The following is a 55,506-nucleotide window of genomic DNA, read 5'->3' as shown; positions in this document are numbered from 1 at the left end:
GCCATGTCGGCCGGAGACCAGTGGGCAATGGGCGATGGTGACGCCGTTTGCGGCATAGCGGGCAAGATCCGCGTCGGTCGCGACCGTGGCATGCGGCGCAATCAGCCGTGATGACAGGAGCCCGAGACCATCCAGCCATTCCGGCGCCGTCACACCATGCAATCGGCGGACGGTCTGCAATTCCATATCGCCCTGGGCCATGTGCAGGCGCACCGGCAGGTCCATGTCCTGAGCATGCGCGAACGTTTTCCGCAATAGCGCCTCCGTGCAGGTCTCCACACGATCAGGCGCGAACATACCGCAAATCAGGCCGCCGGCCGTTCCGTGAACGCGGCGGGCGAAGGATGCTGCCTCGGCGAGCTCCGCCAAACCGCGCTCTTCATTGAAGACGGGCTGCATCGCGCCCGTCTCGTCGAGGATGACGCCGCCACTGCGAAAGGCCGGCCCGAGCCAGACGCGCAGGCCAAGATCTTCTGCCGCCTCGGCTGCCGCTTCAAACTCCGCGACCGTTTCGCCCCAGGCCCGATAGAAGAGCGAGGCTATCGGCAGCGCCGAAGTAATGCCATTCAAAAGCAATTGCGCGAAGGCGTATCGCTTCTGGAAAGCCAGTTCTTCCGGTGTGTACATTTCGCAGGCCCGCGCAGCATAGTCTGCCGGCCACACACGGCCTTTCTTCCACCCCGGCTGGTTATCCATGCCGAGCACGGTCGTATCGAGATCGGACAAAGCGTCGAGATCGACAAAGCCGGGCCCGATCAGCGCCTCGCCCATGTCGTAACGGGCGGAGACTTCGCCTTCGAAGTTCTGCCCGACCCAGACGACGTGATCGCGCTCCATGACGACCTCGCCGTTCTCGATTAGCCGCCGCCCCTGCGGCATGTCGGCGATGACGAAGCGCGCACCAAGTGCCCAGCGGCCGTCAGGCCGCTTGCCAAGAGGAAGATCCGACCAACGGGTTGCAGATGTCATGGCCGTTCCCGCAGGCTCTTGCCGTCTCGGGCGACGATATTTCCGGCAGTAACCACAAGCTTGCGGGGCGCATGGGTAACGATCGCTTCGCCGAGGGTTTCGCCCTCGACGAGAACGACGTCACCCCGCCCGCCGACCTCCAGGGCATGCCGGGCGCGATCCATCACAACCGCACCGCCGGTCGTGCAGACATCAAGAGCAAGTGCCAGTTCATCATCGCGTCGCAAGTTGTTCTTCATGCCGAGCAGCATTGCCCGCTCCAGCATGTCGCCATTGCCATATGGTCCCCAGGTGTCGCGGAAACCATCGACGCCGGCGCCGAAGCGAACGCCTGCGGTTCGCAGGCGCTTGAGCGACGGAACCTCGCGTGAGGGTGGCGCGGTCGTCAGGATCGGCACATCGAGCTCGGCGCAAGTGTCGATCAGGCCTTGCGTGATGTTCCAGTCCTGTGCGCCGAGGCAAAACGCATGGCTGACGGCGACCTTGCCCTGCATGCCATGGGCGCGAATGCGCTCGAATGTCATTTCCATCGAAAAGGCGCCGAGCTCGCCGCCTTCGTGAAGGTGGATATCGATACCTTTGCCGTATTTTTCCGCGATGGCGAAAATCGTGTCGAGATGCGCCTTCGGATCGCGATCCATGCCGCAGGGATCAAGCCCGCCGACGAGATCGGCGCCCATGGCCATGCCCCTGTCGAGAAGTTCGGCGGTTCCCGGCCGGCGTATCAGGCCGGATTGCGGGAAGGCGACGATCTCGATCTCCACCACGCCGGTGAGCTGCCTGCGGGTTTCCATCACGCCCTCGAGCGCGATCAGGCCCTGATCGGTATCGATATCCACATGGGTGCGGATCAGTGTCGTGCCATAACCGACCGATTGCAGCGACTGGCGCATCGATTGGACATGAGCATCGAGTCCGTAGTCGCGCTTGACCTTGCGTTCGTTATCGATCTTGTCGATCAGCCGCGGGCCGACCTCGTTCTTGTACCAGGGGTAGCCGAGCAGCGACTTGTCGAGGTGGGTATGGGCATCGACCAGACCGGGGATGGCAATGCGACCGCCGGCATCTTTCACCGGCACGCCTTCCGCTGCCAATGACGATCCGATGGCCGCGATCCGGCCGTTCTCGATGCGGATGTCGGCAAGCTCGCCGCCCATCGGTCTGGCGTTTTTGATCAGAAGATCGCTCATGGAAATACCTCAGCGCAGTTTGGGATTGAGGGCATCGCGAAGCCAGTCGCCGAGCACGTTGATCGACACGACGAGAAGGCAAAGCTGCAGACCCGGAAAGAGCACGATCCACCACTGACCGGAGAATAGAAATTGGTTTCCGATACGGATCAGCGTGCCGAGCGACGGTTGCTCCGGCGGCATGCCAACGCCGAGGAACGACAATGTCGCCTCGATCAGGATGCCGAGGCCGAAATTGAGCGTCGCGGTAACGAGCAGCGGCGTGGTGGTGTTGGGAAGGATATGTTTGACGAGGATGCGCCAGGTTGGGACACGGATCAGCCGCGCAGCCTGCACATATTCCTTGTTGCGCTCGACCATCGTGAGCGCCCGCACGGTCCGGGCATATTGCACCCAGGCGGAAAGCGAGATGGCAAAGACGATGACGCCGGAGGCACCGATCTCGCGCAGCGAGGGTGGCAGGGCCTGGCGTGCCAGCGCGGAAACGAGAATGGCGATCAGCATGGTCGGCATCGATAGGAGCACGTCGCCAGCCCGCATCAAAAGGCTATCCGCCCACTTGCCGTAATAGCCGGCAACCAGACCGAGGATTGCGCCGACCACGAGCGAAACAGCCACCGAGGCCGCGCCGATGATGATCGAGGCGCGCGAACCGTAAAGCACCGCCGAGAGCAGGTCACGCCCTTGCGTATCCGTTCCGAGCAGGAAAGGCCACTGGCCGCCGTCCATCCAGATCGGCGGGATTTCTGCGTTCAGAAGATCGAGCGAGGCAAGATCATAGGGGTTCTGGACCGTGATCCATGGTGCAAAGAAGGCCGAGGCGACAAGCAGGAGAAGCAGTGCCGCGGCGATGACCGCCGATGGATGGTGCCAGAAGCTCCACCACAGATCGGTATCGCGAAATCGCGCGATCCATGACGGCGTCGGGCGGGCAGGCTTTTTGGTGGTCTGTTCGACAATGGTCATGATGAGCTCCCGTCAGGCGGCGCGCAGCCGCGGGTCGATCACCGCATAGGCAATGTCGACGAGGGTGTTCAGAGTCACGAAAATGAAGGATACAATGCAGAGATAGGCCGCCATGACGGGGATATCGACAAAGGTGACGGCCTGCATGAAGAGCATGCCCATGCCGGGCCACTGGAAGACGGTTTCCGTCACCAGCGCGAAGGCGATCAGGTTGCCGACCTGCATGGCCGTCAGCGTGACGACCGGCATCAGACAATTCTTCAGCGCATGACGGAACCACAGGGCACGGTGCCTGACGCCGCGGGCGCGGGCGAACTTGATGAAATCCGCACGTAGGGTCTCCAGCATCTCGGCGCGGACGAGGCGCATGACGAGCGTGATCTGAAAGAGTGACAGAGACAGAGCGGGCAGGACGAGCGCTGCCCTTCCGGATGCGGTCAAAAGTCCCGTCGACCACCAGCCGAGCTGGATCACCTCACCGCGACCATAGCCCGGCAGCCACCCGAGGCTGACGGAGAAGACGAGGATAAGAATGATGCCGACGAAAAAGCTCGGCAGCGACACGCCGACGATGGAGGAGAACTGCAGGCTTTCGGCCCACCACCGCCCTCGTCCGATCGCCGTAAACACACCGAGCGGAATGCCGATCAGGAGCGACAGGAGCGTGGCGATGATCACCAGTTCGAATGTCGCCGGAAAGCGTTCGGCGATCAGCGTGGTGACGGATTGCTGATTGCGCCAGGACAGGCCGAACTCACCACGTGCCGCATTATCCACGAAGCGCACATATTGCGCAAGGAAGCCATCATTGAGGCCCAGCCGGGCGCGAAGCTCGTCGCGTTCCACCTGCGTGGCACTTTCGTTAACCATCATCTCCACCGGATCACCAAGGAACCGAAAGATCAGGAAGGCGAAGAATGCGACTGTCAGCATGACGAGAATGGCATTGCCGACGCGCTTGACGAGGAAGGCGAGCATGGGGCGTTCCTGAATGTGGCCTTGGCCGGGTGGCTTTCAGGCTTTTCAGCCTGCCTGCTGAATTTGCCGGGGCCGGCCGGGCAGCCGGCATAGCCTTGAAATATCCCCTCGCCGCGCTTCAACCGCAGCGAGGGGGCGGGATTACATCTTGACCAGCCACAGGCGGGGCAGGTTATCGGAAAAGAGCGGAAAATCCCTGATCTTGGAACTTGTGGCCCAGGCCAGTGGCTGCTGGTGAAGCGGGATCATGAGGACATGTTCCTTGGCAATTTTCAGCGACTGCGCTTCCATGGCCAGACGCTTCGTCTGGTCGAGTTCGACGGCGGAGGCTTCCGTCACCTTGTCGAATTCCTTGTCCGACCAGCCGCCCCAGTTGAAGATGCCGAACGAGCCTTCCTTGGTGTGCAGCACCTGCGAGGTGAGGCTATAAGTGTCGAGCATGGGCAACGTCGCCCAGCCGAGTGTATAGACATCGACCCTGCCCGAGGAGCGTTTCGGCGTCTGGACGGCGCGGGTGCCCTGATCGAGCTGCGGCTTCAGGCCAACCCGCGACCACATGGAGGCGACGGCCTGGCAGACCTGCTCCTCGTTGACGAGACTGTCGGCACAGTTGAAGTTGAAGGCGAAGCCTTCGGCGCCAGCGGCCTTCAGCAGTTCCTTGGCCTTTTCCGGATCGGCCTTCATCGGCGTGTCGAGCGCTGCATCGTAACCGGGGATCTGCGGCGCAACGAGGGCGCCGGCGTTGCGCGACTTGCCGCGCATGATCTTCTTGTTGATGAGGTCGAGGTCGATCGCGAGCTGCATGGCCTGACGGACGCGGATATCCTTCATCAGGTTCGGCTTGCCGTCGATCAGCTGGTCGCGCTGACTGAAGCCGATCATCACCGTGCGAAGATCGGTGCCTTCCAGCACCTTTACCTGCTGCGACGCTTGAAGGCGCGGAATATCCTGTACCGGCGCCTGATCGGTAAAGTCGATATCGCCGGCCAGAAGTGCCGCCACACGCGTCGCATTGGATGCGATCGGGGTGAATTCGATCCGGTCGATATTGTGCTGCGGCTTGTCCCACCAGTCGTTGAACTTGGTGAACACCGTCTTTGCGTCAGGCTGGCGGCTTTCGACCCTGAACGGACCGGTGCCGTTCTCGTGGTAGGTCGCATAGCCCTCGGTGCCTGAGCCTACGTCTGTCGGTGCTTCAGCACTATTGTCCTTCAGCCAGCCGGCATCGAAGATGTAGATGGTGGTCAGGTCGTTGAGGAGAAGCGGATAGTTTGCGGATACATCGATCTCGATCGTGCGGGCATCGATGACGCGCGAGCCCTTGTAGGCGGGAATATTGCCGCGCAGCGGCGATTTCGGATCGCTCGCACGCTTCAGCGATGCCTGCACATCCTCCGCGGTGAAATCGGCACCGTTATGGAATTTCACGCCGTCGCGCAGATGAAACCGCCAGGTGGTCGGCGAAACGATCTCCCAGGACGTGGCCAGAGCCGGCTCAATCTTCAGGTTGCGATCGTAGCGGACCAAGCCTTCATAGACATGGTTGAGCACGCCAAGCGCAAAGCTGTCGCCGTAGGAATAAGGATCGAGCGAACTGATATCGCGCGAGGCGCCCCATTTCAGGGTCTCGGCCATCGCTGGCATCGAGAGCGCCAGAAGCGCAACGCCAGTTGCTATAATTCGTGTAAATCGCATTGCAAATTCCCCTCGGATTGCATGCAATGTCCGCTCATTCTTGAGCAATGAACCAATGCATTTCATTGAAAACCCATTCCGACAGGCTGCCTTTCGCATTATTCTCTGTGGATTGAGCTGAAGGCTAGATCACTTCGAATACAAATTCAAGGTAAAATTGCATGCAATTTAGGTGTCTGGATTTAATGCAATATCTGTGCGATACGAAGCTGCACTGCATTCAGGCGAAAGAACCGCGCGTTATGTCTACGAATCTCAGCAGAAGTGATGCGATTTATGCCTCGCTGCGCCGGGCAATTCTCGAGCAGGCGCTGAAGCCGGGCACCAAATTACCGGAGGATTCGATAGGCGACACATTCGGCGTCAGCCGTACGAGTGCACGCAATGCGCTGCTGCGCTTGGCCTCCGACGGTTTGGTGGAAATCAAGCCGAACCGCGGCGCCGCCGTTGCGATGCCGACGCTGGAAGAGGCAGTAGAAGTGTTCGCGCTGCGCCGCTGCCTCGAGCGCGAGGTGATAGAACGGCTTTGCAAGCGCATTCCGCGAGATGGCGTCGACGCCCTGATCAGTCATGTGCGAGAGGAGGAACGGGCGCTCAAAGCATCCTCGCCGCGCTCTATCCGCCTTGCCGGGGAGTTTCATATCCTCCTGGCCGAATTGACGGGATCCAAGCTGCTCATCGACTTCATCAGCCAGATCGTGTCCCGCTCGTCATTGATCCTTGCCCGTTTCGGCCGGCCGCATTCGGCAGAATGTGGCATCGACGAGCATATCCAGTTGATCGAAGCATTGAAACGGCAGGACCTCGGCCAGGCGACCGAAATCATGGACCACCATCTGCACGCGGTGGAGGATCGCGCCAAGGCGGACGATAGCCACGAGGGACCGGATATCAGCGAAATTCTCAGTCGGTATATGGCGACATCCGACTAGGCCTGCTCTGGCAAAGTGGATTTCGTTCACGATCAACTCACCACCGACTAGAACTGCGTGTCCTGACGCTGGTGGACGCCTTCTCGCGATACGTGCCGGTGCTCGATCCGGGTCGCAGCTATCGAGGTGATAGATGTCGTGCAAACCTTGGAACGAGTATGCCGGAAAGTTGGCTATCCGAAGACGAGGTTTGCCTGTGGCAGCCTGGCTCGTCATGGACTGCGAAAGGATGATCCTATGTGACGATCTGGCAGTCTGTCACCTTCACCAAAGAGCTTTCTGCGAAGCGACCCCTGTTCATAACTAGTCTTGTAGAGACCGCGCTCCTGAAGCGCCGACACCACAATGTCGATAAAGTCCTCAAAGCTCTCCGGCACGACGGTACGGGTAAGATTGAAACCATCGATCTCACCTTCACCCATCCATGACGAAAGCCCATCGGCAACCTCCGTGGCATCGCCGACGATAACGGGGTAGCGACCACCTGCGGCTAACTCCTGCAGCAACTGCCGCTTTGTCCAGCCGCGCTGTTTGGCGATCTGCGTTGCCGATTGGCCGGCATTGGATTTGCCGTAGATGATGGTCTCATCGAGATCATACCTGGAAAAATCGATGCCCGTGCTAGCCGAGAAATGAGCAAGCCCCGCCTCCAGTGCACCGGGTCATGCAGCGTATGTGTGCGGGCGTTGCGTAGCCCGTCGTCGGGCGCTCTATCCGCTCTCAGCCGCATCTGATTCCCACCGGGGAATGGAAGCCGGCGGCGTGCTTGGCAAAATCGTTCTCGGCGATTTCCATCCGGAATGGCGGAAACCTGATCAGAGCTTTTGAAGAGATATGGACCATCGGCCCGGCTTCGGTTTGCCAAGCCGAAGGTTCGCTGCCTTACCGATATCAATCATAGCTTCGGGGTCAACATATCGAAACGATCACGGATCGTCGAACATGTATCGCCGCCAAGGCGGGCGATGGCGTCGATACCGGCAGGATCGACATGCAGGTTCTCATCGACGACGCCATCCCGATAGTGAGCAAAGACTATTTCGCCCATGATGATCCGACGGATTTGCCTAGTTCGAGTGTCACGTGACGCCTGCATAACAGGATGCGTTGGCGATGCGGGACGAACGTGCGGGACCGCCGGCCGCCATGATCTGACGGAATTCGGCTGACAGCTCATTGATGAGGTGAACGAAGCGTGGCTGAAGCAAGACATGGTGATGAAGCCGCCATCACTTGACGGCTTCATCGACCTTTGTTGCACTGTTGGTACAATCACGTCCCTGGCTGCTTTTCCTCGCAAACACACGACCATACGGAGAAGCGATGTGCTTAGGCGGACGACCTCAAACTGAAGTCTCCACGGCCATTCCTGCATGAGGCTCATCATGTTCTCTTAGCGGAGAGCCACCTCAGCTTTCTCACCCTTGAGGGCGGCTTCAAATTGCAGTTTCCCAGGCCCATCGAGCCATTCCTCAAGCGAAGTCATATGGCCAAACTCCCGCTCGATAGCGGGGATATCCGCAGCGCCGGCGAGCAAACCATTGTCCAGAAGTTCCGCGAGACGGTTGAGGAAAGGATTCGTCGCAAGCAATTCTTCAGGAAAGCGCTTGTAAACAATCGCTTTCCCGGCAGCTTTTGTGAATGCCTGTTCGATCTCCTTGCCTGTCACAGACGCACTGGCAAGCTCGATCGTCTTCTCCGCGAAATGATCCGGAGTCGCCAGGATTTCGGCGTTGATCCGGCCCAGGTCATCTACGGCGATCATCTGCATGGATTGGTCTGGCCGCATGAAGAAGGTAAATTCGCCCTGAGACAGTCCCATACCGGGCAAAAGCATCATCTCCATGAAGCTTGCCGGACGCGTGATCGTACTTTTTATCGGAAGGCTTCGCACATAAGCTTCAATTTCCGACTTGCTGTCGAAATGACCCATTCCCGTCGGGCCTTTCCCCGCTGCCCCGCCGGAAGAATAGACGAGATGTCGAGCGCCCTGCCGAAGTGCGCTATCCGCAATTGCCTTGCCTTGCGAAACTTCCTGCGCATCAGTGACCTCACCTGCCGGTGAACTCGTCTGGACACTGAAAACTCCGGAAATTCCGACCATCGCCCGGTCGATGGAGGCAGGGTCGAACAGATCGCCCCTTGCCAAGGAAATACCTTCGGCGGCCAAAGCCTCGGACTTAGGGCTCTTTGGATCGCGCACGAATGCTCTGACCCTTTTACCCTTTGCGTTCAGTGCGCGTGCAACCGCCCCGCCTTGTTGTCCGGTCGCGCCAAACACGAGAAATTCTGCAGTGTGATCCATATGGGTTACCATTGGTAATTAATGACGGTTATCAAATGATACTGATTGAAAATCGGCGCAAGACGGCACATTTTTGGTCGTCGGTTACATGACGATAACTATTGAAGGAGTTAATCCGTGCAGCGTGAAATCAATGGCCGTCCTGTTATCGAAACTGCGCGGGGCCCTGTGCTGACTCCCTGCGCACCCGGTAGCGTTCTGGCCCGTCTCGGCGACAAATGGACTATTCTCGTCGTATCGATGCTCGCCCTGTCGCCTGATGCACCCATGCGGTTCGGTGCGATCCGACGCGGCATTCCGGACATTTCGCAAAGGATGCTGACGCTCACGCTTCGTAGCCTCGAGCGCGACGGTCTCGTTGCCCGTCATTATTATCCTGAAGTGCCGCCAAGGGTTGAGTATGAATTAACGGCCCGCGGCAGATCCATGCTGGAGCCGTTGGCTGCCTTCACGGGCTGGATCAGGGATACCTGGCAAGACATTGAAGCCTCGCGGAAGGAATTCGATGATGTTGAACGAAGCGGAACAAGCCTTAATTTGTCTTCGGGCGGATGAACGGCGACTGCTTCGAATCCTGTTTGACGCGGGTGCTGGGATCTCGTCGCCAGCCGCGCCAACAGCTTCCACCCCACGACGGCGTCACCAGCTTCGGGTATGACCTGGAACGACCGAAAACTGCCCTATCGTTGTGAACTCCACGTTAGGAAGGTCTCTGGTTTGACGCCTTCCGTTCTCGCCTTCTCGATCAGCGGCCTGAGGGTGTTTTTGACGAATTCTTCCATTGTCGTGGGCAGCGCCGGACGATCAGCGTGGAACTTTACACGCCCATCGTTAAGAGCAGCTGCGGTGTTCTTGTCATAGACCCACCGATCGAGCGTCCCGAACCTCTCCCGGAATATCGTTTCGACCTCACGATCGCTCGGATCGACGAAGCGATAGTCCACCTCCCTCCTGAGTGCCCGGCCAATCATCGCGGCGATCTCGGGCATCGTGTAATCGATGCCCAGTTGCTTCACCGATCGGTGCTGGTCTCTCGGTGTGTCGAACTCCTTCGCCACGAGATCCGCGATGTCTTCAACGGCAACCCAGGGAGTTTTGACGTTGGGCTCAAGCGTCCAACCGATCCTGTCGTACTGTGCGATCGCGTCCACCCACCTGGTCAGGTCCTGCATGAACCAGCCACCCTGCAGATGCACCAGATTGATGTCGCGTAATCGGTTGAGGATCTGATCGAGGATATGGAAGCCTTGGAAATGGCCAGTGTTTCCACTGACCTCGGATCCCATCCCGGTCAGGTTCACGGCCAGTTTCACAGGGGAATCCTGAAGTGCGTCGAAAAACCGCAGCGCTACCGCAGGGTAGTGCCCATGGAAGTCCTCCGCACCCCAAAGAGTTTTGACCATCAGGAACGCAGCATCAGCATCTTCGAAGAACGTGTTAAGCTCACCAGCGCCCGTATCGAAGCTGCCAATGAAGGGCTCTGCTCCTTTCGCGACGAGCGCATCGAGGGCGGCCCCTCCTCTCGAAAGAGCTTTGACTGAATGGCCTTTGGCCAAGAGGTTTTCGGTCAGTTTGGCACCGATCCTGCCGGTCGCGCCAACCACGGCAATACGCATGGCTAATCTCCTGAAGTTGCTGAACCATGAACGTAAAGGATTGCGTCGCGAGCAGAAGTGGAGATAATGCCATATGATCTCGAAAATGGGCCAACCTTCGAATAAGCCACCCTGCAGTACCGCCATCGATCTGAGCCACCCGCATGGGCCGGCGATGGCGTTCAGAGTGGACTTCGCCGACTATCAAGCCGAGGGGCACCAGCACCAACACCGGCAGGGCCAACTGGTCCTGGCGCTGCATGGTGCGGTTACCTGCAGAGCGGAAAGCGGGGTCTGGATCGTTCCGCCAAACTCGGGAGTTTGGATACCCGGTGGCGTTCTTCATAGCAATCAGGTCACGTCCAATGCTCGTTTGACGTATCTGTTTGTCGAGCCCGGCGCGGCCATGCTTCCAGCTGAATGCTGCACGCTTGCGGTATCGCCGATGCTTCGGGAGATGATACTCCAGATAGCGGAACGATCGGAAACTGTTGCGGGCGACGCTCATCTCGACCGTCTCGTGCGAGTCATGCTCGATGAGCTCGCCCTGATGCCGCGGGAGAGGCTGGAGCTACCCATATCTGACCATCCAAAGATCGCCTTGATCACTGCGGCTCTTTTAGCGGACCCCAGCGACCGCCGACCCCTCGACCAATGGGCTGAGCATGTTGCGGTCAGTGAGCGATCATTGAAGAGGCTTATGGTCCAGGAGACGGGATTGAGTTTCGGCCGGTGGCGGCGCCAGCTCCATCTCGTCATCGCGCTGCGGGAACTTGCCGGCGGTGCGACAGTCCAGCGGGTAGCAGGCAACCTGGGATACGAATCCACGACGGCCTTCATCGTCATGTTCAAGAAGGCGCTTGGGACCACACCAACACGCTACTTTGCCGATCGGCTTTTGAGCGCCGAGCGCGCGTGAGACGATGGGACTCCCTCCCTTAAGCTGGGCAATGAAATTCAATCGGCAATCCGGTCAATCTCGGCTGCAATCTGAGAACGAAGCCATTCCGCAGCTGGCTCGCGGTCTGAATGGGCCGACCAGACCATCGCGATAGGATTGACTGTGAGGTCGAGTGGCACCGGGCTTTCTGTCAATCCAAACGTGGAAGCGAAGCATCTGATGATACGTGTCGGCAACGTAGCCAGAAGGGGCGCCGTCCGCGCAGCAGCCAACACGGTCAGAAACTCGGGTGCCGCCATGGCAACATTGAGCTTGACGCCGAGCTTATCGAGCGCTTCATCGAGACATCCTTCGATGGCGTCTTTTTGAGACACCAGTACGTGCTCGGCATTCAGATACGTCTCCCTGTCAACAGGCTCATCCAGTGGCAGAAGGTCTTTGTTGTAACAACACATCAACGACTGCTCAAACAGCTGCTGGTGGCGGTGTCGGTTGTTTCCCTCGTCATAGCAGCCAACCCCGAGGTCGATGACGCCCTCGTCCAGCATTCGATAGACCTGCTCGGGACTTGCCGGCCGCGCAAGCAGTCTTATTCCTGGTGCTGTCGTCCTCAGACTCGCGATCAACGCTGGCATCAGGATAACTTCCAACTCGCTTGAGAAGCCGATGCGAAACGTGCGTGTCTCCTTCGAAGGATCAAAGCTTTCTGCCGAAGTCAGTGCTTTATGGGCTTGCGTAAGCAGCTGCTGTATCGTGGGAGCAAGTGCGTGTGCCCTCGCAGTTGGTTGCATGATCTGTCCAACTCTGACGAACAGTTCATCCTGCAACAACACACGTAATGTTGCCAGATTATGGCTCATCGCCGGCTGCTGGATTTTTAGGCGCGCCGCCGCCTTGGTCACGCTTCTGTCCCTCATCAGGGCGTCGAAGGCGACAAGCAGGTTGAGGTCGAAGGACCACAAATTGAAATGATCGATAGACGCTATGTCATTCATCGATTTGATCGTTAGAGCATTCCCGGCTTAATGTCCAGCCTCTGCGGCGGTGTCGCCGCTACAGGAGGTAATATGACGGGCGTGCAGAAGGTCCACCGCATCGGCGACGTTACTATTCAGAAGGTCTTGGAGCAGTCGCTGCGGAATGTTCCCAAGAGCTTCGTTTACCCATCCGCGAAGCCCGAGGATTTCGAAGGCATCGCGGCCCATCTTGCCACGGTAGACGTGGAGGAGAACAAGGATGATCTGGTCCAAAGTATCCATACGTGGGTGGTTCGCACGCCCCGGCACCTCGTGCTAATCGATACGGGATCGGGGAACCACAAGCAGCGGCCGCTCAATCCTCTGTTTCACGAGCAGAATATTCCTTTTCTCGAGCGACTCCGGGATGAGGCCGGCGTGGACCCGGCTGACGTCGACTATGTGTTCAACACTCATCTCCACGTCGACCATTCCGGTTGGAACACTGTCCTGGACAATGGACGATGGGCGCCAACGTTTCCAAACGCACGTTATGTCTTTCCACGAATGGAAGCCGAGTACTATGGCAGCCGCGCCAGCCATAACGAGGTCAATGTCCCAAGCCGCGGCGTGTTCGAAGACAGCGTTCTTCCTGTAATCGAGGCCGGCCTCGTGGATCTTATCGAACCTGATGGTGGAGATTACCTCGATCATTTCACGTTCATTCCGACACGCGGTCACAGCATCGGACATATGTCGATCCGCCTGTCGTCGGGCGGTGAAACAGCGATCTTTGGCGGCGATGTGCTCCATCACCCTATCCAGGTCCTCAGACCACATCTCAACACGGTCTTCTGCGAGTTCCCCGATGATGCGACCGCTTCACGAGAGAGGATCCTCCGCACACTCGCAGACGATCAGGCGCTCTACTGCGCAACTCATTTTGCGGGTTCGTCCGCTGGTTACGTGACGCGTGCGGATCAGGGCTACACCTGGTCCTACGCTTGAAAGGAAGCGATCATGTCACACAACACAATCGACCTCGAAGAAATCCTGTTCGAGGACTATCACATCGCCTGCGATACACCCGGCATCACGTTATACTTACGCAACAAGCGGCGCCGCGGGGTTGAACGGTTTGGTCCGGAAAGGACCGTCGTCATGGTGCATGGTGCAACCTATTCCTCGGGGAGTCTGTATGACGTTCGACTTGGCGGCATGTCCTACATGGACTTTCTCGCGGCTCGGGGTTTTGACGTCTTTGCCGTTGACGTGCGAGGCTATGGACACTCCACGCGACCACCTGAGATGGAGCAGGATGGAGCCCTCTCGCCACCTGTGGTTAACACCAAAACCGGGGTCATCGATCTAGGTCATGCGGTTGATTTCGTCTTGCGGCATCGCGGGCTGGATCGTGTAAACATTTTTGGTATGTCCTGGGGCGGTACCGTCGCTGGCGCGTTTAGTGCGGACAACCCCGAGAAAGTTGTCAAGCTCGCGCTGCTCGCGCCGCAATGGCTCAGCGACAAGCCCATTCCTATCGACACGGGCGGAAAACTGGATGCCTACCGGCTCGTTCCGGTACTTGAGACGAAGGCGCGCTGGCTTTCGACCGCACCTGAACATGCGCGGGATAGCTTGGTGCCTGAGGGATGGTTTGAGACCTGGGCTGAGGCGACACTCGCCGAAGATCCGTGGAGCGGCAAAAAAGCTCCGGATCGTCTCCGCGCCTCGAATGGCCCTATCCAGGACATCCGCGACTATTGGCGGGCAGGCCGTGCATTTTACGACCCGGTTCGAATTATCGCACCGACCCTTCTCGTGCACGGCGAATGGGATGTCGATGTGACGATCGACCTTGCAGTTTCCTTCTTTCAAAAGCTGACAGGCGCATCATACCGGCGCTGGGTCGAGATCGGCGAAGCCACACATCTCGTGCTGATGGAGAAGAACCGAATGCAGGCTTTCGAGGCCATCGCATCATTCTTTTCGGAACACTACGCGCCGGAATGAGAACTAGCGCGGCGGTGGGAATGAAGTGGGACGGGACGTGCAATGTCGTCCGGGCGACCGCGCCCGAGCGCTTCGGTAACAGGCATTGGGGCCGACCTGAATGGCGGGCGCTGTTCCTCGCTGCCTCGTCTGCGCTCTTTACGTTGGAGACAAAGATCGGCGCGCTTCGTTTCCCTCGCTGTAGGGCGGAAGGCGCCCCTGGATGCCCTCCTCGGCCATGTCTGGGTGGCCGCAATCGACGAAACAACCGCCAATGTCAGCCTCCCACCGCAGTGAGCAACTGGGGTCGGCGCAGCCATTGCACCGCTACGCTCAGCGCCAGCAGTATGAACGCCGGCGCTGGGTTGCCGCCAATCATCACTAGATGGATGAATACCGCCCCCGCCATCACACAAGCGAGCAACAGAGCCCCCCAGACGCTCGTGAGGGGTACAAGCACGAGAAAGCCGCCGACAATTTCGAGAATACCCGCGACGAAGCGAAACCACTGGCTCGCCCCGATCTGGTCAAAGATCGCCACCATCGGAGGCGCCTCGGCGAGCTTCGCTGCTCCAGCCGCGATGTAGGCGAGCGCCAGCAAGATGCGGATGATCCAGTCGGCAACCCGTTTGATAGTCCACCAGGCACCTGTCGGTGCAAGGGGCGGTGCTCATCGCGTTACCCTCAGAGCCGGAGCCAGCCCCCGTCGACCACCAGCGTCTGGCCGGTGACGAAGCGGGCGTCGTCGCTGGTGAGGAAGGCAACCGGGCCGGCGATGTCGGCCGGCGTGCCGAGGCGCTTGATCGCCTGCTGCATATAGACCTGCGCCTTCTGCTCGTTGGGCATGCCGCTCGCGCCCTCGGTATCGGTGATACCGGGATGAACCGCGTTGACGATGATGTTGTCGGCGGCGAGTTCGCTGGCGAGCGCGCGGACCAGGCCGACGACGCCCATCTTGGAGGTGATGTAGTGCGAGAAGCCCATGCCGGGTGGGGTCACCATGCCGACCGCGTCGGAGCCGATCGCGACCATCGAACCGCCGCCCGCCTTCTTCATGAGCGGCACGATGGCGCGCGCGCCCATCAGGTGCGCGTCGAGATTGAGCGCCATCACCGAACGCCAAGCCTCCGGCGTCATCTGCTCCAGCGTCGCCATCGGATAGGCCCCGGCGGCGTGAACGAGGATGTGCGCACGGCCAAAGGTGCTTTCCACCGTGCTCGCGACTTTGGCCCAGTCGGCTTCGCTCGTGACGTCCGCCGCGACCGCAATCGCGCCGTGACCGATCGCGTCAGCCACGTCGGCGGCGTCCATGCGATTGACGATGACAACCTTAGCTCCGCGCTTGGCGAGCAGGTCCGCCACGCCCCGGCCAATGCCCTGCCGGCCGCCAGTGACGATCGCCACCTTTCCTTCATGAGTGCTCATTCCTATGCTCCTTTTTGAGTTTGAGAGATGGCGAGCGCGCGCAGTCGCGGCTCGCCGATTTCCGACAGCATGTCGGTATGGCGTGGAGACCAACCGAGTGCCGCACGGCTTGCGGCGTCGCGCACGCGGCTCGACACGCTCATGATCAGTGCGCCAAACTCGCCCCAGATCTCGGCCGCTTCAGCCATGCTGACACTGCGGGTCGGAACGCCGAGATCGCGCGCGACGGCCTCGGCGATCCAGCGGTTGGCGATTTCTCCGGCAACGGCATGGTAGAGTGCGCCGGCTTCACCCGATTGCAGCGCTCGAGCGAAGAGGTCCGCGATATCGTCGACGTGGACATTGCCGTAGGTCGCCAGACCATCGCCGACATAGCAAGCAGCCCCGGCAACGGAGACCGACCGATAGACCATCGGCACATGGCCGTGGTCGCCCGGCCCCCAGATAAGCGGCGGACGCACGACCATCGCCCGCAGGCCCCTCCGGGCGGCGGCGCGCACGCGCTGTTCCGTCTCTACGCGCGCGATAGCGAGTGGCTCGGGCGTGAATGCGTCGTCTTCGGAAAAGTTGTCCGCGCTCCAGGCGCCACCAGTTCGTTGGCAGAGCAGGCCCGATCCCGACAGGAACAGGAAGCTCTTTCCGCTGTCAGCCAGCGCTTCCAGCAGGCCAGTGACGGCCTGCTGTTCGGCTGGCGGCGCTATCTGCGCCGCATAGATGACAGTATCCGCTGCGCGGGCCGCCGCCTGAACCGCTGACAGATCCGTTTCGATGTCACCGTCGACCGGATCGATGCCCGCCTCACTGAGCTGCGCCGTCTTGATGTCGCTTCGCGCCAGCCCACTTACGCGATGGCCACTTCGAACAAGATGGCGGGCAATGGCACCGCCGACGAAGCCTGTTGCTCCTATTATAAGAACATGGGTCAAGCTCGGGATCTCCTTCGAAGGAGAAATACGAGCTTCTGTTCTCCCTAAGAAGCCTATATGATTAGATACCATCCATCGTTTGGACAGATACATTGCTTGACGGCGTTTCTCTCGATCACTTGCGCACCTTCGTCGCCGCCGCCGATCAAGGCAGCTTCTCGGCTGCGGGACGCGTTCTGGGGCGAGCGCAGTCGGTGGTCAGCCAGTCGATCGCCAATCTGGAGGCGCAGCTTGGTGTTTCGCTGTTCGAACGGGTGGGACGTTACCCTCAATTGACGCCGCATGGCACCAATCTATTGGGTGATGCGCGGCGCATAGTGAACGATGCCGAAGGATTGAAAGCGAAGGCGAAAAGCTTTTCCGCCGGACTTGAGCCGGAGCTTTCGATCGTCGTCGACGTCATGTTCCCACAAGGGTGCCTCACCGACGCCCTAGCCGGTTTCAAGAAGCACTTCGCCTCGACACCGCTCCGGCTCCATGTCGAGGCGCTGGGTGCGGTCGCTCAAATGGTGCTCGACGGCCGATGTGGTCTCGGCATCACGGGAACGCTTCCGTTCGCGCCGCCGGGCGTGGCGACCGAACGTCTGTTCAGCGAAAAAATGGTGACGGTTGTCGCACCAGGTTCACCGCTTGCATCATCGGCGGGTCCGGTAACGCTTCGGGAGGTGCTGGACGAAACCCAACTGGTCCTGACCGACCGCTCCTCCATGACCGATGGGATCGATTATGGTGTGCAGGGCAAGAACATCTGGCGCATGTCCGACCTCGGCGCCAAGCACGCCTTTCTTTGCGCCGGATTGGGCTGGGGGCACATGCCTCATTGGATGGTCTTCGACGATCTCGCGAGCGGCCGGCTCGTGAGCATCGAACTGGAAGGTCCCTCGGCAGGGCTGATGCCGTTCCAGGCGATCTATCCGGCGGATCAGCTCCCAGGCCCCGCGGGCCGATGGCTCCTTGGAAGGTTCTCCAATACACGCCCGAACTGAGCCTCTCCGACCATCTGGAAGCAAAAGTGGCTCAAGGTGGAGCGCGGGGTGACCGTTGCACGCCATCACCAGCTATCCGGAACATTGCTTACCAGATTGCCTGAGACTTTTACCGACACCGGCTGCCCGGCTGGCCCGACGAAATGACATTCGTCACCATGAGGATAGAAAGAGTACCGGCTACAATGGTCGTGTTAGATCGTCCAGCGTCTCGAGCGGCGAGCAACCGTCCAAAATGCGCTGGAGATGCACAGAGGGTACGGCGAAAGGCAAACAAATTGCGAACGATTGACCTCGATTCCGGCGGCCGCCTGGTGCGGCGCTAACGATTGTTGGTTGCGCGCCCCGGGCTGGCGAAGAGATTATCCGTCAGAGCGGATGGATCCCGCAGGTCCGAGACATCCGCTCAACCGGCCTCTACCTCGTTGAACAGCCAGTCACGAAACAGCCTGACTTTCCGGTGTCGTAATGCGCCTTCAGGATAGACGACGTAGTAGCTCCACCGCGAAATCAGCGCCAGGTCGAAGGGGCGAACGAGCCGTCCCGCAGCGAGATCCGCGGAAACGAGCGCGCTGCGGCCGAGGAGCACACCTTCCCCCTGGACGGCGGCTTCCACGGCATAGGCGGCAGATTCAAATCGCACTCCACTGTCGTGGTCGATGCCAAAGAGCCCTGCTGCTTGCAGCCACGTTGCCCAGTCGATGCGGAAGTTGTCGTGGATAAGCCTGTGATGTTTCAGGTCTTCTGGCCGTGTGAGGGGATGATCTCCTTTGAGGAGTTCCGGGCTGCAGACAGGAGAGACGTCTTCGCTCATTAAAAGCTCCGAGACGACCTTGTCATAGTTGCCCGCGCCGTAACGCACCGCAATATCGATTCCGTCCCGGATAAAATCGGTCAAGCCGCCTGACGTCGAAAGGCGCACGTCGATATCGCGATGGGAACGATGGAACCGGTGGAGGCGCGGCACGAGCCACCGCCCGGCAAACCCATCCGACGTGCTGACGTTGAGAACACCGGTCGATCGCGACGCTGTCGTTGCGATGGTGGCCACACCAATCCGATCGAGCGCAGCAGCAATCTCGGCCGCATAGGCAACTCCTTCCGCTGTCAAAAGCACGGAACGCGTTCCCCGGTCAAACAGCCGGACGCCCAGCACCTCTTCAAGATGACGCACGGCCCGGCTGATCGCCCCATGCGTGACGTTCAGTTCGGCCGCAGCTTTGGTGAAGCTCAGATGACGGGCAGCGGCATCGAACGCAGGCAGAGTTGTCAGTGGAGGGAGTTTTCGTGCCACCGCTCACCTGTGAGTTTTGATCACAAATCTGAAACTATTGCTCGTTTGTCATGCCGTCAAGATCGTCGCAATCTAAACTCGACGCTGGCCTTCACAGTCAACGATCAAGGAAAACTCAAAAAGATGAGGACTTCACTGTGAGCACTATTCATGCATGTGCGACTGCTTCCACCCCGACGAGACAGGCACTCGAACAGACACTGACAAAGACAACTGCGTCATTGCCGACTCTTGCTTGGCATGTCTTCGTCCGCATCCCTTCCATGGTCCGCAACTGCATCGCATTACAGCGCTTCAGCCGTTTCCCGGATCACCGCCTGCGCGACGTCGGCTTCGAACGGGACTGGGACGGCTCGGTCATCCCGGCGAGGCAATAGCCAGCATCGCCGTGCCTTTAACGATTATCGAGGGAGAAACGACATGAAAGTCTATCCGCATCTCTGGTTCAATGGCCAGGCCGAAACGGCCATGGAATTCTACACTTCCGTCTTCAAGGACTCCAAAATACTGGAGCGCACGGTTCTTCCCGACCCGGAACTCTCCGTGGTCCGTTTCGAATTGGCCGGGCTGCCGGTCGCCGCGTTGAATGCCAATTCCCGTGTGCCCTATAACGAAGCGTTCTCCTTCCTCGTGGAGACCGGCGACCAGGCGGAGACCGACTACTACTGGAATGCATTGACGGCCGACGGCGGCAAGGAAAAGCCGTGTGGATGGCTGACCGACAAGTTCGGCGTCTATTGGCAGGTCACGCCCACTCTTCTGCTCCAGAGGATTGCCGACCCGGACAAGGAAAAGGCCTGCCGTGTGATGCAGGCGATGTACAAGATGAAGAAGATCGTCATCGCGGACATCGAGCGCGCCTATCAAGGCTAGACACGTTCCTGCCCCGGCAGAGCAAAATCCATCAACACCAATTCAATGTGGAGGGTCCCATGGCAAAGCTTATGGGCAAGAAAGTTATCGTCATTGGCGGCAGCTCCGGTATCGGTCTCGGTGTCGCGGCCGCGGCACTCGAAAGCGGCGCAAAGGTCGTACTCGTTGGGCGCTCTCGAGATAAACTGCTGACTGCTGAAGGTAAGCTATGTGCTTACTGACCAATTTCTATATCTAAATATTGGTCAGCAGAATAAAACATGATGCGCGCTGGAGCGAAAGTCGTGGAACGTACCACACCGGGCTTTCTCCAGATCATTCATCAGGCTATGGGCTGATAACATTAGACAGAAATCAGACTACAGACTGCTGTAACGAAGATCTGATACAGCCTACAGGCTGATGAAATGTGCTTGAGGATCAGCCTTTAAGCTGATAAAACAAGTCCAGTATCAATTTATGGGCTGCAAATGAAAAGTGAAACTCGCAAAAGAGCACGGGGACGGCTTGACGAAAGACTTCAGCCGCTCCACCCAGTTGATCGGTTTAGGGCGCCGCCGAAGGGATGGATTCGAGCGTTGCGCGATGCCCTCGGCATGACGGGTGCGCAGCTGGCCACGCGCATCGGAGTCCGGCCACAAACAGTTGAATCAATCGAAAAGTCGGAGGCAGCCGGGACAATCCAACTCAATACCCTGCGTCGCGCCGCCGAGGCACTGGATTGCACGCTCGTCTATGCCCTCGTTCCGAACAGCTCGCTTGAAGCCGTTATCGAGGCACGGGCACGCAAGATCGCCAAGCGCGAACTCCAGCGCGTCGCGCACACGATGCGTTTGGAAGCACAGGGCACGGACAATGCGGATTCCGAATCTCGCATCCAGGCATACATCCGCGACAGGCTCTCTGAGCGCGATCTCTGGAACGAGGTATGACAGATCTTTTCCAAGAACCCGAAGACGCGACGCCGCTTGAGCCGCAGGAACGGGAGGGTTTGCTTCAGACTTGGATCACTCACCGCCGCGACCTCAACGAAGCGGAAGAGGAAAACATTGTCGAGGGTGCGGCTTGGGCGCGTGGCCGGCGGCGCTTGCCACTCGAACGGATCCTCAGCGAAGACTTCATGCGGACACTACATAAGCGGATGTTCGGTGACGTCTGGCAATGGGCCGGCACGTTCCGGGCGACGGAGCGCAACATCGGCGTTCAGGCTTATCGTATTGGAATGGAGCTCGCGAGCTTATTGAGCGACATCCGTTACTGGATTGAACACAAGACCTTTCCACCGGATGAGATAGCAATCAGATTCCATCATCGTCTCGTCGCCATCCACCCGTTCCCGAATGGAAATGGACGGCAGGCACGTCTCGCAGCCGACCTACTGATCGAGCGGCTTGGCGGTGATCCTTTTACCTGGGGCGGCGGCAGTCTGGCCAATGTTGGCGAATTGCGTGAACGCTACGTCGCAGCACTACGCGCGGCGGACGATCATGACATCGCTCCGCTTCTGGAATTCGCACGCAGCTGACAGGGCTCATCGCATTTGTGACAAAGACGGTCGGTTGCCACATGGCGCCCAATTGGCGGCACTCCAGGTTTCTTGGCCCATTCTGGGTTCGCGACCTAGCAAGGATCGACAGGCGGATCCCAATGCTCTTGAAGGGATAGGAACTTCTGACCCGTCACTTGAAGGATTCATCGATGTCATCGGCGCAGGCTTTGACGCAGGCGTACGCCTTGGCGAAGGATATGATCGCAGTCCCCCTCGGCGGTCCGCAGAGGTTCTGCGTCGTGGGCTCTCCAGCCTATTTCGAGAAGCATGGCCGCCCCTCCCATCCAAAGGACCTTGTCGACCGGCCTTGTTTCGGGCAGATCTTCCCTCGCGGAAATCGTCTGGCTTGGCCATTCGAACGAAATGGCGATGAAATCGAGATCGCGCCGAACGGTCCAATCTTCACGACCGAACCCCATACCCAGCTCGAGGCGGCACGCAACGGGCTGGGACTTGCGCTCTTGTTCGTCGAGCACTGTGAGGACGATATAAGGTCCGGCAGGTTGCAGACGGTTCTGGAGGACTGGTGCCAGCCTTTCACGGGCCCCTATCTCTACTATCCCGAGCGGAGGCTGATGCCGTTCCCTCTTCGCGCCTTCGTAGATTTTGTCAAACGCGCCAGACGTAGCGCGCACAGTGCCTCTTCAGCGTAGACCCAGCGCTGAGCGGTGAAGGTCATGCCGCCCTGCGAAGGCTTGTGAATATCGTAGGAAGTGCAGAATCTTACACGCTTCACATCAGCTTCGGCAATCAGTTACCGCACGCATTGTGCACTGCTGACCGACGCAGCAGAGCGCCGGTCAAACGCGGCTGGAACATAGTCCGATCTCGGTAAGCCATTGAACAATACACAGATCCTTCTACTCGGCAGAGGGCCAGGTGATCAAACTTTGGCGACATTTATTTGTGAGGCATTCCCACGGGTTGAAGACTTTGGAATTGGCGTGAACTGCGCCTGCCCAGGTATGACGAACACTGTCAGGCTGAGGGTCGGTGGGGCCGAATTCGTAAAGGCAAATTTGGCGACCTCACCGATGGAGCAGGCCCGCCAACTGGAGGATTCGCTTCGGCGTATATATGCTTGGCGTCGGATTTCGCAGGCTCCTTCGTCGGCCAGAGCACTTCGCGTAATGGCGGAGATGTCATGTCGTAGATGATATGAGTTGAGAGCCTCGAGACGCGATCGCCATGCGCGCAGCAAGCAACAACGCCTCTTCACTGGCGCGCGGATTGGCAATGCCTTTTCCAACAATGTCATAGGCTGTGCCATGGGCAGGGGTGCAGACAGGAAAGGGCAAGCCGCCGAGCATGGTGACGCCGCGATCGAAACCCAACAGCTTCATCGCAATCTGTCCCTGATCGTGATACATGGTAAGCACCGCGTGGTAGCCGCCCTTGAGTGCGGTCAGGAAGACCGTGTCGGCCGGAAAGGGTCCGGCAACGTCGAAGCCGGCAGCCGCGGCCGCTTGAACGGCGGGACCGATGATCTCGATTTCCTCCATGCCGAAACTACCCCCGTCACCGGCATGCGGATTGAGACCCGCAACGAGCAGACGTGGGCTTTCGACGCCCGATCTCTTCAGGCATTCCGACGTCAAGGCGATTTCAGCCAGGATCGCCTTTGGCGACAGGCTTGCCGAGACATGTTTCAGTGGGATGTGCGACGTGACGCGAGCGTTCCAGACCTGATCGAGGACGTTGAATTCCTTGACCCGGGTTGTCAAATTGAGAATTTCGGCAATGAAGCTGCTCTCGTCGTCATAGCCGGGATGAGCAAGCCGCATCGCCTTCTTGTTAAAGGGTGTGTAGCAGACCGCATCCACCTTGCCGGCTTCTGCAAGCTTGAGAGCATGAACGAAGTTGTCGAGTGCAAAACGCCCACCCGATCGCGTCGCCACACCGACCAGCACATCGGCCGGGTCGAGATTTTGCAGATCAATTATGACGGGTTCCTCTGCGGGGCCAATGTCATCGGTCTCGACCGTATCGATGTCGAGGTCAAGTCCCGCTTGGCGCGCGCCGAGCGCAAGCACACGTTGGTCGCCGACAACCACCAGCCGCGTCGCCACGGCGACCGCCGGAGAGCGGATGAGCTTGGCGGTCAGTTCCGGACTTATGCCGGCGGGGTCGCCGATCGCAAGTGCAATCAGTGGCCGCTTTCCTGACGAGGGGAGAGCCGCGGCCGTCATTGTGTTGCAACCATTTCCCGCGTTGCGATACGCAGCCGGCTGCCGTCGGATGAGAACAACCTCACTCGCGCGGCGTCGAAGTTCAGCCAGACCTCCTCACCTGATGAAAGATCCGCGCCGCTGCGCTCCTCAATCGTCAGGCTCTCGCCAGTCGGCAGCATGGAGTATACGTAGCGGGTGCTGCCAAGATACTCCACGAAATCGACTTTTACCTTCAGGGAATTTTCCGATGTTCCGCCAAGTGTCAAATGCTCGGGACGGACGCCAAATTTGACGGTCTCACCCTCGGCAACACCAGCCAGAGGATGGCCGAGGGAAATCGCCGTGCCGGCCACAGTAACATGACCGTCACCGACGTAGACCGCATCGATGATGTTCATCCGGGGTGAACCGATAAAGCCCGCCACGAAGAGGTTGTTCGGATCCTCGTAGATCTCGTGCGGCGTTCCGACCTGTTCTATACGGCCCTCACGCAGAACCACGATTCGATCAGCAAGCGTCATGGCCTCCGTCTGGTCATGGGTCACATAGATCATCGTGTTTCCAAGCTCTCGGTGCAATCTTGCGATTTCGATACGCATGCTGACCCGCAGTTCGGCATCGAGGTTGCTGAGAGGCTCATCAAACAGGAAGGCGAGAGGCTTGCGCACGATGGCGCGACCGATTGCGACGCGCTGACGCTGGCCCCCGGAAAGCTGTCCCGGACGCCGCTCCAGGAGCGCGCCGATCTTCAGGATCTCGGCGGCCGACTGGACTTGTCGTTCGATTTCGTCGGCGGGCGTTTTCGCCATTTCGAGTCCGAAGGCGAGATTCTGGCGAACGCTCATGTGGGGATAGAGCGCATAGGATTGAAATACCATCGCAATACCGCGTTTGGATGGATCAAGCTCCGTCACGTCTCGTCCGGCGATTAATATATCGCCGGCGCTGACGTCCTCGAGCCCGGCGATCATCCGCAGCAAGGTGGATTTTCCACATCCGGACGGACCAACGAAGACGACGAATTCGCCGCCTTCGATGATCAGATCGAGACCATGGATCACATTCAGGGAACCGAATGTCTTGCGAACGCCGCGAAGCTCGATTGTCGCCTTTTCCGGTGCGCGCGTCATCTTTGAGTCCTCACCCAAACAAGCATTTCGCCGGGATCACGATTGTCCCAGAGGTGATAGGGAACGAAGCGCGCCGTCGTGTCCTCTAGCGATGGCGTTTCAGTGCTGTAAAGCTTGCCACCCCAGTCATTCCATCGCTCGCGTTTCGCTCCGATGTCGATTGCAAGGACCGCCGGACCCAGCGAATGAATGGGTGCCGTCCTTGCCTGCGCGACTTCCTCGACAAGCACCAGGTTGTTGAGATCCGCCTCATTATCGACTTCCTCGACGCAGTAGATCATCGGACCTCTGGCAAGCGCCGCCCGGCCCAGGTCTGCCTTGACTGCGGGATTGGCGCGCACAGCGCGCGTCTCCATCGGCAGATCGAGGTGAAGCGTCTCTCCGCCCTTCCACAACCGGTCGATCCGCAGATAGCCCCTGTCTTCGATCGAGCCGATATCAATCGCTTCCCCGTCAATCGACAATGACGCATTCCGGCACCACCCAGGTATCCGTAATGCCAGCTTGAAGGACGCCGGAGCATCGACATCAACCATAATGGCGATACGCCCGTCCCAGGGATATTCCGTGCGCTGCGTCAGTGTCACTGGAACCGCGCCGAGCTGCAGGCGGGCTGTGCTTTCCCCATAGAGATGAATGGCCACCTCATCGACAGAGACGCCGTACATATAGCTACCGATGGAAGCTACGGTTCTTGCAATATTCGGCGGGCAGCACGGGCAACGGTGCCAGATCCAGCGGTGATGGGTTCCGCGGCTTTCCAGAGGATTGTCGTAGAAGAACTTAGCTCCGTCGGTCGCAAGACCCGATAGCGCACCGTTGTAGAGGGCCTGTTCCATGATATCGGCGTACTGCCTATCCGGCCCGCGTCCGAGCATGCGGCTAGCCCACATGATCAGGCCGACAGACGCGCAGGTCTCCGCATAGGCGCTTTCATTCGGCAGATCGTAATAGTCAGTAAAGCCCTCATTGCTTTCGGCCGGTCCGATGCCGCCGGTAACGTACATCTGCTTGGTGGTCAGATCATCCCAGAGGATCTTCAGCGCATCGGTCAGGCTGTCATCCCCGAATTCGGTCGCAACGTCAGCCATGCCGGAATAGAGATACATGGCGCGGACAGCGTGTCCGGTAACCTTCGTCTGCTCTCGAACGGGCAGATGCGATTGATTGTACTCGTAGGTGCGGTGGCGGAATTGTTTCGGATCGGCGCCACGTTCGGCGGCTTCGATATCGAAATAATGTGGCTGCTGCCCGCGCTGTTCGACGAAGTAGCGGGCTAGTTCGAGGTATTTCTTCTCGCCAGTGGCACGGGCGAGCCGCACCAGCGCAAGCTCGATTTCCTCATGCCCGCAGTAGCCAGGCCTCTGTCCCGGCCGCGGACCGAACATCCGATCGATATGATCGGCGTAGCGGCACATCACGTCCAGCAGCCGGCGCTTGCCGGTCGCGTAGAAATAAGCGACCGCAGCCTCCATCAGATGGCCCGCGCAATAAAGTTCGTGACAATCGCGTAGATTGGTCCAGCGTTGGCCTGGCTGCATGCGAATGAACCACGAGTTCAGGTAGCCATCCGGCTGCTGCAATTTGTGGAACATGTCGATGATGGAATCCATCTTCTCTTCAAGTTCCGGATTGCGCTTGCGATAGAGGACATAAGCTGCCGCCTCGATCACCTTGGCGACGTCCGAGTCCCAGAACATCTGAACGTTGGCGGTGTCGGGCGAGCCGTCCGGACGGGTGTGGAACGGCAGCCGAGGTTCCGGAACCGGACGGTCGGGATCGATCTGGTCGAACATTCCGGCAGAGACGCAGCGTTCGTAGAGGATCATCACGGTCTTATCGGCAACCGACTCGATACGGTCACCCCAGAAGCCGCGTACATCAACTTCATGAACAGCAGGGGGCCGGAAGCCGCTCGTCTTCGGTGTATTCAAGATAGTCATATCGATCTACCCATTCGGTTCGTGGATTGGAATTACTTGACGGCACCCGCGGTCAGGCCGCGAATGTAGTAGCGCTGCAGAAGAAGAAAGATGACGAGGCAGGGCGCCATCATGAGCGTCACGCCGGATTGGACCGCCCCCCAGTCGATCGTCCCAAACTGACCGGAGCGGACGGCAGCCATGAGCACCGGAAGCGTATATTTGTTCTGGTCCGTGAGCAGGATCAGGGCTGCCAGGAATTCATTCCATGAGGCAAGGAAGGCAAAGATCGCCACCGTTGCGACACCCGGCAGAACCAATGGCAACATGATGCGATGGAGAACGGCGAATATCGATGCGCCGTCCACGCGCGCGGCGTCCTCGATCTCCTTTGGCACGGCATCGAAGGCGTTGCGCATCATGAAGATCGAAAACGGCATCTGCAGCGTCACGTAGACGAAGACGATGCCTGTCAACGTGTTCTGGAGCTTCAGTTTTGTCAGGATGAGGAAGAGCGGTGTCAGGATCGACTGGAACGGGATCATGACCGTCGAGATGATCAGGACGAACAGAACGTTCTTGAATGGAAACTGAAACCGCGAGAAGCCATAGCCCGCAAGCAGGCTGATCGCGACGGAGGCGGCGACCGTCGCCAGGGAGACGGTGAGACTGTTTCCTGCATAGGTCCAGATTCCCGCCCCATATTGCGCAAGGTTCTCGTAGTTCTGTACGCTGAACCCGTCGGTCGGCCACGGCGGAATTGGCGGCTGCCTTGCTTCAATCGAGGGCTTGAAGCTTACAAGTACGCTCCAGACAAGCGGTCCGACGAAGAGCAGTGCGGCGGCGATCCCGACAACATTGTAACGCGCGGTTTCGAGCAAACGCCGAGCGGCTGACAGGCGGCTGTGTGCCATCACATGCCCTCCGGGTTGCGCAGCAGTCTGAGCTGCAGGACGCTTATGAAAACGAGGATCGCGAGAAGAACCATGGAAAGCGCGGCACCGTAGCCGAGATGGAACGAGCCGAAGGACTGGCTGAAGATCCAATAGACCGCCGTCACCGTCTTGTTCCGTGGTCCGCCGTCGGCGATGATGTAGAACTGGTCGAACGCCAGCATCGAACCCGAGACCGAGAGAATGAGCGCAAGAGCAATCGTGCGCCGCATCAGCGGAAGGGTAATGCGGCGGAAGCGCTTCCAGGATGATGCGCCGTCCATGCGGGCCGCCTCCTGAATCTCGGTTGAGATACCCTGAAGGCCGGTCAGCAGGATGATCATGTTGAAGCCAGCTGTCTTCCAGACCACCATGATGATGATCGACCAAAACGTCGTGTCAAAGCTGGCCAGCAGATTGAAGCGGTTCGCCGTCAATCCGAGATATTGCGCGGCAGGAGAAAAAAGCCCCGAGTCGACGTCCAGCAGCCATGCCCATAAAAGGCTCGCTGACCCAAAGCCCACGACAACGGGCAGGAAAAATGCCGTACGGAAAAGCTTGGTGAGCCGGCGTGACTTCTCTGCAAAGAGAGCCATCGGAAAAGCGACCGCGAAGATCGCCACCGTCACCACGACGGTATAATACACCGTGAACCGCAACGACGACCAGAATTGAGCGTCGCTCGCCAGCCTCGCATAGTTGTCGAACCAGATGAAACGCGGTTTGCCGAGAAGCGGCCAGTTGTGCAGAGACATCCAGAACGCCATTCCGAGAGGAATGATAAAAAATACCAGCACAAGGACGAGAGCCGGGGCAACGAAGGCAAGGCCCGCCAGCTGCTTACGCCGCTGCCGTGTGTTGCGCCTTGGCGTTGGTTCGCAGTCGTGAATTTGCTTTTGATGGATCATTGCCTTTGGCCTTTTACCCGTTGCACGGCCCTCGGAAGGCCCGGACGGAAGGAGCCGTCCGGGCCTAGCTTCCGAGGTAGGGAGAAGGGAACCCCGGTTGCAGTTGCCGTCAGTTCGCGGAGTCGAGGATCGATTGCATCGCTTCTTGAGCCTTGGCGACGGATCCCTTCACGTCATCTCCGAAGAAGACCTCGTTCAACATCTGCTTCCAGGGGCCGGTGCTGCTGTTGATGATGTCGTTGTAGACGGGCGAGGAAGGCGTGCGCCCAGTCTTCATGGCCTCGGTCGCGACTTTGTAGCGCTCATCCAGTGATTTGATCGCCTCATCCGCCACGTCGGATCGCGTCGGCAGGCTGCCGCCCTTGGCGAGCAGGGTCTGTCCTTCAACGGAATAGACAAATTCCAGGAACTCCTTGGCCGCCTGCAGGTTATCGCGGCCGGCGGTAACCACAAAGTCGTCGCCCCCGGCGAAGGACGCCTTGCCGCCATCCTTGCCCGGAATGAAGGTGACACCGAATTCGACGCTCGGATAGTTTTTGACCAGATTGCCGATAGCGAAGGCGCCGATTGGCGACAGGCCGATCTTGTCGGTCGCAAAGCCACCGAAGAAGTTCTTGCCTGAATCTGTCTTGGCGCTCTCCGGTACGAAACCCTTCGCGATCATGTCGCGATAGAAGTTGATCGCGTCATGCATCTGCGGAGTGTCGATGGTGGCGCGCTTACCGTCATCAACGAGAATGTCGCCGCCGGACGCCCAGATCAAGGGCATGAAGGTAAAGGCGTTGCAGCCGCCGCAGGCACCGGAGAAGTAAAACCCTTTGATGTCCCCGCCGAGCGCGTTGACCTTGGCTGCATCGGCTTCAATTTCTGCCCAGGTGGTCGGTGCCTTTTCCGGATCGAGGCCTGCCTGCTTGAACAGTTTCTTGTTCCAAAGAAGAACCGAGGCGTCAGCCGACATTGGCAGGGCATAGATCCGGCCTTCGTAGGTACCGGTTCCGACGTGAGCCTTTGACAGTTTATCGAAATACGGGAGACTCTTGGCAAGGTCGGTCAAATCCTCAAGCGCTCCTGACTTGGCGAAGGCGGAAGCGTAGACGAGATCGAGCGAGACAAAATCAGGCGCAGAGCCGCCTGCGGCAGCAGTGGCGTATTTCTGAACCATTTCCGTATTAGGAACGATCTGAAGTTCGATCTGCGTTTCGTGCGATTCATTGAAGGCCTTGATCAAGGTCGGCATAAAAGCCTCGCTCGCACTACGTGCCCACATCGTAAGTTTTTGTTGCGCGAGCGCCGTAGATGACAACGCGGCGAGGGTGGTCGCAGCAACAGCCATAACTCTCAGCATTTTCATGATCGGGTCTCCTCCCCTGTGATCGTTGTTACAGTTTTGAGCCAAGCCTCCAGCTCGTTTGCGAAGTCGTCATGAGCCGCGGACCACGAGCGTGCATGGCAACTTCCACAGTCCCTTTTCAACCTGATCGCCATTCACGAGGCGCACGAGCACCTGACCGGCCTGCCGTCCAAGTTCCTTGAGATTCATGTCGATGGTGGTGAGCGGCGGCCGGGTTTGCTCGGCGACGATCTCCCAATTGTCGAAGCCGACGATGGACACATCCACCGGCACCCTGACCTGACGCTCCCTAAGCGCATCGACCACGCCTCGCGCAATTTGATCGTTACCACAGAAAATGCCGTCCGGACGTCCACCGGCGTCCCACAGCTGCTCGATGGCCTGATGACCCCAAAGCTCGGACCAACTCCCATGTTTCACCTCCGGCACCGGAAGTCCCGCGGACTTCAGCGTCTCGGTAAATGCCGCGGCGCGTTCCTGCACAACCCTGAAGCTTGCAGGGCCGGTGATATGAGCAATCCGCTTGCGGCCCGTCGCGATGAGACGTACGACCGCCTCCCGCGCGCCCTGCCAGTCGTCTGGCACCAGCGTGACGGCATCATCGGGTCCCGCGGTTAGCGCGTAGACGATGGGAACCGGAAGATTGGAAAGGTCCACCGGCAGTTGCTTGTCGACGCGTTTGCCGGTTGCGATGATACCGTCGACCCGTTTGTCCAACATGGCATCGAGATGTACCTTGGCAAGTTCGGGATTGTCTTCCATGGTGCACAAGAAGACCGAGACGCCATGATCAATCAGACCTTCCGAAATTCCGGCCATGACCGGCAGCGTGAAGCGTCCATAGGTATCGTTCGTAAGCAGTCCGACGGTGAAAGATCGCTTGCTCGTCAAACTGCGCGCGAGTGAATTGGGACGGAAGCCGAGCTCTTGAGCAATCTCCCTGATCCGGATGCGTGTTTCGGCCGAGATGCGGCCGGTATCGTTCAACGCCTTCGATGCCGTTGCTATGCTCACGCCCGCTGCGGTCGCGACGTCGTATATAGTGATCCGCTCAGATAACTCGCCGGGCAAGGTTTCCTCCCTTGAGAAAGCGCTTTCCCACGACATATAGTCCATTTTTCGGTCAGGGAAAAGGCTTTCCCTAAAATATTTTTGTCGCGCGCTCATTTGCCGCTCGGCAGCAGACGCTCTTAAAGTTTGCTGAAAGAAAGAAATCGAGTAATGAAAGTTACGCACCGCCGGCCGATGGTCTAGCGAAGCACGGCGGGATGTCGTGGGGCGCCTTAGACAAGCTGATCAAGCCGTCGTGCACACACGCGAGTCGAACAATGGAGGAAATTATCCAGATTCTGGGCTAGCTGACGCAGAAGACGAGGCCGATCATTTGCTTCGGTAACCTCATAAGCCAGTCAGTCCAAGATCTGGCTGAGGAACAGCTTGGTGCGCTCATGCTGCGGATTGTCGAAGAATTCCTTCGGCGAATTCTGTTCGACGATCTGGCCCTGGTCCATGAAGATGACGCGATTGGCGACCTGACGGGCAAAGCCCATTTCGTGGGTCACGCACAGCATGGTCATGCCTTCTTCGGCAAGGCCGACCATGGTGTCGAGCACTTCCTTGATCATTTCCGGATCGAGCGCAGAGGTCGGCTCGTCGAACAGCATGATCTTCGGGTTCATGCAGAGCGAGCGGGCGATCGCCACGCGCTGTTGCTGACCACCGGAAAGCTGGCCGGGATATTTCTTCGCTTGTTCAGGGATCTTGACGCGCTTGAGGAAGTGCATGGCGATCTCCTCCGCCTGCTTCTTCGGCATCTTGCGCACCCAGATCGGTGCCAGCGTGCAGTTTTCCAGAATGGTCAGGTGCCGGAAAAGGTTGAAGTGCTGGAACACCATGCCGACTTCGCGGCGCACTTCGTCGATCTTCTTCAGATCGTTGATCAGCTCGACGCCGTCGACGATGATCTGGCCTTTCTGATGCTCTTCCAGGCGGTTGATGCAGCGGATCATCGTCGATTTGCCGGAGCCAGAAGGGCCGGCGATGACGATGCGCTCGCCGCGCATGACCTTCAGGTTGATATCGCGCAGCACGTGGAAGTCGCCATACCACTTGTTCATGCTTACGACTTCGACGGCCACCTTAGTGTCCGAGACATAGAACCGCTTCTTATGCGCTTCAGCCATTGTCTGGCCCCTTTTTTGACGAAAGGCGGAGCTGGGTACAGCCCTCTCCGCCTTGGTTCCAACTGACCGAAAGCGATTCGTTTAAGGCAGAGCAACCGTGAACTGGATCTCGACCCGGATGTCAGGCAGGCCAAGAACGGCTTGAACGGTCGCGCGTGCCGGCGGCTCGTCCTTGTCGATCCATGCCGTCCAGGCACTGTTCATCGCATCGAAATCTTCGATGTCGCGCAGCCAGATCGTGGCACTGAGAATCAGTGCCCGGTTCGATCCAATCTTTTCGAGAAAGGCATCGGCCTTCGCGAGAATCTGCTCGGTCTGACCGATCGTATCCTGGCTCTTGTCATCCGCAGTCAGGCCCGAGAAGTAGGCAACCTTCTCGTGAACAACCACCCGGCTCAGGCGCTCTGTCTTTGCAATACGTGTGATGGTCATTATCGTCCGTTCATCCCATTCTTGGCCGCCAGAAACCGGTCAGGGCGGAAGTCGTGAAGGCTCTCATGTGCATGCCCGCGCACAACTTCCTGTGCGACAGCCTTGCCGAGATGCGGCGCGATCGACACGCCGCTATGGGTTACAGCGACATAGTAGCCCTCGACGCCCGGGATCCAGCCGCTGCATGTAAGGTTGTCGCTGGGAATCGGGCGAATAACCGTCCGAATGGATTCCATGTCGTTCGCCTGAACCGGCGGCAGGACCTTGCGCACCGCATCAAGCAAGTGCTTGGCTTCCCGACCTGCAGTATCCAGAGGCTGCATCTCAGTCACGAGCGCGTCGGCCGAGATTTTATGGATCATCAGCCGCCCAGCGCCATCCGGACGCACGTCGAGATCGTCCATGTGGAATTGGCGGCGAAGTGTGGTTGCCAGCGGGAATGTGAAGCCGATGATGCCCATGGTCGACGCCATCGGGATCGCAGGGACGCCGTCCAGCACGTGAGCAGCCCAGCTGCCCGTGCAGTTGATGATCGTATCGGCTTCATAGACCGCCCCATCGACGGTCTTGACCGCTTTAGCGACACCGTTGCGGACATCGACGGACTTGACGCCCTGATATGGACGGATATCAGCGTTCCACTTTTCCTTGGCCGCCCGTAGAAGCCAGGCCGCATAAAGCGCAGGCTGTATCCAGCCCTCTTCCGGATAATAGACGATAGGTGAGTCGCCGATTGCGGACAGGTCGATTTCCGGTTCGAGTTCTGCGACGCGCCCCTTGCTGATCCACTCGACGCCATAGCCCCAATCGCGAACCTCGTTGGCATTTTGCAGCTGTGCTGGCCAGTCGGCTTCATTTGCATACCATTCGATGCTGCCGGTCTGATGGAACCATGGTGCATGACCAAATTCGCGGGCGAGATCCAGATGCGCCCGCATGCCTGCAACATTGAGTGCGTAATAGGAGTGTGGGCGCTTGCCTGTCGCGTTTGTCCAGGCAAAGCTGGTGGTCGATGCCCCGCCAGCTATTCTGCCGGCCTCAAGGACGGTTACCTGAGCTCCGGCCTTGGCCGCCTCGTAGGCCACGGAACTCCCTACGATCCCGGCCCCTATCACTACGACGCGCATGTTCTTCTCCTGTTGACATCGGTTCGACCGGTTGACGCCTTCCAAACGGAAGTCGGCAGCTGCGGCGATGCCTCACTGTATGGGTGACGGAGGTTCCAGGGGTCAAACAACCGGAGGGGGCCGGTTTATAAGCAATAGTTATGAAGGTGACGCCCGCTTCCTGTCTCTGGCGCCGTCATGAGAAATAGGCAGGACCTCGCGGGCCTAGGTTATTAACTTCGCCGGCTTGGGCTCATTCTTTGATGATATCTCTTGTCTCGTCTGCCATCAGCTTGAGGCTCGAATGTCTTCATCGCCGTCACACGGGATACTGGTCATTGATGGACCAACCGCCGAGAAACTCGTCAGCATCGAAGATGGGATAGCGCTGGCTGAAAAAGCTCTCCGCAGCACATCCGATGGAACCGCGCAGCAGGACATCCGACGCACCCTGACGCTTCCCGGAATGACTGGAACCTGTCTCTCGGTCATGTACGGGTCGGCGGCGGAGACGGAGCCGTTCGGCGCAAAAGTTCAGTCGGTCTTTCCGCAGAATTTCGAGCACGGGCTTCCCTCGCACCAGGGCGGCATTCTGCTATTCGATCGCGAAAGTGGCAGACCCACTGCCCTGATCAACGCCAGCGCCGTCACCGGCATGAGAACGCCTGCGGCATCTGCGGTCGCCACCCGCGCGCTTGCCCGGCCTGAAGCAAGTGAACTTGCGCTCATTGGCTACGGTGAACAGGCCGCCCGGCATATCGAGACGATCAGTGCCGTCCGACCAATATCCCGCGTTCGCGTATGGGGTCGAAATCCGGACAAGGCCAAGGCCTTCGCCGAAGCCCAAACCAGCAAGGACATTCCAACTCTTGCCTACGAGACAGCGCGCAAGGCGGTCGAAGGCGCCGACATCGTCTGTACCGTGACGGCGGCCAAGCTGCCTGTTTTGATGGGTGAATGGCTGACGCCAGGCACGCACATCAATGCCGTCGGCGCCAGCGTGGCAGCGCTTCAGGAAATCGATCTGGAATGTGTGAAGCGCTCACGTATCTGGGTCGACTATATGCCGATGGCAATGGCCGCAGCGTCCGATATCTTTGAACCGCTGCAAAAGGGTCTCATCGGATCCACCCAGCTGATCGGTGAGATTGGTGCGATACTGAACGGCGCGATTCCAGGGCGAATGAACCCCTCCGAGATCACCCTTTATCGCTCACTCGGTGTGCCTGCTCAGGACATCGTCCTTGCAAACTTCATTTTCCAGACGGCGAGAGACCATGGTCTCGGCGTCGAAGTATCCTTGTGAGGTCAAAAATGCTTCCCAGCCAAAGACATCTGTTTTCGATCCCCGATGACGTGACCTATCTCGATGCGGCCTATATGTCGCCGATCCCGAATGGTGCCGCCGAGGCCGGACGCGACGGCGTTCTCGTCAAGGCAGCTCCGTGGGACATGACAATCAACGCCTATTATGACGGACCTGAACGGGCGCGAGAGCTGGCGGCGTCCTTTATCGGCGCATCCATTGATGACGTCAGCGTTATCCCCGCCACCAGCTATGGGATCGCTGTCGCCGCGGTAAACGTTCCCGTTGCACCGGGCTCGGTCATCATCATGATGGACAACGAGCATACCTCGCATCGCTATGCCTGGTATGAGCTGGCAAGGAAGAAGGGCGCCACCGTGGTCACAGTACCGCGGAAGGCCGACGAGGACTGGGGCTATGCTCTTGCCTCAGCCATCAGGAACTCGCCGGCGCCCGTCGCGGTCGTCGCCGGCACGATCGTCCATTGGTTCGAGGGCATGAGCGTCGATATCCAGGCTGTCGCGGACGCCGCGCATGCCGTAGGTGCTGCCCTCGTCATGGACGGGACGCAGTGGGTGGGTGCGGTCCCCTTCGATGTCGCGAAGGTTCGGCCGGACTTTCTGTCCTTCGCCACCTACAAGTTCCTGCTCGGGCCCTACCGCCTGGCATTTCTCTATGCCGACAAGAAGTGGCAGGAGGCAGGAAGCCCGATCGAATTCCATTCCTGGAACCGCAAGGGCGGTGAACGATCGGACTTTTATCTCGAGACAATGCCTGACTACCTGGCGGGAGGACGCCGCTTTGACATGGGCGAGCGCTCCGACTTTGCCGTGCTACCAATCGCCATCAGCGCACTTGAGTTGCTGCAGAGCTGGGGCGCGCAGCCCGTGTACGAGCGTCTGGTGCATCTGAACAAGCTAATCTGGCAGGAGGCAGAAGCTCGTGGCTTCGGCGGCCCGCCGGCAAATTTGCGAGCACCGCACATCTCCGTTGTCGAGCTCGGGGAGCGGTTCAGATCGGATCTGGCGAAGAACCTCAAGGACAACAAGGCTTTCGTCACGGTCCGCGGCACGAAAATGCGTATCACTCCGCATGTCTACAATGAAGAGCGGGACATCAGCCGGCTCTTCGAGCTCGTTGGTACGTTAACACGTTGAGCCTTCTGGCTCAGCACTCGGTGAGTGCTTTTATCTCCCGGTCGATGACATTCATGTAGTCACGCGTCGACTCGACAAGGTGCTCGATAAAAGTATCAGCTGCCGATGAGGCGATCGTGCCCCACGGGCGGTAGACACCAAGATTGATGTCCAGATGCGGCTGGAAGTCGCGGATTTCGATTGGCAGATCCCTTGCCATCCAGGCCGACAGACGATCAACCACCGTGACGCCAACACCGTTCGCCACCAGATTAATGCAGGTGTTGGATAATGCTGCCTCGACCTTGAGCGACCTGTTGATGCCCCTGCTCTCGCAGAGTTCGTCCAATTGCCTGCGCATCGGATCACCGACGCCGAGCGAGACAAAGTTCAAGCCATCGAGATCGTCCGCCTGAATGACGGGAAGTTTGCTCAAAGGGTGGCCTTTCGGCATCACGCAAACCGGGGGTGTCGCGACGAGAGTCCGTCTTACAACGGATGGCGTATCGTCGTTGACTTCCGCCGCTACGCCAATATCGAGCTGGTTCCGGCCTGCCCGCTGTATGATGGTCGATGAGCTTCTAATATCCAGGGTTACAGAAACATCGGGATACCGTCTGGTGAAACTGGCGATGATCGATGGCAGCAGAGTCAATCCGAAAGCCGGCAAGGCCGAGATATTGAGACGGCCGCTCCGCAGTTCTCGGATTTCCTTGGCAATTTGGGATATGCCGCGGACCGTTTCGAAAAGACGCTTGACCTCCGCATAGAGCATATGAGCTTCCGGGGTCGGGATCAGTCGCTGACGGTGGTTGCGAAACAGCGGGAAGCCGGCCTTGTTCGTCAGCTGCAACAGGATCTTGCTGACCGCCGGTTGGGTGATATCGAGGGCATCGGCTGCCTTCGTGGTCGTTCCATGCGACATGACGGCCGCGAAGACCTCGACCTCACGAGCGGTGAAATCCGCCTCACCTGGGATCAAAAGCGCCTCCATCAACGCGAAACAACAAAGACATCCCGATTAGTATCGGGAAGCCATGCGTGTTTCCACATATTTGAAGCCGGAAGTGATGATGAAGGCCAGGACGAAGTAGACGAGCGCTGCCGCAAGCAGCGGCTCATAGGTCCGGAAGGTCTGGGCCCGCACCAGATTGGCGGCCGCCATGGTCTCGAAAACGGTGATCGCGGCCGTCAGCGCCGTTCCTTTCAACAGAAGGATGTTCTGTCCGCCGATTGCCGGCAAGGCCAGGCGAAATGCCTGCGGAAGTAGGACGGATCGAAAGATGCGGCGCTTGGACAGACCAAGCGAGCGACCCGCCTCCGCCTGCCCGGTAGGGACACCAAGGATGGCGCCTCGCCATATCTCGGCGCAATAGGCGGCCGTATTCAGCGTAAGCACGACGAATGCATAGCCGTTCGCACTTCGAAACAGCGGCCAGAACACGCTGTAGCGGATCGCCGGAATGGTTGCGAGCACCTGACCTATGCCGAAGTAGAAGATGTAGAGCTGGACGAGCAGCGGTGTTCCGCGAAAGGCCAGCATGAAGGCCATCGCCGGGTATCTGAGCCAGCCTCGGGTCGAGATCCTCGCCACTGCCACCGGGAGCGCTAGAAGATTGCCGCTGATGGCACAGGCGATGAACAGGACGATCGTGGCCTGCAACCCAGAGAACAGTTCGCCTGTGAGATAGTAACCGAAATCAGGCATCCTATTTGCGCCTCCAGGCGTGAGAAGCCTTCACTTCGAAATAGTGGAATAAGATGGAGGATATCCCCGACATGACGAGGAACACCACGCCGACCGCCGCATAGAAGAGCAAGTAGTGTCGCGTGGCACCGGCGGCCATCTTGCCGACGAGCACCAGTTCCGTGAAGCCGATCAGGCTGACCAGCGAGCTTTCCTTCAGAACGATGAGCCAGAGATTGCCGAGACCCGGCAGGGCCAGGGGGAGCATCTGCGGGATGATCACGAGGAAAAATGACTGCTTGCGCGTCAGTCCCACGGCAAAGGCGGCTTCCGACTGCCCGCGCGGAACAGCAACGATCGCGCCACGAAGCACTTCCGTACTATAGCCGCCCTGCACGACACCAAGCGAAATCGCGGCGGCGACAAAGCCGTTGAGATGAAACTGCATGGCGAGCCCCGTCATGCCGAGCAGGTAACTGAGGGCATCCGTCGCGGTGTAGTAGATCAGGAAGATCACGAGGATGTCGGGGACGGAGCGGATGACCGTCGTATAGGTGCTGGCCAGGGATCTGGCGACGACGCTCTTTGATTGCTTGGCAATTGCACCAAGCAGACCGAGCAGAAGGCCGATGGCGTAGGCACTCAGAGAAATCTCGATACTGAGCCATGCCCCTCGCAAGAGCTCGTCGGTCCAGCCCTGATCACCAAAGCTGAGTAGATTAAACCAGGACATATATGCATCCATGCCGCTTTGTTCGTCGAATAGGTCTGGAGCCGACCACGATGGCCGGCGCCGATCCTAAAGTCGCCCATCATTCGCCATAGATGTCGAAGTTGAAATAGCGCTTGGTAATCGTGTCGTACTCGCCGCTGGCACGCACGGCCTTGAGCGCCGTGTTGAGCTTATCCTTCAGCGCAACGTCTTCCTTGCGCAGGCCGCCGCCGTCGCCGTAGCCGAACATGGTTTCGTGCGGCAGGGTCACCTTGATCTCGTAGTCCTTGCCTTCGGGCTTGTTGAGGAAATCCTGGATCTGGATGCCGGCTGCAGCCATCAGATCGACACGACCAGCCTGCATGTCGGCAATCTCGTCATCAAGGGTCGGGTAGAGCTTAAGCTCGGAGATGCCGTTGAACTTCTGCTGCATGTAGGTCGCCTGCAAGCTCGAACTCTGGGCAGCGACCGTGATGCCCTTGAAAGTGTCGGGTTTGGTAACGTCAAAGGACCGCGTATCGGCCTTCGGGCCGACGAGGACATTTGGCGAGTAGTAGTACTTGTCGGTGAAGTCGATGACCTTCTTGCGCTCGTCGGTAATCGACATCGAGCTCCAGATGACGTCGAATTTCTTCGCAAGCAAGGCGGGGATGATGCCGTCCCAGGCGACGTCGACGACTTCGCACTTGGCTTTCATCTCCCTGCAGACGGCATTCATCAGGTCGATTTCCCAGCCCTGCCACTTGCCGCTGGCATCCTTCACCGAGAAGGGCGCATAGGGCTCGGCGGCAACGCCGAAGCGAATGACGTCATCGGCTGCCGAGGAGGTCTTGGCGACGCCAATCGTGGCGGCGATGACGGAGAGTACAATTGCGATCTTCTTCATGTTTTAGTTCCCCTTTTTTGTGGATGTTGGATTGACTATGCTGGTCCGGTCTCCAATCGGCTCAGCGTATTGCAGACGGAAAACAGATAGTTTTCCGTATACTTGGGCGTTGTGATCTGGATAGATGCCGGGAGGCTACCTTCAATAGGCAGAGGCATTGCAAGGGTTGGGACGCCGAAAAAGTTAGCCCATCGACGGAAATGCCCCCCAGCCAGACCGTAGGGCACGAACTCCGGTCCAACGGCGGTCATCTCGTCGGATAGCCTTGGGGCGAGACCTGGAACGACGGGCGTCGCGAGCACATTGATTTCCGAAAAGAGCCGGTCGAATTCGCTTTCGATCGCAGCTCGATATGAGATGGCTGACTTATAGGCTCGTTCTGAGATTTCCGCTCCCTTAGACAGAAAAGCATGAACCGCGGCCGCCACCCTGTCGGGATTGGCTTCCACAAGGTTTCGGTATCGCTGCGTGAACTCGTACATCAGAATCGTCAGTCCTGCCTCGCGGACCTCGGCGGCATGTCGGAACGGAACCATACGAAGATGGGCTCCAGCCCTTTCCACCGTCCGCAGGAAGCTCTCCTGCACAGCCGCCACTACCGGATCGACCGCAGCTTGGTAGAGATCGGGACAAATGCCGATGGTTATATCGGCAAGCCTGATGTCGACCGGCCGTGGCTCGGCGACACCGAGCATGGCGTAATGCACCGTGCGCGCGTCTGCAACGCTGGAGGCGATGGGACCGATGGCGTCAAAACTCGGCGCCGTCGGCAATGCGCCATCGGCATCGATAACACCTTGCGTGGGCTTGAAGCCGACCAGACCTGTTGCTGCGGCGACCGATCGATTGGATCCGCCAGTGTCCGTTCCGATCGCGGCAACACAGAAGCCGGCACCAACTGCCGCGGCCGAGCCGCTGCTCGTTCCCCCGGTACCCCGCTCCGGATCGAGAGGGTTCACGACCTTGCCATGCCAGGGATTGTCGTGATTACCGGCGGTCAACTCGTGCAGGTTAGTTTTGCCGATGATGATAGCGCCGGCCGCTCGAAGGTTTGCCACACAGACGGCGTCCCGCTCGGCGACCGTCGCCTCGAACAAGCGGGTGCCTGCTGTCGTCGGCCATCCCCTGACGTCGATGACATCCTTGACCGCGATCGGGATGCCGTGAAGCGGACCAAGATGCTTCCCCACCCGCATCGCTGCGTCGGCCGCGCGGGCGGCTTCCAAGGCCTCTTCCTCGGCAACATAGATCAGCGCCCGAATTGCCTCGTTTTGCCCTGTAATCCGCTGCAGGCAGTCTTGGACCACATTCACAGGCGACAAACCATCAGCGAAGCTGCCGTGTATCTGGGCAATCGTCTGAGGAAGGGTCTTCGCCATCAGGTCTCGTCGCTCTCGCGTCGCTGTTTGCACTGCAAGAACGCTAACAGGTCGGCTTGAAGCTTCCTAATTCCTGCGGACGGAGGGTTGATTACCAATAGTTATAACTCAAAGGAGGATGAACAGATTTTGGATACTCGTTTCTAGGTAGCTGATCCGGCGACATCTAATATATTCAATGACTTGCATCCCGATCGGATCGCCGAGGAAAAGATTTGCCCGAAACAGACGCCGATTCAACACGTTCCATACTCCTATGGTGCGGGGAAACCCTCGATCAAGCGTGGTACCAGGGAGCTGCCGGATACCGGTTGACGCACCAACCTCGTCACTTTGCTCTTTTGGCAAGCGGAGAGGTGGCCCGTTTCATTTTCGACAGAGGCTCTCAATCCCCCGCTCGTCCCGGAAGCCCAGTCAGGTCCTGCGTCCATGCCAATGCCGACGAGCACCAGATCTGTGAACGGGGCGTTAGCTCCTGGCGCTGGTTCACAGTTCCTAGTCTGATCCCAATCTGCTCGGCATCTTCATCCTCTCCCGTCGTATAAATGGGCGACCCGCAATCGGAGCAGAAAAACTGCGGCCGCCGACGACCATTGTCGGCGGTCTTGACGTAGAGCTTGGGCTCGCCGGACGTTATCTGGAACTGACTGCGTTGCGTGCTGACGGTCACCCTGTACGCGGTGCCAGTCAATCTCTGGCAGTCCGTGCAATGGCAGATCCCAACGTCTTGCGGGTCAATCTCGGCTTCATAAGTGATCTTTCCGCATTGGCACGCGCCGTCGATGTGCATGTCGGACCTCCATCCATTGTTGCTGTCTCGGGACATAGAGGACGGCCCTGCCAAGTCGACATCTGGCAGGGCTCGCTTCGCTGTGAGGACCGGTGCGGGTGCATTCAAGAAGCTCAAGTCGCAACGACCCTGCTGGCGAAACTTACACGCTGATGCCCTGGACAGAGGACGCGAGTGGCGCAAGGGCGTCCATTTCGCCATCCGTCAACATCATGGAGACCGCCGCGACGTTTTCTACGAGGCGGCTGCGCTTGCGCGTTCCTGGGATCGGCACCGTCTTGACGTTCAGGCGGCGCCCTTGGGCATGTAGCCAGGCAAGTGCGATCTGCGCCGCCGAAACGTCGCGAGCTTTCGCGATCTCCTCGATCTTCGATACGAGTCGCATATTTGCGGCGCGGTTATCGGCCGAGAACCTTGGGAATTGCCGGCGCGCATCGGTGTCGGCCAAGGCTTTTGCGAAAGCTTGGCCGGTTAGCATTCCGCGCCCGAGCGGCGCGTAGGGCACAACGGTTACGCCAAGTTCTGCCGCAGTGGGTACCACATCTTGCTCGATATCTCGGGAGAACACCGACCATTCCGACTGCAAAGCCGCGATCGGATGAACGGCATGCGCCGCCCGCAGTTCTGAGGCGCTGACAGCCGACATGCCGAGCCACTTTACCTTGCCTGCTTCCACCAGCTGCGCCATCGCGCCTACTGACTCGTCCAACGGCACGCTGTCGTCACGACGATGCATGTAATAGAGGTCGATGACATCGACGCCAAGGCGCTTGAGGGACCGGTCGACGGCTTGCCGGATGTAGTCCGGGCGATTGTCGATGCTCCAGTCGTCGGGATTATCAGATGTCCGGCGATAACCGTATTTCGTTGCGATGATGATACGCTCGCGGTTCGCCGAGGCGAAGGACGCCAGAAACTCCTCGTTTGCCCCGACACCATACATGTCCGCGGTATCGAACATGCTGATCCCGAGGTCTACCGCCTTCTCCAGCGTCAAACGAGACTCGGTCTCGTCACTTTCTCCGTAGAATTCGCTCATTCCCATGCAGCCGAGGCCTTGAGCCCCGATCATCGGGCCGTCCTGGCCGAGCTGAACCTGAGGCAGGGGAGTGTTTTCACTTGTCATGTTTGGTCTCCAAATTTCGACAAGCATCGCCTATAAGTGTGGAGTGCACTCCATGGTCAAGGGTTCAAAATGCTGATTTCGGAATTTGCAAAGGCCACGGGGCTTCCAGTCGACACCATCCGCTTCTATGTCGCCAAAGGGCTTATAAAGCCTGACCGTGGCCTCAAGGGCGGTTCGAACCCCTATCAGGTCTTCAACTTGAAGGATGTGACGGCCGCTCGGATGATCCGCCTTCAGCAGACGCTCGGTTATACGCTTGGAGAAATCCTCGCTCTCAACGAAGAGTACCGTGTGGGCGAGCATTCGCCGGAACGCACCGTCGACGTCCTGCAGGCGCAGATCGAAAGGCTTCGGCAACGCAAGGGAGCGCTCGATGTGGCCTTGAGTTTTCTCCAGGGCAAGGTCGAATGGATCAAGTCCGGTAAACCAGGCGATGCGCCGAACCTGGAGGATTATCGCTGCTAAGCACAGCTCTCCGGCCTCCGGCCAACTGACGTATTCCCCTCGTAAGTCGACATCTCCATGGGATAGGCGAAACTATCAGCTTCCTCAACCTAATCGGCCCGCCTCAACCCACGGCGGAGAAGGCAGGAAGCGTCCGGCCAGTTCGTCCACGACGACACGAACCTTGGGCAGAATGTCGCGGGCTCGCGGCCAGACCAGGTGTATTGGCCGGTCGTTGGTGGCCGAAGTCGCCAACACCTCTTGCAAACGCCCTGCCCGTAGATCGGCACTGACCAGCCACATCGGGAGACAAGCCAGCCCAGCGCCGGCGACCGACGCGTTTAGCAGGGCATCCCCATTGCTGATGATGTGACGAGGACTGATGTCGACCCTGATAGTGTCACCGTGCTCGCCCTGCAGGAACCAGGGCAGTACCTTTCCGCCGCGCGTCTCGCCCAGACAGTCGTGCCCCACAAGATCACCCGGCCTCTCCGGCCGGCCACGTCGCGCGAGGTACTCCGGCGAGGCGCAGACTAGAGAAGTCTGAACGCCGATCCTTCTGGCTATCAGGCTCGCTGAGTCCTCTAGCTCACCGATCCGCACCGCGAGGTCAAACCCCTCGTCTATGAGGTCAACGTAGCGGTCACTGAACGCGGCGTCCAAGGTGAGTTGCGGATGGCCTGTTAGTGCCTCCGCGAGCACTGGGACCACCCATCGCGGTCCGAAAGTCGCGGGGAGGCTGACCCGCAGAGTGCCCGATGCCACTCGTTGGCGAGATGCGAGCAGAGCCTCAGCACTGTCGAGTTCGGAAAGCACGCGCAAGCAGGTCTCATGATACGCGCGCCCATCAGCGGTAAGTCCGAGGCGTCGGGTGGTTCTGTCGAGGAGGCGCGTCCCCAACCGCTCCTCGAGTCGAGAGACGTTTTTCGCCACAGCTGATTTTGAAAGCCCCATCCTCTCGGCCGCAGCGGTGAAGCTACCGAACTCCACTGTCATGACGAAGGCGGTGATACCAGTGAGATGCGAATGCGGCTGCACACTCATTGATTGACGCTCTTTCGTCGTAAATGTTTCGAATTTTTAGCAGCAGAAATTTGGTCCGGTTGTCAATATCGTCTTGGAGCCAACGAGACCGAACGCGATCTCGCCTCGCCTGGACCGCGCTGCGAGCGACACGCGGCCTGATGATCGTCGGGTGAACCTCTGGTGCGGCGCGGCCCGCACACGAGCATGTGCATCACAGCGTAGACAAGGAACCTGGACATGAAGAACACGATGACCCGCTGGCAGTCGCCATCCTTCGGCCTTGCGAACCTCAAGCTTGAAACCGTCGAGCGACCCACGCCTCGGACGCGTGAGTTACTGGCTGCAGCAAAGCTTCATGATGTGCGAAATGGCGCAACACGAGGCCCTCAATTGCCGCTCTCAAAACCATACGAGATCGTTGACACCACGCTCTCATTCACCGGAGTGGCCTGCATATCTGGGCTAAGGCTTCTCGCGGCATGCATATCGGCACTAACGCTTTTGTCGGCGAGTGTGTCCGCTCAAGCACTTTCCGACGTGGCGGCCACGCCCGAACCGTTAGTGCTGCAGCGGCAGGGCAGCTTCTTCATCGGGGGACGGACGATCGAGACAGAAAACGCCGGGTGGGGCAATTTTCGAAAAGTATTCGGAGAACCATTCGAGGCCGGGAAGGTCACCGTCGATCAGATGTACGTTCAGTTTCAGGTTCCCGTTAAACCATCGCATACCCCCATCGTCTTCATGCATGGTGGCCTGCTGTCTTCCAAACAATGGGAGACGACGCCCGACGGCCGAATGGGCTGGTTCGAGTATTTTACCAGGAAAGGATTTCCCGCCTACTTGGCGGAGCAGTCAGGCCGGGCGAGATCGGGATTTAACGCCTCCACCTTCAACGAGGTTAGCCGGGGCAAGCTTTCGCCCTCAAAGCAGCCAAGGATCTACCTGGGCACATCGAACATGGCATGGAAGGTGTTTCGCTTTGGCCCGCGCGAGGGTCAGCCCTATCCAGGGGAGCAGTTCCCGGTGGATCACGTCAATACGTTCTACAAACAGGTCATACCTGACATGTTCGAAACGGAAGTTCCCAGCCTGATGACCGAACTGGTCACGCCTACGACCGACAATCCCACCGTCGAAAATGTCGCCGATTTGGCAAACCAACTCGGCGGTGCCATTCTAGTCGGCCATTCTCAATCTGCCGGCTTTCCCACCCAAGCTGCGCTGAAGGCGAAAGGCGGCATCAAGGGCATTATCCAGTTGGAAACGGGATGTTTTGCCAATCTCACTGACCAGCAGGTAACACTGCTCGCCAAGATCCCGATGCTGGTGATGGTCGGTGACTACCTCGGCGAGCACCCGAGCGCAAGCTGCGACAGAGAGATTGCTCAGGTCAAGGCGGCCGGCGGTGACATCACATTTGTTTCACTTCCAAGCGTCGGCCTGCACGGCAACAGCCACATGTTCATGCAGGACAAGAACAATATCGACGTCGCAAATGTCATCATAAGCTGGGTGGGCACTCACGTCGACAAAGCCTCGAAGTAACGCATTTCAGTGGGCCAAAAAGCTGCCATTGCTGAAGTGGCAGCTCGATAGCGATTAACCGTAGAAGCAGAAGGAACGTAAAATGGACTTGAACCTCAACGGCCGCATCTGCCTGGTCACTGGTGCAAGCTCGGGAATTGGTCGAGCCGCAGCGCTGGCGCTGGCGGCGGAAGGTGCTCAGTTGATCGTGGCCGCTAGAACAGCGGCGCCGCTGCAGTCTCTCACAGAAGAAGTTGTACAGGCGGGCGGGCCCGCACCCCACATCCTCACCGGCGATCTTTCCCGACCTGAGGCCGCGATGAAACTCGCGGAAGACGCGATCGATATCGCCGGCAGAGTTGATGTTCTCCTCAACAATGCCGGCGGCTCCCGTCCGATGGAACAACCGAACGACAAAGCTGCCTGGGACGAGTCATTCCAGCTCAACTTCGTTTCACCGCGCCAGCTTGGGGAAGAACTCGGGCGGGCGATGGCAGAGAGCGGCTGGGGTCGCATCATCAACATCACCGGCGTCATCCTTGCAAAGAGCTTCAATGCGGCATCTCCAGCGAAAGCTGCCCTTGAAAGCTGGGCAAAGGCGGCCGCAGGGAATTGGGGAAGCAAGGGTGTCACCGTCAACTGCATTGCACCCGGTCGCTTGAACACGCCCCAAATCCTCGAGCGTTTGCATCCAACCCAGGAGTCGCGACAGAGCTTTATCGACGCCAATATTCCAGCGGGATATTTTGGCGAGCCGGAAGATGCTGCCAATTTGATCGCGTTTCTGGCTTCCGACAGGGCACGCTACATCAATGGTGCGACGATACCTGTTGACGGAGGAACGATGCGGCTCGCATTCTAGTTTGCTGGCATTTGACGAGGCCGTTTTGCTTCAAGCCGGCGAACTTGGACTGCAATACGTCTCGCATTCGTTGGCCGCATGGTTCTCTGATGTGTTGCAGAAGTGGGACGGCGTATCCCAGCGGATGGAAGCAGCGGCCCGCTCGATCCGCGACCTTCCTATGCAGCTAACCGCCGCTGGCGAACCATCGCCAAAAAAGCGCTTAGGACCGGCCGCATCTGCCGTCTTGAGGGATAATACAGATGAAAACCAGGAAACGGAGGCGTCCAGTCGGCGAGAAGACGGACAAGCTTTCCGCTTTCCAGATAGGGCGCCACCTCGTGCTCAAGAAGGTAGCCAACGCCGACCCCGTCTAACGCGGCACTCAACATGACCTCGGGCTCGTTGCAGGTGAGCGGGCCCGAAACGCTGACTTCCAGCGGTTTTCCATCTCTTTCAAACTCCCATGCGTATAACGATCCAGCCGTCACCATTTTGTAGTTGATGCAGCGGTGGGCCGTGAGGTCGGCCGGATGAGTGATAGTCGGATTGCGTTGGAGGTAGTCCGGTGCTGCCACGACGGCCATGGCCAGATCCGGCCCGACCTTCAAGGCGATCATATCCTGCTGCAGCTTTTCTCCTAGCCGAATGCCGGCATCGAATTGGTCGGCAACGATGTCGCGATAGGCCGTGTCTATTAAGACTTCTAACGTCGCCTGAGGATAGGCGTTGCTGAAGTCGACCAGGACAGGTCTGACGACAGCCTCGTAAGCCTGCCGTGTTGCGGTCAGCCGCAAGGTTCCTGAGACCAGATCCCGTTTCTGGTCGAGAGAGTCCAATGCATTATGGATGCTGGAGAGAGAAGGCTCCAGGGCCTCCAGAAGGGTTCGGCCGGCTTCGGTCACCGAGACGCTTCGGCTGTTGCGCTGAAGAAGTCGGTGGCCCACCGCTGTTTCAAGACGTCGGATGGTATGGCTGAGATTTGAGGTCGACATGCCGAGCGCCACGGCTGCGCGCGTAAAATTTCCGGTCCGCGCAACATGGACAAAGGCTGCCATGTCATCCAGCTTTATCTGATGATCGTGCAATCTCATTCAACGGGCCTTACAATGTATCCCACCTGATCACACGCTTTATCAGCTCCTAAATAGGTCTGGTCAATCTACGGAGACGATAAGATGATTAGCAAAGAAGCCGTATGGCTGATTACCGGATCCTCAAGAGGCCTCGGACGCGCAATTGCCGAGAAGGTGCTTGCCGCAGGCTACCGCGCCGTTCTGACGGCAAGAAAAACGGATCAGCTGCAAGACCTTGCTGCCGACTATGGCGCCGCTGTGCTTTTGGCAGCTTTGGACGTCACAAACCAGGACCAGATCGATGCAGCTTACAAGGCAGCGATCGCTAAATTTGGCCGGGTCGATGTTCTCGTCAACAATGCCGGCTACGGATACCTTGGCGCCATCGAGGAGGGCGAAGACGCCGAGATGCGCGCCATTTTCGAGACCGATCTCTTCGCGCCTGTGAACCTGATCAAAACGGTGTTGCCAGGCATGCGCGAGCGCCATCACGGTCATATCGTGAACATCAGTTCGATCGGTGGCCACGTTACTTATCCCGGCGTTGGCTACTATCACATGGTCAAGTTCGGGCTCGAAGCCATGTCAGAGACTCTCGCGAAAGAGGTCGCCGGGCTTGGCATCGGCGTCACGGTCGTCGCGCCTGGCGCGTTCAGGACGGATTTTCGCGGGCCCGATTCGATGAAGTTTTCGCAGATCATCATCGACGACTACAAGGACACGGCGGGGAAATCCCGTGAAGGGACGGCGGCAGGTCACCGCAAACAGGTTGGCGATCCCGCGCGCGGCGCTGAGGCCATCATCAAGGCAGTTGAGGCAGAGCATCCGCCGGTTCGTCTGCTGATCGGCGGCGACGCGCTCGACCAGCTGCGCAACAAGCTCGATGAGATCCGCGCCGAGACAGATGCGTGGGAGGATGTTACGCGCAGCACCGACTTCCGGGAGTAGGCTGCCATGGCGATTACGCACCGCCTGTAACGGCGGTGCGTCTCCGCCGTGCTGGTCAAGATGGCATGATTCTCAGATCGCGGTAGTGCCGACCACAGGTATGTACGGAGCTTTGGACGACGCGTTAAGTCGGCCGAAAGCTGCGAATGACACGTGGATCAGGCGGTCGCTGGAAGCCGATCTGAAAGTGATAGAACGCTTTGCCGCAACAAATCGATCACTCTGTCCGTAGCGTGGGATCGTTTGCGGCTCGTGTAAAGGCCGTACTTCACGGTTGGAGAAGCGCCTTTGAACATGGAAGAGACCACTCGCATGGTTCGCGGATTGATACTTTCTCGTGTCAGCAGTGCCAAGCCCAATCCGTTCTCGACCGCCGCCGTCATGGCTGCAGCGTTGTGGCTTGTCATAGCAATGCGAAATTCGAGTTCGGCTTCCATTAATTTTTCGAACATGGTGCGTCGCCAGGCGCACGGCTCAGCATAGACTATGACGTCCAACGGACGCGTGACATCGATGGTTGCGTCTATTCCACAGACCCAATGCAAGTCCACGTTCCACACCTCAAGTGGATCGGCTGAAAACGCAGAACACGTGGCAACCGCAATATCCAGGGCGCCATCCGCCCAGCGTTGTGCGATCCCGCTGCCGTGATCTATTGTGACACTCAGCTGAAGTGTTGGCATGGCGCGGCGAATTTTGCCAAGTGCCGCCTGCAAGGTATGGACTGCAATCGTTTCTGCCAGTCCGATTCTAAGCTCAGTCGCTGCCTCTGCCTCCTGGAAGCGGGCCGCGGCCTCCTCTCCCAGGGCAATAATCCGCTTTGCGTATGCAAGCATGAGTTCTCCGGCGTCAGTCGGGATCACGCCCCGTCCCGTTCGGCGAAGCAACTGCTTACCCACTACCTCCTCAAGCCGCCTGATCTGGGTACTGAGCGCCGATTGGGCGCGGCCGTCCTCGGCTGCCGCTCGATTGATGCTTCCATGGCTACAGACAGAGACGAATGCTTTCAGTAGCCGGGGATCAAAGGCATCTGATATCATCTATCGGTAATCTCTGGTTTCCATGAATTCTGCCTACCGTGATATCTCATCGGGCCTTAACCTCCAAGGCCGGCTAGAACTGAAGAGTTTCAAAGACATCATTGGCAGGTGGAATATGGTCGACATCTCTCTCGAAACACCCGATCAGACCGACGCGCGGCTCAGGCGCCTCATGCCTCGAACGACGCTGAAGACATTCGAGAGGCCGTATGGGTTCGTCGAATTCGGTCTGGATGGATTTCCCGAGCGAGTGTCACCCGAGGCGCTTGCCATCGTTCGAAACGAACATTGCTGGAGTCAACTGGTTCCCGTGACAGGCGGCGGGGAGCAATTCCAGATCTTCAGCTTCCATTTCCCTCAAGGGGAAGACAATAGCGGCTTTGTCGGCTGGCTCGCATGGCACTTAAAGAACAAGTTCGGCACTGGTGTCTTCGTCATCTGTGGGCAAGATAACGGCAACGGCGGCATCTATGATTATTGGGGCTGCCCGATATCGCTCGCCGACGAGATTTCCGGCGAGCTCGCAAACCTCAGATCATCGGGCAGCTGAAAGGGGTGCTCGCCCTTGAGGCCGAAGCACCATCGCCAATCGGACCGGCTTTTGGCTGTGCGGTGCAGTTCGGACGTTTCTGCTGCAGCCGCACGGGGCCCGTTACCAAGGTAGCGATCGTCCTCGCCAATCAAGGTACAAATTTTTGCCGGTCCCCATATGCGCCTTCAGCACATCCACCATGCCCTTGACGCTTTCGTCGACGGAAATCTCAGCCGCGACGGTACCATCCAAGGTCCCCATCGCGGTGGCTGCCCATCCCGGATGAATCGAAAGCACGGTCAGATCGGGATGATCTGCATGAAGCGTCCGCGCGAGCATGTTGAGGCTCACCTTGCTGGCCCGATAAAGATCAAGCTTCAGTCCGGGCTCGGTGTTGAGCGCGATGCTGGCACGATGAGACGACATCACGGCGATCGTGCCCTGAGGTTTCAATCGATCGAGCAGACCGTGGGCGAGCCGGATGGGGCCAAAGCAGTTCGTCAGCATGATTTCGGCGAATTCCGCGTCGGTTGCGTCGACGACTGAGTTGTGCAAAGGCCCGAAAATGCCCGCAACCAGAAAGATCACGTCAAAAGGCCCGTCGATTTCTTGCCTGAGCGGATCGATCTGATCGGCGCGCGTCACGTCGACATGCGCAACACGCGCGACCTTCTGTAGCTCAGCTGTGTCAGCACCTTGGCGGGCTGTGCCGGTGACCTCCCAGCTATAGGAATCAAGGGCCGCGGCAAGGCCCAGACCGAGACCGCGTTCGGCCCCGATGATAAGAATGCTTGGCATGTTCAGGTCCTTTACAGTGCGGAGAAACCACCATCCGCCATCACGAGAGCGCCCGTCATGAATGCGGATGCAGGAGAGGCAAGAAAGGCGATGACTTCGGCGATGTCTTGAGGCTGGCCCACCCGTCCGATCGGATGGGCGGAGCCGTAGCTTGACAGTGTCGCGCGGCTGTCTGGCACGATGCCCTCAAGGATGTCCGTTTCGACGACGCCGGGAGCGACGGCATTGGCGCGAATTCCCTGGCTCCCGTATTCGACGGCTATAACCTTCGTCAGTTGCGCGATCGCTCCCTTGCTCGCTGCATAGACGGAGGTGTCTTTCATCGCCACCTGGGCGACGATCGAGGCGACGTTGACGATGACGCCGCCCCGCCCCGCGAGCATGGCGCGCACGGCTTCACGGCAGTGAAGGAAAGTACCGCGCGCGTTGACGGACATAATGCTGTCCCAGTCGGTAACACTCATATCAATGAGGGCCCGGTTCATGGTGCGACCCGCGTTGTTGACCAGGATGTCGAGGGCACCGAAGCGTTCGATTGCCATGCCGACGCTTTGGATGGCGGTCTGCTCCTCAGCGATGTCGCCGGTCAGCGTGACGATGTTTTCCGCTTCCAGTTCATGGACCGTCTCGCTGACATCGGTCGCGACGACGCGCGCTCCCCTTGATCGAAGCGTCAGCGCCGTTGCGCGTCCAATGCCCCGGGCCGCTCCGGTCACCAGCGCTACCTGATTTTCGAAGATCTGGATCATATCGATCTCCTTTCGCAATGGAGACTAAGGCGATAACGGTGCCGCGATAATCCAGAGAGTCTTTACAAGATTGCGTAGCTGTGCTTCGTAATAGGAATGAGATCTGCCGACTTTGCCCGCATCCGTACGTTCCTGGCGGTTGCCGAGACACTGAGTTTTTCCAGGGCGGCCGACGAGCTCGGCATCACATCATCTGCTGCCAGTCAGACGGTTAGGGCACTGGAGGCAGATCTTCGCCAGCAGCTTTTTCAACGGACAACCCGCACCGTGGTCTTAACCGAGGCGGGAGCCTTGCTTCGGGACCGGATGCGCCCGGCCCTGACTGAAATGGAGACAGCGCTGGTTCAGAGCAGGGATGCAGCTGGTCGGCCAGCGGGCACGGTTCGCATCGTTTCTTTCCGGTCCGCAGGCGAGAAGTTCATCCTGCCGGCCCTGGCGGACTTGCGTCGAAATTACCCTGAGGTCCGGTTGGACATCACCTTCGACGATGAAGTGACAGATCCGGTCGCAGGGGGTTTCGACATTGCCGTGAGGATCGGTGAGGTCATCAGCCAAAACATGATTGCAGTGCCGCTCGGCGGCGAACTTCGGCAGATAGCGGTGGCTTCTCCGGACTACATTACTCGGCACGGCGCCCCTGAAATACCGCGCGATCTTCTCTCTCACGAATGCATCTGCTGGCGCTGGCCCGGCCAGCAGCATCCATTCCCGTGGGAGTTCTATGAAGACGGCCGCTGGTTTTCGATTAGCCCGCCAGCTGGCATCGTCGTCAATGACCGGCGCGCCGTTCTGCAATTGGCAATCAATAGTCTCGGGATCGCCTTCTGCATCGAGGACACCGTCACTGACCTCATTGATGCAGGAAAGCTTGTGCCTCTTCTACTGGAGTGGAGTAAGCCATTCCCCGGGTTCTTCCTGAGTTACTCCCGTCAGCGGCATATGCCAGCAGCGACCCGGGTGGTGATCGATGCAATACGGGCCGGGTGCCCTGCGCCAACCGCACAAAAAGCACCATCACCGTCGCCGTATAATGCTAAGGATTTCTTTGAGAACTGACGTGAGCTTAAAACAAGATGCCAGAATGGTAGGACGCCTTCCGACCTTCGGTATCTAAAGGTACTAGAATGGATCGGCTTTCCGAGCTTGAGGTGTTCGTCGCTGTCGTCGAGACGCGCGGTTTCACGGCCGCCGCCCGGAGAACCGGCACGTCACAGCCGGCGGTGAGCAAGGCGATCGGTACGCTTGAAGACCGCCTTGGCATTGCGCTTTTTAATCGCAGCACCCGAAACGTCACCTTGACCGACCAGGGCCGAAGATATTTCGACCGAATGAAACCTCTGCTCGAGGAGATCGAAGACGCCAATCGAGAAGCGATGGGCAGCCGCGCCGACATGTCGGGATCGATCCGCGTCGCGGTCCCCACCACGTTTGGTCGACTTCATATTCTTCCCGTCATTCCGAAGTTGCTGGCCGAATACCCTGATCTTCAAGTGGACCTGGTTTTATCAGATCTTCGGCGGGACATGGTCGAGGATCGGGTCGATCTGGTGATACGAGTGGGAGCTATCGAGGAGCCCGACGCCGTCGTCAGGCGCGTGGCAAGCACCCCCCTCGTGTGCGTCGGATCGCGGCAATACTTCGAAAAGCATGGGGTTCCCTCTGAGCCCGCCGAACTTGTACGTCACAATTGTCTTGTTTACGGCGGCTTTGAGGAGATAGCGAATTGGCCATTCGTCGGCCCGAAAGGTCCTTTCAGCGTTGCTGTGCGGGGTAACCTCACCTCCAACAGTATTGAGACGATCCGTGCAGGTGTGCTTGCCGGCGTCGGCATTGCCCTGTTCACAAAGGCGTCGCTTGTCGGCGAGCTTTCGCATCCTGACGTGATGACAATCCTCGACGATTATGTCCAGGCCACCAGAGACATCAGCTTTGTCTGGCCCACACGCCGTCTGGTTTCCGCCCGGGTCCGGCGCGTGACGGATTTCCTGGCCGCGTCGCTAGAAGGGCAGTTCTAACTATTGAGCGCTCAGCGAAGCAGGATGATGATCGCCCTTCGGGTAATCGCTATTTATTCCATCTGAATATGAATATCATACCGATTTCGTTTGTTATCGCTGTTTCCGGCATGCGTTATGAAGAATGATCGTCGCAATCAGAAAGAACGATCATGAACATTTCACTTTCAGGCCGCAGCGCGGTCGTGACCGGATCAACAGCCGGCATTGGCCGGGCGATCGCAGAAGGTTTGGCGCGCGCTGGCGCGTCAGTCGTTATCAACGGCCGTAGGGAGGAGCGGGTTGCCGCGGCGGTGGCCGAGATCAGCGCGCTCTTCCCCGGCGTTGCGATCGCCGGCGTCGTTGCCGATGTCGCGACCAAGGAAGGCAGTGCGATCCTCGCGTCCCAAGCTCCCAGTGCAGATATCCTGATCAACAACGCCGGCACAGCCAATCCCAAGCCGTTTTACGATCTAACGGACGAAGACTGGCTGAGCCTGTTTCAGCTCAACGTCATGAGCGGTGTTCGTGCAGCGCGTCACTATCTGCCCAAGATGACGGAGCACGGCTGGGGGCGTGTCGTGTTCATCAGCAGCGAATCCGCACTCGCAATCCCGCAAGATATGATCGACTACGGCATGACAAAGACAGCGCAGCTGGCCGTCTCGCGAGGACTTGCTGAAACTGTTGCCGGAACTGGCGTGACGGTCAACTCAGTACTTCCCGGTCCGACGAGTTCAGAGATCATGTCGAACTGGATGAAGGCAACGGCCGCTTCCGAAGGTATTACGCAGGAGCAGGCCGAGCTGAACTTCGTGAAGACTATGCGGCCGACCTCGCTGCTGCAACGGTTCACGACGACGGAGGAGGTCGCCAACATGGTCGTCTACCTGTGCTCGGAGCAAGCATCCGGCACGACCGGTTCCGCCATGCGCGTTGACGGCGGCGTGCTGAGGCAGATCGCTTGATCCCAAGACGACGCTGTTAGGAAATTGACCATGATAACATCACAGAACGAATTCGCGCGTTCACATTCACCTTCCTATGATCTCACGGGGAAACGCGTGGTCATTGTCGGCGGGAAAACTGGAATAGGACTCGGCATGGCTCTCGCTGCTCACGCGGCGGGAGCGAGGGTGACGGTTGCCAGCCGGCGCTCGGCCTCTGTAGCAGACCATCCGGAGCTGACGCCCTTCGAGCAGCTGGTGCTCGATATCAGTGACGAGGATGCTGTTCGGGCCACGTTCCACGCTATCGGCAGTCTGGACCACTTGCTCGTCGCCGCGGGTCCGACCGATGGCAACTGGGGTGCGTTCATGGACGAAGACATGCGAGGTGTGCGCAGCTATCTCAATAGTAAGTTTCTTGGGTCCTGGGCATGCGCACGATATGCTGCCCCAAACCTTTCCGCCAATGGGTCCATCACCTTTCTGACTGGGGGCATCGCGGCACGCTCAAAGATCGGCATGACGGCCGTCACCTCGACATTTGCCGCCGTGGAGGCATTGGCTCGATCGCTAGCACTCGAACTCGGACCCGTCAGGGTAAATGCCATTCGGCCCGGGTTCATTGACACCGATCTCTGGAACTTCTTGTCACCAACGGATGCGGCAGATATCCGTGAGAAAGTGTGCGCCAATTTCCCGGCGCGCAGGATCGGTTATCCGGCCGATATCGGCCACGCTGCCGTGTTCCTGATGACCAATCCCTACGTCACCGGCACTGTACTTGAGGTCTCAGGAGGCGAAACGCTGGTTGACTGGCTGTTTTAAGCGGTTGCAGCGACCTACTTGCTATGGACATTGAAACGTTGCACCGTGCATTTCGTGTCTGCGGGTTTTCTAA

The 55,506-nt window shown here is 58.8% G+C and carries 57 protein-coding genes and 4 pseudogenes (1 of these 61 only partly in view); 24 read left to right on the top strand and 37 right to left on the bottom strand.

Annotated elements, in window-relative coordinates; all coding sequences use genetic code 11:
* The 5 genes from AC13RC_RS25915 to AC13RC_RS25895 form a co-directional block, all read right to left on the bottom strand.
* Positions 1-969: the 5' portion of an amidohydrolase family protein gene (locus tag AC13RC_RS25915; protein ID WP_488558940.1), read on the bottom strand. Its footprint begins 537 nt before the window's first position; only the first 969 of its 1,506 coding nucleotides appear in the window; its start codon is at positions 967-969; its stop codon lies beyond the left edge, outside the window.
* Positions 966-2,159 (bottom strand): amidohydrolase family protein, encoded by a 1,194-nt coding sequence (locus AC13RC_RS25910; protein ID WP_488558939.1) that lies wholly within the window; start codon positions 2,157-2,159, stop codon positions 966-968. Before AC13RC_RS25910 ends, AC13RC_RS25915 begins: the two co-directional genes overlap by 4 nt.
* 9 nt (positions 2,160-2,168) lie before the next feature.
* The gene (locus AC13RC_RS25905) at positions 2,169-3,125 is read right to left on the bottom strand and encodes an ABC transporter permease (protein ID WP_488558938.1); all 957 of its coding nucleotides are present in this window, start codon (positions 3,123-3,125) and stop codon (positions 2,169-2,171) included.
* Positions 3,126-3,137: 12 nt separating this feature from the next.
* Complete coding sequence (locus tag AC13RC_RS25900) at positions 3,138-4,103, bottom strand: ABC transporter permease (protein WP_488558937.1); 966 nt, start codon at positions 4,101-4,103, stop codon at positions 3,138-3,140.
* Positions 4,104-4,244: 141 nt separating this feature from the next.
* A complete protein-coding gene (locus AC13RC_RS25895) occupies positions 4,245-5,798 on the bottom strand; it encodes an ABC transporter substrate-binding protein (protein ID WP_488558936.1) in 1,554 nt (517 codons plus the stop codon).
* 242 nt (positions 5,799-6,040) lie between these two features.
* On the opposite strand from AC13RC_RS25895, the gene AC13RC_RS25890 reads away from it, so the two are divergent.
* Both AC13RC_RS25890 and AC13RC_RS25885 read left to right on the top strand, forming a co-directional pair.
* Entirely contained in the window at positions 6,041-6,730 is a 690-nt protein-coding gene (locus tag AC13RC_RS25890) for a GntR family transcriptional regulator (RefSeq protein WP_069613571.1), read from the top strand.
* Positions 6,731-6,745: 15 nt separating this feature from the next.
* Positions 6,746-6,916: pseudogene (locus AC13RC_RS25885) on the top strand (IS3 family transposase); the annotation flags it as partial.
* A gap of 26 nt (positions 6,917-6,942) precedes the next feature.
* On the opposite strand, the pseudogene AC13RC_RS25880 reads toward AC13RC_RS25885, so the two are convergent.
* The 3 genes and pseudogenes from AC13RC_RS25880 to AC13RC_RS25870 form a co-directional block, all read right to left on the bottom strand.
* Positions 6,943-7,380 (bottom strand): annotated as a pseudogene (locus AC13RC_RS25880) (N5,N10-methylene tetrahydromethanopterin reductase); the annotation flags it as partial.
* Between the two features lie 245 nt (positions 7,381-7,625).
* Positions 7,626-7,825: pseudogene (locus tag AC13RC_RS25875) on the bottom strand (flavin reductase family protein); the annotation flags it as partial.
* A gap of 298 nt (positions 7,826-8,123) precedes the next feature.
* Positions 8,124-9,035, bottom strand: a complete 912-nt coding sequence (locus tag AC13RC_RS25870) for an NmrA/HSCARG family protein (RefSeq protein WP_488558935.1) — start codon at positions 9,033-9,035, stop codon at positions 8,124-8,126.
* Between the two features lie 117 nt (positions 9,036-9,152).
* Between AC13RC_RS25870 and AC13RC_RS25865 the strand changes: the two genes are divergently transcribed.
* Positions 9,153-9,590, top strand: coding sequence for a winged helix-turn-helix transcriptional regulator (locus AC13RC_RS25865; RefSeq protein ID WP_488558934.1), 438 nt, complete (start codon positions 9,153-9,155; stop codon positions 9,588-9,590).
* Positions 9,591-9,715: 125 nt separating this feature from the next.
* Here the strand turns inward: AC13RC_RS25865 and AC13RC_RS25860 are convergent, their stop codons facing one another.
* Positions 9,716-10,651, bottom strand: coding sequence for an NmrA family NAD(P)-binding protein (locus AC13RC_RS25860; protein WP_488558933.1), 936 nt, complete (start codon positions 10,649-10,651; stop codon positions 9,716-9,718).
* Between the two features lie 73 nt (positions 10,652-10,724).
* Between AC13RC_RS25860 and AC13RC_RS25855 the strand changes: the two genes are divergently transcribed.
* Positions 10,725-11,549, top strand: coding sequence for an AraC family transcriptional regulator (locus AC13RC_RS25855; RefSeq protein ID WP_488558932.1), 825 nt, complete (start codon positions 10,725-10,727; stop codon positions 11,547-11,549).
* A 38-nt stretch (positions 11,550-11,587) separates the two neighbouring features.
* On the opposite strand, the gene AC13RC_RS25850 is transcribed toward AC13RC_RS25855, so the two are convergent.
* The gene (locus AC13RC_RS25850; RefSeq protein WP_488558931.1) at positions 11,588-12,526 is read right to left on the bottom strand and encodes a LysR family transcriptional regulator; all 939 of its coding nucleotides are present in this window, start codon (positions 12,524-12,526) and stop codon (positions 11,588-11,590) included.
* 72 nt (positions 12,527-12,598) lie between these two features.
* Between AC13RC_RS25850 and AC13RC_RS25845 the strand changes: the two genes are divergently transcribed.
* Both AC13RC_RS25845 and AC13RC_RS25840 read left to right on the top strand, forming a co-directional pair.
* Positions 12,599-13,495, top strand: coding sequence for an MBL fold metallo-hydrolase (locus AC13RC_RS25845; RefSeq protein ID WP_488558930.1), 897 nt, complete (start codon positions 12,599-12,601; stop codon positions 13,493-13,495).
* A gap of 12 nt (positions 13,496-13,507) precedes the next feature.
* Positions 13,508-14,500: an alpha/beta hydrolase gene (locus tag AC13RC_RS25840; protein WP_488558929.1), complete on the top strand. Its 993-nt coding sequence runs from the start codon at positions 13,508-13,510 to the stop codon at positions 14,498-14,500.
* A gap of 256 nt (positions 14,501-14,756) precedes the next feature.
* Here AC13RC_RS25840 and AC13RC_RS25835 read toward each other — a convergent pair whose 3' ends face one another.
* The 3 genes from AC13RC_RS25835 to AC13RC_RS25825 form a co-directional block, all read right to left on the bottom strand.
* Positions 14,757-15,092 carry a DoxX family protein gene (locus AC13RC_RS25835; protein WP_488559001.1) on the bottom strand — a complete coding sequence of 112 codons (336 nt, stop codon included), beginning with the start codon at positions 15,090-15,092 and terminating at the stop codon, positions 14,757-14,759.
* 71 nt (positions 15,093-15,163) lie between these two features.
* Positions 15,164-15,904: an SDR family NAD(P)-dependent oxidoreductase gene (locus AC13RC_RS25830; protein WP_488558928.1), complete on the bottom strand. Its 741-nt coding sequence runs from the start codon at positions 15,902-15,904 to the stop codon at positions 15,164-15,166.
* A 2-nt stretch (positions 15,905-15,906) separates the two neighbouring features.
* Positions 15,907-16,830: an NAD-dependent epimerase/dehydratase family protein gene (locus tag AC13RC_RS25825; RefSeq protein WP_488558927.1), complete on the bottom strand. Its 924-nt coding sequence runs from the start codon at positions 16,828-16,830 to the stop codon at positions 15,907-15,909.
* A 92-nt stretch (positions 16,831-16,922) separates the two neighbouring features.
* Between AC13RC_RS25825 and AC13RC_RS25820 the strand changes: the two genes are divergently transcribed.
* On the top strand, positions 16,923-17,816 hold the full coding sequence (locus tag AC13RC_RS25820) for a LysR family transcriptional regulator (protein ID WP_488558926.1): 894 nt from the start codon (positions 16,923-16,925) through the stop codon (positions 17,814-17,816).
* 406 nt (positions 17,817-18,222) lie between these two features.
* On the opposite strand, the gene gcvA is transcribed toward AC13RC_RS25820, so the two are convergent.
* Positions 18,223-19,110: a transcriptional regulator GcvA gene (gene gcvA / locus AC13RC_RS25815; RefSeq protein ID WP_488558925.1), complete on the bottom strand. Its 888-nt coding sequence runs from the start codon at positions 19,108-19,110 to the stop codon at positions 18,223-18,225.
* Between the two features lie 221 nt (positions 19,111-19,331).
* Here gcvA and AC13RC_RS25810 point away from each other — a divergent pair, with 221 nt between their 5' ends.
* From AC13RC_RS25810 to AC13RC_RS25785, 6 genes are all read left to right on the top strand, one after another.
* Positions 19,332-19,487, top strand: a complete 156-nt coding sequence (locus tag AC13RC_RS25810; RefSeq protein WP_488558924.1) for a hypothetical protein — start codon at positions 19,332-19,334, stop codon at positions 19,485-19,487.
* A 43-nt stretch (positions 19,488-19,530) separates the two neighbouring features.
* A complete protein-coding gene (locus AC13RC_RS25805) occupies positions 19,531-19,983 on the top strand; it encodes a VOC family protein (protein ID WP_488558923.1) in 453 nt (150 codons plus the stop codon).
* Positions 19,984-20,042: 59 nt separating this feature from the next.
* Positions 20,043-20,204 (top strand): SDR family NAD(P)-dependent oxidoreductase, encoded by a 162-nt coding sequence (locus AC13RC_RS25800; protein ID WP_488558922.1) that lies wholly within the window; start codon positions 20,043-20,045, stop codon positions 20,202-20,204.
* A gap of 249 nt (positions 20,205-20,453) precedes the next feature.
* The gene (locus AC13RC_RS25795) at positions 20,454-20,915 is read left to right on the top strand and encodes a mobile mystery protein A (RefSeq protein WP_488558921.1); all 462 of its coding nucleotides are present in this window, start codon (positions 20,454-20,456) and stop codon (positions 20,913-20,915) included.
* A complete protein-coding gene (locus AC13RC_RS25790) occupies positions 20,912-21,508 on the top strand; it encodes a mobile mystery protein B (protein WP_488558920.1) in 597 nt (198 codons plus the stop codon). Before AC13RC_RS25795 ends, AC13RC_RS25790 begins: the two co-directional genes overlap by 4 nt.
* Positions 21,509-21,729: 221 nt before the next feature.
* On the top strand, positions 21,730-22,185 hold the full coding sequence (locus tag AC13RC_RS25785) for a LysR substrate-binding domain-containing protein (protein ID WP_488558919.1): 456 nt from the start codon (positions 21,730-21,732) through the stop codon (positions 22,183-22,185).
* A gap of 489 nt (positions 22,186-22,674) precedes the next feature.
* On the opposite strand, the gene AC13RC_RS25780 is transcribed toward AC13RC_RS25785, so the two are convergent.
* The 10 genes from AC13RC_RS25780 to AC13RC_RS25735 all read right to left on the bottom strand — a co-directional run bounded on the left by AC13RC_RS25780 (position 22,675) and on the right by AC13RC_RS25735 (position 33,733).
* Positions 22,675-23,721, bottom strand: coding sequence for a 4-hydroxythreonine-4-phosphate dehydrogenase PdxA (locus tag AC13RC_RS25780; protein WP_488558918.1), 1,047 nt, complete (start codon positions 23,719-23,721; stop codon positions 22,675-22,677).
* Positions 23,718-24,833: an ABC transporter ATP-binding protein gene (locus AC13RC_RS25775; RefSeq protein ID WP_488558917.1), complete on the bottom strand. Its 1,116-nt coding sequence runs from the start codon at positions 24,831-24,833 to the stop codon at positions 23,718-23,720. Before AC13RC_RS25775 ends, AC13RC_RS25780 begins: the two co-directional genes overlap by 4 nt.
* On the bottom strand, positions 24,830-26,776 hold the full coding sequence (locus AC13RC_RS25770; RefSeq protein WP_488558916.1) for a glycoside hydrolase family 127 protein: 1,947 nt from the start codon (positions 26,774-26,776) through the stop codon (positions 24,830-24,832). Before AC13RC_RS25770 ends, AC13RC_RS25775 begins: the two co-directional genes overlap by 4 nt.
* A gap of 32 nt (positions 26,777-26,808) precedes the next feature.
* A complete protein-coding gene (locus AC13RC_RS25765; protein ID WP_488558915.1) occupies positions 26,809-27,669 on the bottom strand; it encodes a carbohydrate ABC transporter permease in 861 nt (286 codons plus the stop codon).
* Positions 27,669-28,595, bottom strand: coding sequence for a carbohydrate ABC transporter permease (locus AC13RC_RS25760; protein WP_488558914.1), 927 nt, complete (start codon positions 28,593-28,595; stop codon positions 27,669-27,671). Before AC13RC_RS25760 ends, AC13RC_RS25765 begins: the two co-directional genes overlap by 1 nt.
* A gap of 109 nt (positions 28,596-28,704) precedes the next feature.
* Complete coding sequence (locus AC13RC_RS25755) at positions 28,705-29,940, bottom strand: ABC transporter substrate-binding protein (RefSeq protein WP_488559000.1); 1,236 nt, start codon at positions 29,938-29,940, stop codon at positions 28,705-28,707.
* A gap of 75 nt (positions 29,941-30,015) precedes the next feature.
* On the bottom strand, positions 30,016-31,053 hold the full coding sequence (locus tag AC13RC_RS25750; RefSeq protein WP_488558999.1) for a LacI family DNA-binding transcriptional regulator: 1,038 nt from the start codon (positions 31,051-31,053) through the stop codon (positions 30,016-30,018).
* A gap of 302 nt (positions 31,054-31,355) precedes the next feature.
* Positions 31,356-32,129 carry an amino acid ABC transporter ATP-binding protein gene (locus AC13RC_RS25745; RefSeq protein WP_488558913.1) on the bottom strand — a complete coding sequence of 258 codons (774 nt, stop codon included), beginning with the start codon at positions 32,127-32,129 and terminating at the stop codon, positions 31,356-31,358.
* Positions 32,130-32,210: 81 nt separating this feature from the next.
* Positions 32,211-32,561 carry a RidA family protein gene (locus AC13RC_RS25740; RefSeq protein WP_488558912.1) on the bottom strand — a complete coding sequence of 117 codons (351 nt, stop codon included), beginning with the start codon at positions 32,559-32,561 and terminating at the stop codon, positions 32,211-32,213.
* The gene (locus tag AC13RC_RS25735; RefSeq protein WP_488558911.1) at positions 32,561-33,733 is read right to left on the bottom strand and encodes an NAD(P)/FAD-dependent oxidoreductase; all 1,173 of its coding nucleotides are present in this window, start codon (positions 33,731-33,733) and stop codon (positions 32,561-32,563) included. Before AC13RC_RS25735 ends, AC13RC_RS25740 begins: the two co-directional genes overlap by 1 nt.
* Before the next feature lie 238 nt (positions 33,734-33,971).
* Here AC13RC_RS25735 and AC13RC_RS25730 point away from each other — a divergent pair, with 238 nt between their 5' ends.
* On the top strand, positions 33,972-34,973 hold the full coding sequence (locus AC13RC_RS25730) for an ornithine cyclodeaminase family protein (RefSeq protein WP_488558910.1): 1,002 nt from the start codon (positions 33,972-33,974) through the stop codon (positions 34,971-34,973).
* 8 nt (positions 34,974-34,981) lie between these two features.
* On the top strand, positions 34,982-36,130 hold the full coding sequence (locus AC13RC_RS25725) for an aminotransferase class V-fold PLP-dependent enzyme (RefSeq protein ID WP_488558909.1): 1,149 nt from the start codon (positions 34,982-34,984) through the stop codon (positions 36,128-36,130).
* A gap of 10 nt (positions 36,131-36,140) precedes the next feature.
* Here the strand turns inward: AC13RC_RS25725 and AC13RC_RS25720 are convergent, their stop codons facing one another.
* The 7 genes from AC13RC_RS25720 to AC13RC_RS25690 all read right to left on the bottom strand — a co-directional run bounded on the left by AC13RC_RS25720 (position 36,141) and on the right by AC13RC_RS25690 (position 42,689).
* Entirely contained in the window at positions 36,141-37,091 is a 951-nt protein-coding gene (locus AC13RC_RS25720; protein WP_488558908.1) for a LysR family transcriptional regulator, read from the bottom strand.
* A gap of 39 nt (positions 37,092-37,130) precedes the next feature.
* Entirely contained in the window at positions 37,131-37,817 is a 687-nt protein-coding gene (locus tag AC13RC_RS25715) for an ABC transporter permease (protein ID WP_488558907.1), read from the bottom strand.
* A 1-nt stretch (position 37,818) separates the two neighbouring features.
* Positions 37,819-38,529, bottom strand: a complete 711-nt coding sequence (locus tag AC13RC_RS25710) for an ABC transporter permease (RefSeq protein ID WP_488558906.1) — start codon at positions 38,527-38,529, stop codon at positions 37,819-37,821.
* A 79-nt stretch (positions 38,530-38,608) separates the two neighbouring features.
* A complete protein-coding gene (locus AC13RC_RS25705; protein WP_488558905.1) occupies positions 38,609-39,394 on the bottom strand; it encodes a transporter substrate-binding domain-containing protein in 786 nt (261 codons plus the stop codon).
* A gap of 35 nt (positions 39,395-39,429) precedes the next feature.
* Complete coding sequence (locus AC13RC_RS25700) at positions 39,430-40,773, bottom strand: amidase (RefSeq protein WP_488558904.1); 1,344 nt, start codon at positions 40,771-40,773, stop codon at positions 39,430-39,432.
* Positions 40,774-41,158: 385 nt separating this feature from the next.
* A complete protein-coding gene (locus AC13RC_RS25695) occupies positions 41,159-41,563 on the bottom strand; it encodes a GFA family protein (protein WP_488558903.1) in 405 nt (134 codons plus the stop codon).
* A 142-nt stretch (positions 41,564-41,705) separates the two neighbouring features.
* Entirely contained in the window at positions 41,706-42,689 is a 984-nt protein-coding gene (locus AC13RC_RS25690; RefSeq protein ID WP_488558902.1) for an aldo/keto reductase, read from the bottom strand.
* A gap of 69 nt (positions 42,690-42,758) precedes the next feature.
* Between AC13RC_RS25690 and AC13RC_RS25685 the strand changes: the two genes are divergently transcribed.
* Positions 42,759-43,154 carry a helix-turn-helix domain-containing protein gene (locus AC13RC_RS25685; RefSeq protein WP_488558901.1) on the top strand — a complete coding sequence of 132 codons (396 nt, stop codon included), beginning with the start codon at positions 42,759-42,761 and terminating at the stop codon, positions 43,152-43,154.
* 84 nt (positions 43,155-43,238) lie between these two features.
* Here AC13RC_RS25685 and AC13RC_RS25680 read toward each other — a convergent pair whose 3' ends face one another.
* Positions 43,239-44,177, bottom strand: a complete 939-nt coding sequence (locus tag AC13RC_RS25680) for a LysR family transcriptional regulator (RefSeq protein WP_488558900.1) — start codon at positions 44,175-44,177, stop codon at positions 43,239-43,241.
* A gap of 219 nt (positions 44,178-44,396) precedes the next feature.
* On the opposite strand from AC13RC_RS25680, the gene AC13RC_RS25675 reads away from it, so the two are divergent.
* Together AC13RC_RS25675 and AC13RC_RS25670 are read left to right on the top strand one after the other, a co-directional pair.
* Complete coding sequence (locus tag AC13RC_RS25675; RefSeq protein ID WP_488558899.1) at positions 44,397-45,704, top strand: hypothetical protein; 1,308 nt, start codon at positions 44,397-44,399, stop codon at positions 45,702-45,704.
* An 82-nt stretch (positions 45,705-45,786) separates the two neighbouring features.
* Positions 45,787-46,545: an SDR family NAD(P)-dependent oxidoreductase gene (locus AC13RC_RS25670; protein WP_488558898.1), complete on the top strand. Its 759-nt coding sequence runs from the start codon at positions 45,787-45,789 to the stop codon at positions 46,543-46,545.
* 158 nt (positions 46,546-46,703) lie between these two features.
* On the opposite strand, the gene AC13RC_RS25665 is transcribed toward AC13RC_RS25670, so the two are convergent.
* Entirely contained in the window at positions 46,704-47,618 is a 915-nt protein-coding gene (locus AC13RC_RS25665; RefSeq protein ID WP_488558897.1) for a LysR family transcriptional regulator, read from the bottom strand.
* 84 nt (positions 47,619-47,702) lie between these two features.
* Here AC13RC_RS25665 and AC13RC_RS25660 point away from each other — a divergent pair, with 84 nt between their 5' ends.
* Complete coding sequence (locus AC13RC_RS25660) at positions 47,703-48,548, top strand: oxidoreductase (protein WP_488558896.1); 846 nt, start codon at positions 47,703-47,705, stop codon at positions 48,546-48,548.
* Between the two features lie 158 nt (positions 48,549-48,706).
* Here AC13RC_RS25660 and AC13RC_RS25655 read toward each other — a convergent pair whose 3' ends face one another.
* The gene (locus tag AC13RC_RS25655) at positions 48,707-49,384 is read right to left on the bottom strand and encodes a substrate-binding domain-containing protein (RefSeq protein WP_488558998.1); all 678 of its coding nucleotides are present in this window, start codon (positions 49,382-49,384) and stop codon (positions 48,707-48,709) included.
* Between the two features lie 15 nt (positions 49,385-49,399).
* A pseudogene (locus tag AC13RC_RS25650) lies at positions 49,400-49,588 on the bottom strand (helix-turn-helix domain-containing protein); the annotation flags it as partial.
* Positions 49,589-49,703: 115 nt separating this feature from the next.
* On the opposite strand from AC13RC_RS25650, the gene AC13RC_RS25645 reads away from it, so the two are divergent.
* Entirely contained in the window at positions 49,704-50,138 is a 435-nt protein-coding gene (locus tag AC13RC_RS25645; RefSeq protein WP_488558895.1) for a DUF6196 family protein, read from the top strand.
* A gap of 102 nt (positions 50,139-50,240) precedes the next feature.
* Here AC13RC_RS25645 and AC13RC_RS25640 read toward each other — a convergent pair whose 3' ends face one another.
* Together AC13RC_RS25640 and AC13RC_RS25635 are read right to left on the bottom strand one after the other, a co-directional pair.
* Positions 50,241-50,918, bottom strand: coding sequence for an SDR family oxidoreductase (locus AC13RC_RS25640; RefSeq protein ID WP_488558894.1), 678 nt, complete (start codon positions 50,916-50,918; stop codon positions 50,241-50,243).
* Positions 50,919-50,929: 11 nt separating this feature from the next.
* Positions 50,930-51,667, bottom strand: coding sequence for an SDR family NAD(P)-dependent oxidoreductase (locus AC13RC_RS25635; RefSeq protein ID WP_488558893.1), 738 nt, complete (start codon positions 51,665-51,667; stop codon positions 50,930-50,932).
* Between the two features lie 96 nt (positions 51,668-51,763).
* Here AC13RC_RS25635 and AC13RC_RS25630 point away from each other — a divergent pair, with 96 nt between their 5' ends.
* The 4 genes from AC13RC_RS25630 to AC13RC_RS25615 all read left to right on the top strand — a co-directional run bounded on the left by AC13RC_RS25630 (position 51,764) and on the right by AC13RC_RS25615 (position 55,433).
* On the top strand, positions 51,764-52,723 hold the full coding sequence (locus AC13RC_RS25630; protein WP_488558892.1) for a LysR family transcriptional regulator: 960 nt from the start codon (positions 51,764-51,766) through the stop codon (positions 52,721-52,723).
* Positions 52,724-52,815: 92 nt separating this feature from the next.
* The gene (locus AC13RC_RS25625) at positions 52,816-53,682 is read left to right on the top strand and encodes a LysR family transcriptional regulator (protein WP_488558891.1); all 867 of its coding nucleotides are present in this window, start codon (positions 52,816-52,818) and stop codon (positions 53,680-53,682) included.
* A gap of 152 nt (positions 53,683-53,834) precedes the next feature.
* The gene (locus AC13RC_RS25620) at positions 53,835-54,629 is read left to right on the top strand and encodes an SDR family NAD(P)-dependent oxidoreductase (RefSeq protein ID WP_488558890.1); all 795 of its coding nucleotides are present in this window, start codon (positions 53,835-53,837) and stop codon (positions 54,627-54,629) included.
* 135 nt (positions 54,630-54,764) lie between these two features.
* Positions 54,765-55,433 (top strand): SDR family oxidoreductase, encoded by a 669-nt coding sequence (locus AC13RC_RS25615; RefSeq protein WP_488558889.1) that lies wholly within the window; start codon positions 54,765-54,767, stop codon positions 55,431-55,433.
* Positions 55,434-55,506: the final 73 nt, after the last annotated feature.

It is taken from the genome of Martinezella sp. CNPSo 3890, from assembly GCF_057784455.1.
Note: the sequence above shows the minus strand (reverse complement) of the source record. Positions and strands in the feature narration are given on the sequence as shown.

What these genes read in the sequence shown, in the direction of transcription:
- AC13RC_RS25910 (WP_488558939.1), bottom strand. Translation starts at nt 2,159, where the DNA reads ATGAGCGATCTTCTGATCAAAAACGCCAGACCGATGGGCGGCGAGCTT.
- AC13RC_RS25905 (WP_488558938.1), bottom strand. Translation starts at nt 3,125, where the DNA reads ATGACCATTGTCGAACAGACCACCAAAAAGCCTGCCCGCCCGACGCCG.
- AC13RC_RS25900 (WP_488558937.1), bottom strand. Translation starts at nt 4,103, where the DNA reads ATGCTCGCCTTCCTCGTCAAGCGCGTCGGCAATGCCATTCTCGTCATG.
- AC13RC_RS25895 (WP_488558936.1), bottom strand. Translation starts at nt 5,798, where the DNA reads ATGCGATTTACACGAATTATAGCAACTGGCGTTGCGCTTCTGGCGCTC.
- AC13RC_RS25890 (WP_069613571.1), top strand. Translation starts at nt 6,041, where the DNA reads ATGTCTACGAATCTCAGCAGAAGTGATGCGATTTATGCCTCGCTGCGC.
- AC13RC_RS25870 (WP_488558935.1), bottom strand. Translation starts at nt 9,035, where the DNA reads ATGGATCACACTGCAGAATTTCTCGTGTTTGGCGCGACCGGACAACAA.
- AC13RC_RS25860 (WP_488558933.1), bottom strand. Translation starts at nt 10,651, where the DNA reads ATGCGTATTGCCGTGGTTGGCGCGACCGGCAGGATCGGTGCCAAACTG.
- AC13RC_RS25855 (WP_488558932.1), top strand. Translation starts at nt 10,725, where the DNA reads ATGATCTCGAAAATGGGCCAACCTTCGAATAAGCCACCCTGCAGTACC.
- AC13RC_RS25850 (WP_488558931.1), bottom strand. Translation starts at nt 12,526, where the DNA reads ATGAATGACATAGCGTCTATCGATCATTTCAATTTGTGGTCCTTCGAC.
- AC13RC_RS25845 (WP_488558930.1), top strand. Translation starts at nt 12,599, where the DNA reads ATGACGGGCGTGCAGAAGGTCCACCGCATCGGCGACGTTACTATTCAG.
- AC13RC_RS25840 (WP_488558929.1), top strand. Translation starts at nt 13,508, where the DNA reads ATGTCACACAACACAATCGACCTCGAAGAAATCCTGTTCGAGGACTAT.
- AC13RC_RS25830 (WP_488558928.1), bottom strand. Translation starts at nt 15,904, where the DNA reads ATGAGCACTCATGAAGGAAAGGTGGCGATCGTCACTGGCGGCCGGCAG.
- AC13RC_RS25805 (WP_488558923.1), top strand. Translation starts at nt 19,531, where the DNA reads ATGAAAGTCTATCCGCATCTCTGGTTCAATGGCCAGGCCGAAACGGCC.
- AC13RC_RS25800 (WP_488558922.1), top strand. Translation starts at nt 20,043, where the DNA reads ATGGCAAAGCTTATGGGCAAGAAAGTTATCGTCATTGGCGGCAGCTCC.
- AC13RC_RS25795 (WP_488558921.1), top strand. Translation starts at nt 20,454, where the DNA reads ATGAAAAGTGAAACTCGCAAAAGAGCACGGGGACGGCTTGACGAAAGA.
- AC13RC_RS25790 (WP_488558920.1), top strand. Translation starts at nt 20,912, where the DNA reads ATGACAGATCTTTTCCAAGAACCCGAAGACGCGACGCCGCTTGAGCCG.
- AC13RC_RS25785 (WP_488558919.1), top strand. Translation starts at nt 21,730, where the DNA reads ATGATCGCAGTCCCCCTCGGCGGTCCGCAGAGGTTCTGCGTCGTGGGC.
- AC13RC_RS25780 (WP_488558918.1), bottom strand. Translation starts at nt 23,721, where the DNA reads ATGACGGCCGCGGCTCTCCCCTCGTCAGGAAAGCGGCCACTGATTGCA.
- AC13RC_RS25775 (WP_488558917.1), bottom strand. Translation starts at nt 24,833, where the DNA reads ATGACGCGCGCACCGGAAAAGGCGACAATCGAGCTTCGCGGCGTTCGC.
- AC13RC_RS25770 (WP_488558916.1), bottom strand. Translation starts at nt 26,776, where the DNA reads ATGACTATCTTGAATACACCGAAGACGAGCGGCTTCCGGCCCCCTGCT.
- AC13RC_RS25765 (WP_488558915.1), bottom strand. Translation starts at nt 27,669, where the DNA reads ATGGCACACAGCCGCCTGTCAGCCGCTCGGCGTTTGCTCGAAACCGCG.
- AC13RC_RS25760 (WP_488558914.1), bottom strand. Translation starts at nt 28,595, where the DNA reads ATGATCCATCAAAAGCAAATTCACGACTGCGAACCAACGCCAAGGCGC.
- AC13RC_RS25755 (WP_488559000.1), bottom strand. Translation starts at nt 29,940, where the DNA reads ATGCTGAGAGTTATGGCTGTTGCTGCGACCACCCTCGCCGCGTTGTCA.
- AC13RC_RS25750 (WP_488558999.1), bottom strand. Translation starts at nt 31,053, where the DNA reads ATGTCGTGGGAAAGCGCTTTCTCAAGGGAGGAAACCTTGCCCGGCGAG.
- AC13RC_RS25745 (WP_488558913.1), bottom strand. Translation starts at nt 32,129, where the DNA reads ATGGCTGAAGCGCATAAGAAGCGGTTCTATGTCTCGGACACTAAGGTG.
- AC13RC_RS25740 (WP_488558912.1), bottom strand. Translation starts at nt 32,561, where the DNA reads ATGACCATCACACGTATTGCAAAGACAGAGCGCCTGAGCCGGGTGGTT.
- AC13RC_RS25730 (WP_488558910.1), top strand. Translation starts at nt 33,972, where the DNA reads ATGTCTTCATCGCCGTCACACGGGATACTGGTCATTGATGGACCAACC.
- AC13RC_RS25725 (WP_488558909.1), top strand. Translation starts at nt 34,982, where the DNA reads ATGCTTCCCAGCCAAAGACATCTGTTTTCGATCCCCGATGACGTGACC.
- AC13RC_RS25715 (WP_488558907.1), bottom strand. Translation starts at nt 37,817, where the DNA reads ATGCCTGATTTCGGTTACTATCTCACAGGCGAACTGTTCTCTGGGTTG.
- AC13RC_RS25710 (WP_488558906.1), bottom strand. Translation starts at nt 38,529, where the DNA reads ATGTCCTGGTTTAATCTACTCAGCTTTGGTGATCAGGGCTGGACCGAC.
- AC13RC_RS25705 (WP_488558905.1), bottom strand. Translation starts at nt 39,394, where the DNA reads ATGAAGAAGATCGCAATTGTACTCTCCGTCATCGCCGCCACGATTGGC.
- AC13RC_RS25700 (WP_488558904.1), bottom strand. Translation starts at nt 40,773, where the DNA reads ATGGCGAAGACCCTTCCTCAGACGATTGCCCAGATACACGGCAGCTTC.
- AC13RC_RS25695 (WP_488558903.1), bottom strand. Translation starts at nt 41,563, where the DNA reads ATGCACATCGACGGCGCGTGCCAATGCGGAAAGATCACTTATGAAGCC.
- AC13RC_RS25690 (WP_488558902.1), bottom strand. Translation starts at nt 42,689, where the DNA reads ATGACAAGTGAAAACACTCCCCTGCCTCAGGTTCAGCTCGGCCAGGAC.
- AC13RC_RS25685 (WP_488558901.1), top strand. Translation starts at nt 42,759, where the DNA reads ATGCTGATTTCGGAATTTGCAAAGGCCACGGGGCTTCCAGTCGACACC.
- AC13RC_RS25680 (WP_488558900.1), bottom strand. Translation starts at nt 44,177, where the DNA reads ATGAGTGTGCAGCCGCATTCGCATCTCACTGGTATCACCGCCTTCGTC.
- AC13RC_RS25675 (WP_488558899.1), top strand. Translation starts at nt 44,397, where the DNA reads ATGAAGAACACGATGACCCGCTGGCAGTCGCCATCCTTCGGCCTTGCG.
- AC13RC_RS25670 (WP_488558898.1), top strand. Translation starts at nt 45,787, where the DNA reads ATGGACTTGAACCTCAACGGCCGCATCTGCCTGGTCACTGGTGCAAGC.
- AC13RC_RS25665 (WP_488558897.1), bottom strand. Translation starts at nt 47,618, where the DNA reads ATGAGATTGCACGATCATCAGATAAAGCTGGATGACATGGCAGCCTTT.
- AC13RC_RS25660 (WP_488558896.1), top strand. Translation starts at nt 47,703, where the DNA reads ATGATTAGCAAAGAAGCCGTATGGCTGATTACCGGATCCTCAAGAGGC.
- AC13RC_RS25655 (WP_488558998.1), bottom strand. Translation starts at nt 49,384, where the DNA reads ATGCTTGCATACGCAAAGCGGATTATTGCCCTGGGAGAGGAGGCCGCG.
- AC13RC_RS25645 (WP_488558895.1), top strand. Translation starts at nt 49,704, where the DNA reads ATGGTCGACATCTCTCTCGAAACACCCGATCAGACCGACGCGCGGCTC.
- AC13RC_RS25640 (WP_488558894.1), bottom strand. Translation starts at nt 50,918, where the DNA reads ATGCCAAGCATTCTTATCATCGGGGCCGAACGCGGTCTCGGTCTGGGC.
- AC13RC_RS25635 (WP_488558893.1), bottom strand. Translation starts at nt 51,667, where the DNA reads ATGATCCAGATCTTCGAAAATCAGGTAGCGCTGGTGACCGGAGCGGCC.
- AC13RC_RS25630 (WP_488558892.1), top strand. Translation starts at nt 51,764, where the DNA reads ATGAGATCTGCCGACTTTGCCCGCATCCGTACGTTCCTGGCGGTTGCC.
- AC13RC_RS25620 (WP_488558890.1), top strand. Translation starts at nt 53,835, where the DNA reads ATGAACATTTCACTTTCAGGCCGCAGCGCGGTCGTGACCGGATCAACA.
- AC13RC_RS25615 (WP_488558889.1), top strand. Translation starts at nt 54,765, where the DNA reads ATGGCTCTCGCTGCTCACGCGGCGGGAGCGAGGGTGACGGTTGCCAGC.